This is a genomic window from Nitrospinota bacterium, from assembly GCA_016217735.1.
Classification (GTDB): domain Bacteria; phylum Nitrospinota_A; class UBA7883; order JACRGQ01; family JACRGQ01; genus JACRGQ01.
Genome location: JACRGQ010000020.1, coordinates 1 through 41,321 on the forward strand (window position 1 = coordinate 1; position 41,321 = coordinate 41,321).

39 protein-coding genes are annotated in these 41,321 nt (G+C 58.8%); 12 read left to right on the forward strand and 27 right to left on the reverse strand.

Annotation, left to right across the window (positions count from 1 at the left end; genetic code table 11):
• Nucleotides 1-119: IS110 family transposase (locus tag HZA03_03020; protein MBI5636924.1), on the forward strand; the 119-nt coding region annotated here is incomplete at its 5' end.
• Nucleotides 120-383: 264 nt separating this feature from the next.
• On the opposite strand, the gene HZA03_03025 is transcribed toward HZA03_03020, so the two are convergent.
• Nucleotides 384-1,499, reverse strand: a complete 1,116-nt coding sequence (locus HZA03_03025) for a response regulator (GenBank protein ID MBI5636925.1) — start codon at nucleotides 1,497-1,499, stop codon at nucleotides 384-386.
• A gap of 110 nt (nucleotides 1,500-1,609) precedes the next feature.
• On the opposite strand from HZA03_03025, the gene hisA reads away from it, so the two are divergent.
• Genes hisA through HZA03_03040 form a run of 3 tightly spaced genes read left to right on the forward strand, consistent with a single transcriptional unit; the run spans nucleotide 1,610 to nucleotide 3,722 of the window.
• Nucleotides 1,610-2,335 (forward strand): 1-(5-phosphoribosyl)-5-[(5-phosphoribosylamino)methylideneamino]imidazole-4-carboxamide isomerase, encoded by a 726-nt coding sequence (gene hisA, locus HZA03_03030; GenBank protein MBI5636926.1) that lies wholly within the window; start codon nucleotides 1,610-1,612, stop codon nucleotides 2,333-2,335.
• 2 nt (nucleotides 2,336-2,337) lie between these two features.
• Nucleotides 2,338-3,093 (forward strand): imidazole glycerol phosphate synthase subunit HisF, encoded by a 756-nt coding sequence (gene hisF, locus HZA03_03035; protein MBI5636927.1) that lies wholly within the window; start codon nucleotides 2,338-2,340, stop codon nucleotides 3,091-3,093.
• Nucleotides 3,090-3,722, forward strand: a complete 633-nt coding sequence (locus HZA03_03040; GenBank protein ID MBI5636928.1) for a bifunctional phosphoribosyl-AMP cyclohydrolase/phosphoribosyl-ATP diphosphatase HisIE — start codon at nucleotides 3,090-3,092, stop codon at nucleotides 3,720-3,722. The genes hisF and HZA03_03040 overlap by 4 nt, the downstream gene beginning before the upstream one ends.
• 65 nt (nucleotides 3,723-3,787) lie before the next feature.
• On the opposite strand, the gene HZA03_03045 is transcribed toward HZA03_03040, so the two are convergent.
• Nucleotides 3,788-4,129 (reverse strand): hypothetical protein, encoded by a 342-nt coding sequence (locus tag HZA03_03045; GenBank protein ID MBI5636929.1) that lies wholly within the window; start codon nucleotides 4,127-4,129, stop codon nucleotides 3,788-3,790.
• Nucleotides 4,130-4,419: 290 nt separating this feature from the next.
• Between HZA03_03045 and HZA03_03050 the strand changes: the two genes are divergently transcribed.
• Nucleotides 4,420-6,549 carry a chemotaxis protein CheA gene (locus tag HZA03_03050; GenBank protein ID MBI5636930.1) on the forward strand — a complete coding sequence of 710 codons (2,130 nt, stop codon included), beginning with the start codon at nucleotides 4,420-4,422 and terminating at the stop codon, nucleotides 6,547-6,549.
• 16 nt (nucleotides 6,550-6,565) lie between these two features.
• On the forward strand, nucleotides 6,566-7,507 hold the full coding sequence (locus tag HZA03_03055) for a response regulator (protein MBI5636931.1): 942 nt from the start codon (nucleotides 6,566-6,568) through the stop codon (nucleotides 7,505-7,507).
• 74 nt (nucleotides 7,508-7,581) lie between these two features.
• Here the strand turns inward: HZA03_03055 and HZA03_03060 are convergent, their stop codons facing one another.
• From HZA03_03060 to HZA03_03075, 4 genes are all read right to left on the reverse strand, one after another.
• Complete coding sequence (locus HZA03_03060; protein ID MBI5636932.1) at nucleotides 7,582-9,480, reverse strand: hypothetical protein; 1,899 nt, start codon at nucleotides 9,478-9,480, stop codon at nucleotides 7,582-7,584.
• Between the two features lie 165 nt (nucleotides 9,481-9,645).
• The gene (locus HZA03_03065; GenBank protein MBI5636933.1) at nucleotides 9,646-9,894 is read right to left on the reverse strand and encodes a GIY-YIG nuclease family protein; all 249 of its coding nucleotides are present in this window, start codon (nucleotides 9,892-9,894) and stop codon (nucleotides 9,646-9,648) included.
• Between the two features lie 16 nt (nucleotides 9,895-9,910).
• Entirely contained in the window at nucleotides 9,911-10,942 is a 1,032-nt protein-coding gene (locus HZA03_03070) for a tetratricopeptide repeat protein (protein ID MBI5636934.1), read from the reverse strand.
• Nucleotides 10,943-10,968: 26 nt separating this feature from the next.
• Nucleotides 10,969-12,969, reverse strand: a complete 2,001-nt coding sequence (locus tag HZA03_03075; protein ID MBI5636935.1) for a class I adenylate cyclase — start codon at nucleotides 12,967-12,969, stop codon at nucleotides 10,969-10,971.
• 172 nt (nucleotides 12,970-13,141) lie between these two features.
• Here HZA03_03075 and HZA03_03080 point away from each other — a divergent pair, with 172 nt between their 5' ends.
• Nucleotides 13,142-14,425, forward strand: a complete 1,284-nt coding sequence (locus HZA03_03080; GenBank protein ID MBI5636936.1) for an insulinase family protein — start codon at nucleotides 13,142-13,144, stop codon at nucleotides 14,423-14,425.
• A gap of 211 nt (nucleotides 14,426-14,636) precedes the next feature.
• On the opposite strand, the gene HZA03_03085 is transcribed toward HZA03_03080, so the two are convergent.
• Nucleotides 14,637-15,359 (reverse strand): hypothetical protein, encoded by a 723-nt coding sequence (locus HZA03_03085; protein MBI5636937.1) that lies wholly within the window; start codon nucleotides 15,357-15,359, stop codon nucleotides 14,637-14,639.
• 152 nt (nucleotides 15,360-15,511) lie between these two features.
• Between HZA03_03085 and HZA03_03090 the strand changes: the two genes are divergently transcribed.
• Nucleotides 15,512-16,684, forward strand: a complete 1,173-nt coding sequence (locus HZA03_03090; protein MBI5636938.1) for a hypothetical protein — start codon at nucleotides 15,512-15,514, stop codon at nucleotides 16,682-16,684.
• Between the two features lie 270 nt (nucleotides 16,685-16,954).
• On the opposite strand, the gene HZA03_03095 is transcribed toward HZA03_03090, so the two are convergent.
• From HZA03_03095 to flgB, 19 genes are all read right to left on the reverse strand, one after another.
• On the reverse strand, nucleotides 16,955-18,775 hold the full coding sequence (locus tag HZA03_03095) for a hypothetical protein (protein MBI5636939.1): 1,821 nt from the start codon (nucleotides 18,773-18,775) through the stop codon (nucleotides 16,955-16,957).
• 228 nt (nucleotides 18,776-19,003) lie between these two features.
• Nucleotides 19,004-19,882, reverse strand: a complete 879-nt coding sequence (locus HZA03_03100) for a hypothetical protein (GenBank protein MBI5636940.1) — start codon at nucleotides 19,880-19,882, stop codon at nucleotides 19,004-19,006.
• Nucleotides 19,883-19,978: 96 nt separating this feature from the next.
• Nucleotides 19,979-21,460, reverse strand: a complete 1,482-nt coding sequence (thiE, locus tag HZA03_03105; GenBank protein MBI5636941.1) for a thiamine phosphate synthase — start codon at nucleotides 21,458-21,460, stop codon at nucleotides 19,979-19,981.
• A gap of 19 nt (nucleotides 21,461-21,479) precedes the next feature.
• Nucleotides 21,480-22,265, reverse strand: coding sequence for a thiazole synthase (locus HZA03_03110; protein ID MBI5636942.1), 786 nt, complete (start codon nucleotides 22,263-22,265; stop codon nucleotides 21,480-21,482).
• 2 nt (nucleotides 22,266-22,267) lie between these two features.
• Nucleotides 22,268-22,468: a sulfur carrier protein ThiS gene (gene thiS / locus HZA03_03115; GenBank protein ID MBI5636943.1), complete on the reverse strand. Its 201-nt coding sequence runs from the start codon at nucleotides 22,466-22,468 to the stop codon at nucleotides 22,268-22,270.
• Nucleotides 22,465-23,541: an FAD-dependent oxidoreductase gene (locus HZA03_03120; GenBank protein MBI5636944.1), complete on the reverse strand. Its 1,077-nt coding sequence runs from the start codon at nucleotides 23,539-23,541 to the stop codon at nucleotides 22,465-22,467. The genes thiS and HZA03_03120 overlap by 4 nt, the downstream gene beginning before the upstream one ends.
• Nucleotides 23,542-23,583: 42 nt before the next feature.
• Nucleotides 23,584-24,756 carry a pyridoxal phosphate-dependent aminotransferase gene (locus HZA03_03125; protein MBI5636945.1) on the reverse strand — a complete coding sequence of 391 codons (1,173 nt, stop codon included), beginning with the start codon at nucleotides 24,754-24,756 and terminating at the stop codon, nucleotides 23,584-23,586.
• 20 nt (nucleotides 24,757-24,776) lie between these two features.
• Complete coding sequence (gene coaD / locus HZA03_03130; protein MBI5636946.1) at nucleotides 24,777-25,268, reverse strand: pantetheine-phosphate adenylyltransferase; 492 nt, start codon at nucleotides 25,266-25,268, stop codon at nucleotides 24,777-24,779.
• Nucleotides 25,269-25,294: 26 nt separating this feature from the next.
• Nucleotides 25,295-26,251: a transketolase family protein gene (locus HZA03_03135; GenBank protein MBI5636947.1), complete on the reverse strand. Its 957-nt coding sequence runs from the start codon at nucleotides 26,249-26,251 to the stop codon at nucleotides 25,295-25,297.
• A gap of 1 nt (nucleotide 26,252) precedes the next feature.
• Nucleotides 26,253-27,074 (reverse strand): transketolase, encoded by an 822-nt coding sequence (locus HZA03_03140; protein ID MBI5636948.1) that lies wholly within the window; start codon nucleotides 27,072-27,074, stop codon nucleotides 26,253-26,255.
• Between the two features lie 282 nt (nucleotides 27,075-27,356).
• Nucleotides 27,357-27,557, reverse strand: a complete 201-nt coding sequence (locus tag HZA03_03145; protein ID MBI5636949.1) for a hypothetical protein — start codon at nucleotides 27,555-27,557, stop codon at nucleotides 27,357-27,359.
• A gap of 131 nt (nucleotides 27,558-27,688) precedes the next feature.
• A complete protein-coding gene (locus HZA03_03150) occupies nucleotides 27,689-28,225 on the reverse strand; it encodes a hypothetical protein (GenBank protein MBI5636950.1) in 537 nt (178 codons plus the stop codon).
• Nucleotides 28,222-28,665, reverse strand: coding sequence for a flagellar export protein FliJ (gene fliJ, locus HZA03_03155; GenBank protein ID MBI5636951.1), 444 nt, complete (start codon nucleotides 28,663-28,665; stop codon nucleotides 28,222-28,224). Before fliJ ends, HZA03_03150 begins: the two co-directional genes overlap by 4 nt.
• Nucleotides 28,665-29,978 (reverse strand): FliI/YscN family ATPase, encoded by a 1,314-nt coding sequence (locus HZA03_03160; GenBank protein ID MBI5636952.1) that lies wholly within the window; start codon nucleotides 29,976-29,978, stop codon nucleotides 28,665-28,667. Before HZA03_03160 ends, fliJ begins: the two co-directional genes overlap by 1 nt.
• Nucleotides 29,979-29,981: 3 nt before the next feature.
• Complete coding sequence (locus tag HZA03_03165; protein MBI5636953.1) at nucleotides 29,982-30,761, reverse strand: hypothetical protein; 780 nt, start codon at nucleotides 30,759-30,761, stop codon at nucleotides 29,982-29,984.
• Complete coding sequence (fliG, locus tag HZA03_03170; protein ID MBI5636954.1) at nucleotides 30,754-31,788, reverse strand: flagellar motor switch protein FliG; 1,035 nt, start codon at nucleotides 31,786-31,788, stop codon at nucleotides 30,754-30,756. The genes HZA03_03165 and fliG overlap by 8 nt, the downstream gene beginning before the upstream one ends.
• Nucleotides 31,789-31,814: 26 nt before the next feature.
• Complete coding sequence (fliF, locus tag HZA03_03175; protein ID MBI5636955.1) at nucleotides 31,815-33,425, reverse strand: flagellar M-ring protein FliF; 1,611 nt, start codon at nucleotides 33,423-33,425, stop codon at nucleotides 31,815-31,817.
• A 38-nt stretch (nucleotides 33,426-33,463) separates the two neighbouring features.
• Nucleotides 33,464-33,892, reverse strand: coding sequence for a flagellar basal body rod protein FlgC (flgC, locus tag HZA03_03180; protein ID MBI5636956.1), 429 nt, complete (start codon nucleotides 33,890-33,892; stop codon nucleotides 33,464-33,466).
• A gap of 20 nt (nucleotides 33,893-33,912) precedes the next feature.
• Nucleotides 33,913-34,323, reverse strand: a complete 411-nt coding sequence (gene flgB / locus HZA03_03185) for a flagellar basal body rod protein FlgB (protein MBI5636957.1) — start codon at nucleotides 34,321-34,323, stop codon at nucleotides 33,913-33,915.
• 527 nt (nucleotides 34,324-34,850) lie between these two features.
• Here flgB and HZA03_03190 point away from each other — a divergent pair.
• From HZA03_03190 to HZA03_03205, 4 genes are all read left to right on the forward strand, one after another.
• A complete protein-coding gene (locus HZA03_03190; GenBank protein ID MBI5636958.1) occupies nucleotides 34,851-36,479 on the forward strand; it encodes a flagellar hook-length control protein FliK in 1,629 nt (542 codons plus the stop codon).
• A 10-nt stretch (nucleotides 36,480-36,489) separates the two neighbouring features.
• Entirely contained in the window at nucleotides 36,490-37,236 is a 747-nt protein-coding gene (locus HZA03_03195) for a flagellar hook assembly protein FlgD (GenBank protein MBI5636959.1), read from the forward strand.
• 15 nt (nucleotides 37,237-37,251) lie between these two features.
• Entirely contained in the window at nucleotides 37,252-38,499 is a 1,248-nt protein-coding gene (locus tag HZA03_03200) for a flagellar hook protein FlgE (GenBank protein ID MBI5636960.1), read from the forward strand.
• Nucleotides 38,500-39,060: 561 nt separating this feature from the next.
• Entirely contained in the window at nucleotides 39,061-39,330 is a 270-nt protein-coding gene (locus tag HZA03_03205; protein ID MBI5636961.1) for a hypothetical protein, read from the forward strand.
• A 451-nt stretch (nucleotides 39,331-39,781) separates the two neighbouring features.
• Here the strand turns inward: HZA03_03205 and HZA03_03210 are convergent.
• On the reverse strand, nucleotides 39,782-41,321 hold a 1,540-nt coding region (locus HZA03_03210; GenBank protein ID MBI5636962.1), incomplete at its 5' end, for an AAA family ATPase.

Consider the following 41,321-nt stretch of genomic DNA (forward strand, 5'->3'; position numbering starts at 1 on the left):
CGGGAAAACCGAAAAAAGTGGCCCTTATCGCCGTCATGCGGAAACTGCTGCACATCGCCTACGGCATACTTAAAAACAAAACCGCCTTTAACCCGAAATTGCACATGAAAACCGCTTGACGCGCAAGACCGTATCTACCAAAAAAACCGGGGGAAATAGCCAAATCCCCTTGAAGCGGACTTCCAGCCCGGTTTGGTCATTTCAATTCCGGACCTCAATTTTTATCAGGACAACGGCTATTACTTTAACCCCACCTCCCGCTATAGCGGGTTTCCGCAGCGGTTCGTGCTCGGCTGGCTCCGCGATGCTTCGCCGCCGCATATTTATTCCGCCGCTCCCTCAATCCTCCCCTCAAATGAGGGGAGGAAGCTTCGGAATCCGGATTAGCGCCCCAAGGGAAGCGCGAAATGGAGGCTTGTCCCCCGCCCCGGCGCGCTTTCGGCCCATATCCGCCCGCCGTGCATCTCGATAATGTGCTTTGTGATGGAAAGCCCCAGGCCGGATCCATGCTCCCCCGCCGTGGGCCGGGATGAAAGCTTGGCGAATTTCCCAAAAAGCTTCGGCAACTCTTCCGGGGGGATGCCGACGCCGCTGTCGGCCACGGTGACGATGCACTCCCCCGCTTCCGCCTTGCACGAGACCGCCACGGCGCCTCCCTTCGGGGTGAATTTTATGGCGTTGCCGGCGAGATTGGAGAGCACCCGCAAAATTTTCCCTTCGTCCGCCATCAGCGCCTCCGGACACCCTTTCGCGCATGAAAGGGCGATTTCCTTCTCCTTCGCGGTGTAGAGCATCGACTCGCATGTCTCCGCCAGCAGGCTGTCCATCACCACCGGGGTTTTGCGCGGCTCGTCCTTGCCGGTTTCGATACGGGCGAGGTCCAAAAGGTCGTTCACCAGTTTGAGCTGCCGCTTGCCGGCCCGCACGATAATATTCAGGTGATGTTTTTGGGTGTCGTTGAGCGGGCCGGTATCCTCACGCTGGAGCTCATCGGCGAACCCAAGAATGGCGGTGAGCGGTGTGCGGATGTCGTGCGAGGCGATATTCAGAAAATCGTCCTTGAGCGCCATCAGCCGCAGCAATTGTTCGTTCGCCTCGTGAAGCCCCTTTTCCAGCGCGCGCTGCCGCAGGGCGCTCCGGATGCGGGCCAACGCCTCCTCCATTTTCACCGGTTTGGTGATGTAGTCGTCGGCGCCGGCGTCCAGGCCCGCCTTGATGTCGCTTTGCCCGGACTTGGCGGTGACCATGATGACCGGGATAAGCCGCCCTTTGGCGGTGGCCTTTATCGCGGCGGCGGCTTCCACGCCGCTCATCCCCGGCATCATCCAGTCCATCAGAATCACGTCGATGTCGTTTTGCGCCGCCGCCGCCAGCGCCGCCGCGCCGCCGGAGGCCCCGATCACGGTATAGCCCGCCTTGGCCAGCGGACGCTTAAAAACGATGATGTTGCTCTCTTCGTCGTCCACCACGAGGATCAGCGGTTTGTCTTCCAGCGTCATCGTCCCCCCGCCATAAAAATCCGTATCGCCATCGCCGAGTTGAAATATATTCTATGGGACGCATGAGAAAATGTGAATAAAAATAACCTTCAATGAAGTAAACTTGAGCAATGATAATCATTCCGGCCATCGACATCAAGGGGGGGCGCTGCGTCCGCCTGATCCAGGGGGAAATGGACAAAGAGACGGTGTACAACACCGACCCGGTGGCCCAGGCAAAAATATGGGAAAACGCGGGAGCTTCGGTCATCCATCTCGTCGATCTTGACGGCGCAATTGAGGGAAAACCCAAGAACGGCCCGCTCATACGCCGCATCTGCGAAAGCGTGAAATGCCCCGTCCAGATCGGCGGCGGCATCCGCGGCCGCACCGCGGCCGACAACTATTTCGACGCGGGAGTGGAGCGGATCGTGCTCGGCACCCTGCTGCTGAAAGACCCCGTGGAATCCGAAAAAATCGCGCGCGCCCACCCGGGAAAAGTGCTGGCCGGCATCGACGCCAAGAACGGCATGGCCACCGGCGACGGCTGGACCTCCACCAGCGGCACCACCGCCCTGGAACTGGCGGAGCGGATGGAAATGTGGCCCATCGCCGGAATCGTTTTCACCGACATCGCGCGCGACGGCATGATGCAAGGGGCGAATATCGACGCCATCCGCGGGATGGCCCGCGCTTCGCGCCTGCCGCTCGTCGCCAGCGGCGGGGTCTCCTCCCGCGCCGATCTGGCGGCTCTCGCCGCCATTCCGGAAGTGTGGGGAGCGATCATCGGCAAGGCGCTCTACACCGGCGCCATAGACCTCGCCGCCGCCATACGGGAATTTGAAAAGGGAATATGACCGTGCTGACGCGCCGCATCATCCCCTGCCTCGACGTGAAAGACGGCCGCGTGGTGAAAGGGGTGAACTTCGTGGCGCTGCGCGATGCGGGCGACCCGGTGGCTGTCGCCGAAGCATACGACAAGCAGGGGGCCGACGAGCTGACGTACCTCGACATCACCGCCAGCCACGAAGGGCGCAAAACCCTCATCGACGTGGTGGAACGTACCGCCGACAAAGTCTTCATGCCGCTCACCGTGGGCGGCGGCGTGCGTACCGAGGAAGACATCCGCGCCCTCCTCAAGGCGGGGGCCGATAAAGTCGCCGTCAACACCGCCGCCGTGAACGAGCCGGAATTTATCCGCCGCGCCTCGTTCCGCTTCGGCACGCAGTGCATCGTGGTGGCCATAGACGCCAAGCGGACGGGGGATCACTGGGAAGTCTTCACCCACGGCGGACGCAAGCCGGCCGGCATCGACGCCGTGAAATGGGCGATAAAAATGCGCGATTACGGCGCGGGGGAAATCCTGCTCACCAGCATGGACCGCGACGGCACCAAAATGGGGTACGACCTCGAACTGACCCGCGCGATCGCCACCGCGGTCGACATCCCGGTGATCGCATCGGGGGGCGTGGGGAACCTCGAACACCTGTACGAAGGGTTCACCACCGGCGGGGCGGACGCGGTGCTGGCCGCCTCGATTTTCCATTTTGGGGAATACAGCATCGCGCAGGCGAAGCAGTATCTGAAGGAACGGGGCGTGGAGGTGCGGCTATGAGCGGTATTGAACTGAAATTCGACGGGCGGGGGCTGATCCCCGCCATTGTGCGGGACGACGCCACCGGCGCGGTGTTGATGATGGCATGGATGAACGCCGAAACGCTGCGGCTGACGCGCGAGACCGGCTACACCCACTTCTGGTCCCGCTCGCGTGGCGAAATATGGAAAAAAGGGGATACCAGCGGCAACGTGCAAAAGGTGAAAAAAATCCTGTACGACTGCGATTTGGATACGCTTCTTGTCAGCGTCACGCCGGCCGGCCCCGCCTGCCACACCGGCGCGGTGAGCTGTTTCTTCACCGAATTGAAAAAGGACGATGCCGTCAAAGAACCGCCCCCCCCCGCCGACGAACGGATCATCGAGCGGCTGTACCAGATCATCCAACAGCGCAAAACGGAACGCCCCGAGGGGAGCTACGTGGCAAAGCTGTTCGACAAGGGGGAAAACACCATCCTCAAGAAGATCGGCGAAGAAGGGACGGAGTTCGTGATGGCCTGCCAAAAAAAAGACGCCAAAGAGGCGGTGTACGAGGCGGCCGACCTCTGGTTCCATATGCTGGTGGCGCTGGCGAATATCGGCGTGGCGCCGGACGCCGTGTTTGAAGAGTTGAAGCGGCGGTTCAAGTAACGCTCAAACGAAAAAAAAAAGCGGTTCGCCAAAGGCGAACCGCTTTTTCTTTTTACGCGGGATAATTAAATGGTGGTGGTATTGATATTTTCCTGGTTGCAGGCTTTGTCGTAGGAAAAATACCTGACCGTCTCACCGGCGGTGCCGGCGTAGGTGAGCCCGGCGACCCACGCGGCGCCATTGACGGAGTAGTAGGTGTTGCCACATCCGGAGGCGACGGTGGTGGCGCCTGAAATGACGGTGGCGGTGTCGGCACAGGTAAACGTGAGGGTTGTGCCGGATTTGGCCACGGAGGTGGCCGGCGCATTCATATCGCCGGTGCCGGCGGAAGGACAGTTGGACGGGCCGGCATCGCCTTTCGAACCGCAGGCCGCGGCCAAAGCTATGACGCCCGCTACAGCAAACATAAACATCCAGCTTTTCAGATTCCCCTTCATGCTCTCGCCTCCATCTTTCAAATATATTTATTTAGTAAAGCTTCGCTAACTCTACCATAGTATCCGGGCAGTTGAAAGGGGGCCGCGCGGGACACGGCGAATACGCCTCTCCGCTTTTGGCAAGAATCCGGAAACTGAAATGAAACACTACAAAATGCGAGGACGAAAATGCCGATAGTGTATACTTGTTTGTGGAGTTACGCGGAGAGCGGAAGATTTTCCCCGCTTCACTTGGATGGGCTTAATTACAAGCAGATAGAGTGATGAAAGAAACAAGCGAGCAGGAAATTTTTAATAACTTCCTCGCCGAGGCCGCCGAGACGCTCCAAAGCCTCGAAAAGGACCTGCTCCGGCTGGAGCAGAATCCCGACGACCGGGAAACAATCGACAACATCTTCCGCGGCATGCACTCGCTCAAGGGCAACTGCTCCCTCTTCGGCATCACCGGCATCAAGATGATGGCGCACTGCCTTGAAAGCCTCATGAGCCGCGTCCGCGACAAGGAGATGGAGGTGAATACCGAAATCACCAATATCGTGCTGCGCGGCATGGATCATCTGAAAGCGATGTTCGCGGCGCTGCACCGCACGCTGAAGGAAGAACAGCTCACGCCGAAACAGGAAGAATATATCACCGAGCTCAATGCACTTCTGGAATCCGGGGGCGAGGAGAGGGTAAACGAAAACCTCCGGATCGAGCTGCTGAAATTCCTCAACCGGCCGGAGGTCAAAGAACACCTGGAGGCCGATGAACCGATGCGCGAACTGCTTGGGGTGATACGGCGGACGGCTCCCAGGCTGTTGGCGGACCGGCGCACCAGCGTGGGGGATCCGCTATTGTGCGAAGGGATGGACGTATCACGCGAGTACTATAGCGTGCTGGGGATACTGGCCGATGTGGAAACCGGCAAAATGAGCGAAAACTACTCCGCCATAGTTTTCGGCGAATTGGAAACGCTGATCGCCAAGCACGGCGAACAGGGGCAGGCCGCGCCGCTTGAACTGCTGCAAAACCTGCGCGACGATCTGGAAATGCTGTACCACGACGAAACGGGTTTCGACGACATCCTGGCCCAGATCACCAAAGAGGCATGGGCCAAGTACCGCGCCATGCTCACGCAGATCAAGCCGGAAGCGGCGGCGAAAGCCGCCGCGCATCCCCAAACCGGCGCGGCGGCCGAAACGGCGGAACACATCCGCGCACGCCAGATAAAGGTGGATCAGGGGGCGCTCGACAAGACCATCGACATGGCGGGCGAATTGGTGACCATCTCGGAATTCTTCAACTATCTGCAAACCCAGTTCGCCGAAGGAAACAGGGCGCAGACGATGAACTCGCTTAAGGATGCCATCAGCTCCCTGCAGGAGCTTTCCGAAACGCTCTCGCGCGACCTGTACGACATCCGTAAAGTGCCCATTGGCGAAGCGCTCCAAAGCCTTCCCCGCATGGTGCGCGACACCCAGATGGCGCTGGGCAAGCGCGTCCGTCTCGTCATCGAGGGGGAAGACACGGCCGTGGACAAAAGTTTCGTGGCGAAACTGGAGACCGTGCTGGTTCACATGATCCGCAACAGCATCGACCACGGGCTTGAACCCCCCGATGAGCGCCTCAAAGCCGGCAAGCCGGAGGAGGGAACCATCCGGCTTATCGCCGCCCCCCAAGGTGGAATGCTTGCCATCACCCTTGTGGACGACGGCCGAGGAATCGACCCCGCGAAAATCCGCCGCATACTGGTGGCCAAAGGGCTCATGAATCAGGCCGAGGCGAACGCGCTGCCTGAAAAAGAACTGCTGGATAACATATTCGCCCCCGGATTCAGCAGCGCCGAACAGGTGACCGAGACATCGGGCCGCGGCGTGGGAATGGACGTGGTGGTCTCGACAGTGCAGGACATGGGCGGAACCATAAAGCTGGACAACCAGCACGGCAAAGGGCTGACGGTGAAAATAACCATTCCCTTCACCCAGACCACCCTCATCCAAAAAGGGCTGGCCGTGGCTGTTGGAAAAAGCGTGTTCCTCATCCCGGTGGAATCGGTTCTTGAATCGTTCCGCCCCAATAAGGCGGACATCTATTCGGTTGAGAAAAACGCCGAGGTTATCAACCGGCGCGGCGAGATTGTGCGGCTGGTGCGGTTGCACAACCTGTTCGGCATCAACGGCAAGGCTGAAAATCCCGAAGACGGGATTTTGGTGATGGTTCAGCGGAAAAAGACCAAAGCCTGCTTTTTGGTGGATTATGTAATCGGCCAACGGCAGATCATTTACAAGCCGCTCGGCGTGAGAACGCTGCGCCGTCCATCCCCCTTTGAAGGGGTTTCAGTATATGATGGCAGCAGGCTTGCCATGATCCTGAATATCCAAGGGGTCGTGGAACAATCCTCCAACTAGGAAAAGACGAAACGATATGGAAGAAAAACGGATATTTGTCCTTCCCGGTGAAATGGCGGTATCGCGCCAGCCGGCCGTCATCGCCACCCTGCTTGGGTCGTGCGTGGCCATATGCCTCTATAACACCAAGCTCAAAGCGGGCGGCATGAACCACTATATGCTCCCCACCGGCCTGAAAACCGAGGAGATGAAGGGAAAATACGGCGACTACGCCATCGACAAGCTGGTGGAGATGATGCTGAGGCTCGACACCGACAAAGGAAACCTCGCGGCCAAGGTGTACGGCGGCGGCGCGGTGGTGGGACACTTGAGCGCCGGCGTCGGCATTGGCGAGAAGAACATCGAGACCGCCCGCGCCATGCTGGCCAGCCACGGCATCAAGGTGCTCACGATGGACACGGGCGGCGTGAACGGCCGCAAAATATTCTTCAACACATCCACGGGCAACGTGGAGATGCGGCTCATCGAAAAATCCGAGATGACCAAGCAGCTGGAAGAAAAGAAAAAGGACATGATCGGGCGCAAGATCCGCGTCATGGTGGTGGACGATTCCCCCACCATCCGCCAAATCATCACCAAGGCGATTTCGGCCGACCCGGAAATCCACGTGGTGGGCGAAGCGGGCGATCCCTACGAAGCCCGCAGCCTGATGCTGGAAATCAACCCGGACGTGCTGACGCTCGACATCATCATGCCGAAAATGGACGGCGTCACCTTCCTGAAAAAACTGATGCTGCACATGCCCCTGCCGGTCATCGTGGTCAGTTCCGTCGCGCAAAAAGGGAGCAATCAGCGGATGCGCGCGCAGGAGATCGGCGCATTCGACGTCATCGACAAAGAAGACCTGAAGATGTACCAGGGATTGGCGACCGCCACCCAAATATTGACCAGCAAAATAAAACTGGCCGCCGTGGCCCACGTCAAAAAACGCACCGCCGGGGAAATCGGGCATATTTAGATTGGAAATAACCGCCCTCCCCCGCAAATGCGCGGCCCGCCGGGCGAATATCCAGGCGGCACGGGGCAAACAGGCTATATAAACTCTTTCGCTTCCTGTTGTACGGTGAGCATGGAGCGGTTCACCAGGTCTATGGCCTCGGGGGATTTTAGGCCGAACGCCTTGGAGAAGTACGATTTCGATTTGTTAAGAATGTAAAAAACGCTATGCGCCGGATTGCTGATCACTTTGTCGAGCGCGCTTTCACGCGCCGCTTTGGGCTCCAAGGTATCCACATAAAGGCCAAAAACGTCTTTCACCTCCGTGCCATCGCGCATTTTGACGGTGCGGCGGTACATCTCCCCCAAATCCACCTTGTCAAAAAAATCGACCGGCTTGGCCCCGTCACGCCCGTGCTTGCTCAACAGTGACGCGAATTCCCCGTATGCCTCGGACGGTATCACCACCACGCCCCCCAAGGCGTTAATGCTGATGAGCTGCTGTTCGCCGGTCACCCACGCCTTGGCAAACTCGCGCTGCAACGGGAATAACACGCCCATCGCCACCACCTTGGGCCAGAGAAATTCCTTGACCAGTTCGTTGGGGGGGAGCTTGGCGATGCGGAGTTCATTTTCCCGTTCCGCCCGTTTTTGAGCCCGTTCGAATTCGATGTCCGCCTTGAAATCGCCGAACCGGAGCTGTACGCCGGGATGAATGAGGCCGCAGACGGCGTTGAGGAATTTTTCGCGCACACCGTTGAACTGGGGCGGTATCTTCCCCTCGAACAGGTCGTGGATTTCCTCGTGGGTGATATTCTGCGCGCGGCGGCCCATCATGTATTCGAACATCGCCAGGCGGAAATGCTCCTCGATCACCCCCTGTGTTTTTCGATCCTTGCCGCTGGATATTTCCTGCAACTCGTTTTGCACCCAGCGGGGAAGCATGGTTTTAGCGAGGCGGGGGTCTTCCTGCGCGATCTCGATCATCTCGTGGTCGCGCGGGATGTACTTGTTGAAGTAGTGGTGGGTGGTGGCCGGAGCCAGCTTCTGGATGAAAAATGTCTTCCTGCTGAAGGCGTCGAACCGGGCGTTAATGATGTTGGCCAGCGGGTGCTTCTCCGGAATCGCCTTGAAAGATGAAATCGGAACGGCGGTTTCGCGCGATGCGGTTTCGGCGGCCGCCTTGGTTTCGGCGGCGCGGCGGCGCGCGGCCATCTCCTCCACGAAGATGTCGCGCAGGCGCGCCTGCTCTTCGAAGCTGATCAGGCGATTATCCTCAAAGAGATGCTTGACGGCGGGGCCAACCAGGTTTTCAAGGGGAGTTTCGCGCTGTTGCTGGTGCAGAAAGTGAATCGCGGCCCCCATCATGAGACGAATATCCTTCCCCTGGGCCTTGAGGACGCGAAACAACATCCCCTGCAGGCGTTGCATGTCCTGCGCGGTGGATATGTTCCCCCTGATGATCGGGATGTTCTCAACGATCGTGGCGGCCAGCACCGGCATAAACAGCGCGATGAACTCCCGGCTTTCAACGAAGACGCGGATGTCCGGCGGCAGGAACTCCATCGCTAGGATCGGATACTCGTTAAAGCCGGACTCCTTCGCCCCCTTGCTTATTGCCCCCTGCACCAGGTTTTGAAAAAACGAACGCCCCCGCGCCGCCAGCGAAGCGAGCTGTTGATGGCCGCTTTCGCTGATGGTGAAACCGTAGCAGTCGCCGTTCCAGGTGTTCATGATGACAACGGGAATTTTGGAGTTATTGAAAGAAAAGGCGACCGGTGTCAGTTTCCCCGATTGCGCGTTGCGAACCAGCAAGTCGAGCATCCGTTTCTGCTCTTCGCTTATCGGATCGGCAAGCCGGATCCCCGCCCCCGCCTCCGAAATGTCCATCAAAACGGTTTTGACCGGTTTCGGGTCGGGATGCAGGATAAGCTCTCCGGCAAGGCCAAGCCCCTCCAGCAATATGCGTTGATGTTTTCGATAGTGCTTCGTCATAACTCCGCAAAAAAATTAAATGGTATTTTATCGTTTCATATCAGGTATCGTTTCGACACGACCTTTATTATATAACACTTATTGGTTATAAAAAGAACTGGTCCCGCGGATGGAGTGGCTTATTTTTCAACCATTATCATGAATAATCAATGTTATAATCACACATTAGAGCTTTTTTACGGCGTGCCGTTTTTCGGTCTTTTTCAATTTTTTTATGCGGGCTTCAGCCTTGTGGGCATCGCTTTTCGACAGGGGCCGGCTTTTCGCCAGCAGACGCACCGGCAGGCGGGCGCGGGTGTATTTCGCCCCCATGCCGCCATTGTGCGCGGCGAGCCGCTTTTTCACATCGGTGGTCACGCCGCAGTAGAAGGCGCCATCGGCGCATGTCAGCAGATAGACGTGCCAATCAGCCATACCGCATACCCGAGGGCTAGAATCCCATTTCTATGGCCTGGAGCATTTTCTTGGCTTCCGTGAAGCCGGGATTTTTCTCCAGCGCCCGCAGAAAGCTTTTTTTCGCCTCCTCGACGTTCTTGGCGTCCAGATAGGCCCGCCCCAGGTTGAAGAGAATGTTTTCGTCGTCCGGATCGACATCGATGGCCCGTTTATACAGATTGATCGCCTCGGTGTAGTTGTGGCGGCGGCGGTAGATAATGCCAAGCGAGTTGTAAATGTTGACCACCTGCGGGTTGATGCGAAGCACCTCCTTGAAAACCTCTTCCGCCTCGTCGTCCATATTGCGTTCGAGGAATATCTTGCCCGCTTTTTCGTAGCATTTTTCGGCCTCCGCCTGCTCATTCAGCTTGATGTACACCTGCCCCATCATCTTGTAGGCGCGGCCGTGGAAATTGTTTATCATCACCGCCTTGCGGAAGGCGATGATCGCCTCATCGTACTTCCCCTGCGCCGCCTTGATATAGCCGATGTTGTAGTAGACATCGGCGTCTTCCCCCATCGCCAGCACCTCTTTGTAGATGGCGAGCGCGGCGTCCAGATTGCCGGCGGCGACCAACTGCTTGGCCTTGGTGAAGAGGTCCTCGATCTTGGAGGTGGCGCTGTCCGGGGCGCTGGTGAGGATGGCGGCGATTTTCTGATCCAGCACGCCGGCTTTCAGCGGCTCCAGCATGATGGCGGTAACGCCGAATTTTCCCGCCTCCACCACCATGTCGCGGTTGATGGTGCCGCAGACCAGTATGAAGGGGATGCTGAACAGCTCCTCGTCCGCCGAGACCACCTTCAACAGCGTCATGCCGCTCATCTGCGGCATATCCCACGCCGCGATTATGAAGTTGATCGGCCGCCGCTTCAGGATGTGGAAGGCGGAGGCGCCGTCGGACGCCTGATCGAAGTGGGTATACTCCTGCGCCTTCAGCATCGCCACGATCGACTCCCGCTTGGCGCTGTCGGCGTCGGCGATCAGGAAATAAACCCTGCTTTTGTTCAGCATCTTTTCGGTGGTCATTACTGTTACAGATTACACCGGATACGCTAGTCTAAATCAAGCGTTGCTTTTCGAACATGGGCAGTCTCATGTTCCATAGCCTCGCGGGTCTTGGCGAGTGAATACTCGAATTCATGCGCCAGACGGGGGTCGTTTTGGGAGGGAAGGGAAACCACTTTCAAATCGACCTTGTTCCCGGCCCGTTCGGCGGCGGACAGCATGGCGGCCATTTCCATCAGCGCCTGGTTGATGCCCATGCGAACGCGGCGGAATTCCCCCCAGGAATCGTGCAAAATCATGTCGACCCGCCGGATTTCCCCCGGCGATTCCACCAGCCCGAAGTTGGGAATGACGAACGCCCGGATAATGGTCCGTTCGCCAAGGTAATCGTCGCGCGATGATTCGTGCCGGTTATCGGTGAAATAGCCATGCAGATTGCGAAGCAGATATTCCACGTCCTCCACGGCATAGGGGATTCCCGGTTCATTGCGGAAGTAGAATTTTATTTTCGGCTTCCAGATGCCGTTGATAACCATCCAGGCCAGCATCTCCACCAGCGATTTGAGCCGGTTGAGCGGCTGGACGGTGGAGATCCCGGCGGTCACTTCCGAGGGGTTGCCGGTATAGAGTTCCCAACCCCGCTCCCCCCGCGCCGATTTTTCCAGCGCCAAAGTGAGTTTTTGCGCTTCGACGGGGATGGCCCGGTGGAGAAAGGCTATCTTGCCGGGCGCCTGCTCGAAATGGGTGAAGAGCTTGCGCCCCAGAACAGTCATGTCGTCCCGCGTTATATACGTCAGCTTGTCGCCATGCTCCTTCTTGTAATCCGAAAGGCGGATATAGGCGTCGATGAAATAGCGGTAGACCTTCCCGACGGAGCTTAAGCGCCGCTGGGGATCGCCCGTGAAAAGCTGCTGCAGGTCGTCCGCCTCGTCCCCCTGCCATCCCCACCGCTTCATGATGGCGGCCAGCACCTGTTCTTTGGACGAAAGCATCTCCGTGCGCGTCCGCAGCAATCGGCCGATGTCGTCCGGATCGATGCCGGTCTTAAGAATGAATGCCCATTTCACCAGCGCCAACTCCTTCATCATCCCGCGCTGCGCGTAATAGGCGTTGGCCCGCTCGAACATCATGATGTAGGGGTCGATCTCCTCCAGCGGGCCGGCCTGGCTGAGAACGCGCCGCTTCACTTCCTCGCACAACAGCCCCGCCAGCGGATTGAAAAGGTAGCTTTCCAGCAATCCCATTTTCAACACCGATTTGAAAGGGGAGCCGAGCGCCTTGTTGATCTGCCAAAGCGCCGCGCCGAAAAACTCCTCTTCCTCGGCGTGGATAAGGTGGCCGAGATCCATGTATTCGTCCAGGTCCTCCACCCCCCGCCGCTGGAGCGCGGCGTAGAGTCCCGCCGACTCCAGCTCCGGGTAATCGGGCGGGATGATCCACCAGAGCGGCTTGCGCCCCGCCACCCATATGGCGGTGCGGTAAAACTCGTCCTTGAAGAGTTTTCCCAACGCCGAGCCGACATTATCGCGGTCGGTCTGCCCGAAAAGATTCAGGCGGAACTCGCCAATGTCCTGCAAAAAAAAATGCGCTTCCACCCGGTGCCGCTGGTAAAGCCACTGTTCGATGGCGGCAAGCTTGCGCTTGAGCGAAAAAAGATCGGTCTGCGAAAACTCCCGCTTGTCGATGAAAAGGATGTAGTCGAAATCCGACTTGTGCGTCTGCGCCACCGTCCCCAGGCTGCCGATGAGCGCGAGCGACAGGATTTTGGGGTTGTGGGCCGGATGGCCCGCCGCGCCCGGGGCGATTTCCGCCAGCGCTTTGAGGTGCTGTTCACGCGGGGTGAACTTCTGGATTCCGGCGGGGGCGTCCAGCACGGGTTTCAGCCCCTCGATGCCGGTATAGTTTGCGTGGAGCAATAGGGGTACCGCCCCGAAGACGGTGTTTTCCGCCGGACTGAAAAGCGACACCGCCCCGTAAATGCGCGCCACATTGAACATGTCGAAGCGGTACCGTTGCCGCTTGATCTGTTCAGGAGTGAGTGTCAACATCGTCGCGCCGCCATTCAGGGCTTTTCCCGTGCCGGGGGAAAATTCATCTGCCGTGGGAACATCATGGGGATATATTACCCTTAACAAGCCGTCTTTTCCCCAGGCACGGCGGAAAACGGGTCAAACCCGATATTTGCGCCTTGCCCGGCCCCCGTCCGGGTATAATCGCACGATGGAAACATTCGAACACAAGCTCACGATCCTTCCGGGAAAACTCCGCTGCCTCACCATACCGGTGCCGACCGCCCGCTCCATGACGCTGCTGGTGCTGGTGCGGGTGGGAAGCCGCCACGAAACAAGGGAAACCAACGGCATCTCGCACTTCATGGAACACATGTTTTTCAAGGGGGCGAAAAAATACCCCGACACGATGGCGGTGGCCGGCGCCATCGACGGCGCGGGGGGGAGCTTTAACGCCTTCACCGGCGAGGAGATCGTCGGCTACTACGTCAAAATATCGGCCGGGCGCAAGGAAATCGCCTACGACGTGCTTTCGGACATGCTGCTGCACGCCAAATTCGACGCGGCGGAGATCGCCCGCGAGCGGGGAGTGGTCATCGAGGAAATCCGGATGCACCATGACGACCCGCAAAACCAGGTATATCAGGATTTCCACCGCCTTATCTTCGGCGACCAGCCGCTCGGCTGGGACATCGCCGGTACCGAGGAACTGGTGACGGCCATGACGCACGATCACTTCGCGGAACACCACCGCCGCTACTACTACGGCGCGAATACGGTGATCACCGCCGCCGGCGGCATCACGCCGGCCGAGCACGAGGCGCTGTGCGAAAAATATTTCCGCTTTGCCGCCGCGGGGGACGCCCCCGCCACGCCGCCCCTGTATGTGCGGCAGGCGGCGGACCGGATGTTCATCCGCGAGCGGGATACCGAGCAGGCCCACTTCGTTTTCGGCTTTCCCGCATGCGCGGCGGAAACCGAGGACGAAAAGGTGCTGAAAGTCGCCTCCGTGATTTTGGGCGGCTCGATGAGTTCCCGCCTTTTTTACCAGATACGCGAGCGGCGCGGGCTGGCCTATTACGTCAACGCGTCGTTCTCCTCCTACCAGGACACCGGCGTGTTCCAGATAAGCGCCGGGGTGAACCTGGACAAGATACAGGACGCCCTCAAATACGCGCTGGAGGAGATGGACAAGCTCAAGCGGGAGCCGGTGACGGACGAAGAACTGGCGCGCTCCAAGGAAAACATCAAGGGCCATACCGATCTGGCGCTGGAGGACAGCCGCCGCATCGCCAGCCTCTACGGCGTACGCGAACTGCTGTACAACAACATCAAGACCCCGGAAATGCTGGCCGCCGAGGTGGATAGCGTGACGGCGGAGCAGATTCAGGCCGTGGCGCAACGCTATTTCACCGACGCGGACATGAAGCTCGCCGTCGTCGGCCCCTTAAAGCGGGACGACTCATGGGAAAAGGTTTTCCACCTCTTCGCCTGAGGCGCGGCGCCACCCAGCTTTATTCACGGTAAAGCGGCGCAGGTTGTCATCCTGAGCCAAGGGCGAAGGATCTCTTTCCGGAAAGGGATTCTTCACTGCGCTCAGAATGACAACAATAAAATGCCGACCAAGAAAAATTCAAGCCAACGCGCAAGATTTCAAAAAATCGGCGTTTGCGTATTATTCATGGTTCCACCATGAATAATACGGGCTACTGCTTCGTTTTGAGGAACGCGCGGGCGATGATGTCGACCTCCTGCCCGGTCAGGTCGCGTTTCATCTCCCTGAATGAGTGCGAACGGGAAATGAGGTTGAGCAGCCACTTCCGCTGGTCCGGTTCGGCCTTCTTGTGCAGCAGCAGGCGAAACCGGGTGGTGATGTCCTTGACGAGCGTCTTGATATCGCCATCCGCCACGAAAGCGTTCACATCAACCAGGCGGGTCACTTCGTTGCGGTACATCTCTTTCTTTTTGGCGCAGATGTCTTCGTACTGGTGAACCAATTCGGTTCCGTGCGCCTGTTTCAACGCCATGACAAGCCCTTCGGCCACTTGGCGCGGCACAAAACCATCCACCGGCTCGAGCAGCAGCCGTTCGCCCGTCTCCTCGTCCCGCGGGAAATACTGTTCGATCTCGAACAGCAGCGCCCGCCCCAGATAGTCGTGGCGTATCTCTTCCCACTTCCGCCTTTGCAAATACTTTGCCACCCGCTCGGTGAACGCGCTGGTGGTGGCGGCCGCCACGCGCTGGATTTCCGGCATCATTTCAGCCAACGCTTTATTGAGCTGGTCGCGCGGCACGCCCGCCTTGAGCAGTTTTTGCACGAACGAGGTGAGAACCTCTTTGAACCCCTGCGAAAAATAGGGATTTGTCAGCGCTTTTGGGAGCGCCTCCTCCATCTCCGCCGGAGCGGCCACGGCAGAACCTTTCTCCATTTGTTCCATCATATTGATTATTAATTGTACCGTAACTTCGCAAATATGCAAAAAATATGACGCTTTCCAAACGCGCGGGAGATAAAGGGGATTTTTTCAATGCGTTGGAAGTGGTATCATGTCCGCGATACCGGCAAGCATTTTTTGGGGGGATGGTGAAAAATCGGTTCCGCGTTCTTTTGACCGGGCTGGCGGCGATGCTCTGGCTTCCGGCGGCGGCACATGCGGCGGGCTACCCGCTGCAACTTGATAACGACACCTACGCCACGCTCAGCCTCCGGGTGCAGGCCGCCGCCATCATGGCGCAGAACCAGGCCGGCGCGGCGAACGGCGATGCCACGAAGGATGGCGGGGCGCATTACGATTTTTATGCGCGGCGCGTCCAACTGCTCGCCGCCGGGCAGGTGACCTCCGAGCTCTCCTTCATGCTGATGATGGAACACGCCGGTTATGGCAAAAACTATTCGCGCGGCACCGGCATGCAGACCGCCGACGCATGGGTGCAGTGGAACCTGTCCGACGCGATGCATCTGATCGCGGGGGCCTATCTCCCCCCGTTTTCGCGCAACCAGCTCACCCCCACCATCTACTTCATCGGGCCTGACCGCCCGATCACGGAAAATATGCTGTTGGAATCCCCCGGCATGTACGAAAAGCGGGACCGCGGCCTTTGTCTCTGGGGCAACTTCGGCGGCCTGCAATACCGCATCGCCGCCGGCAAAGGGGCAAAAAGCCAAGTGCTGGGCGATGAGACGCTCCGCACCACATGGCGCATACACTACGCGTTCATGGACGCCGAGCCGATTTACTACTACAAGGAAACTTACCTTGGAAAGCAAAGCCTGTTCACCATCGGCTTCGCCTACGACAAACAGGACAAGGTTTCGCTCAGCCCCTCCGGCAACCCGGCCCCCTATTCCGCCTGGACGGCTGACCTGCTGATGGAGGGGGGGAACGAGGGGAGCGTCCTGACCATTCTTTATGCCTATTACAGCTATGACTGGGGAAACCCGGAACGAACCGGCGCGGACGGCTTTTTTTCGCAGGGGGACGGCTGGACGCTGACCACCGCTTATATGTCCGGCGGCGGCAAGGGCGCCGTGGCCGGTTCGCAGCCCTATTTCCGCTACACCGCGTGGAACGCGCACAGCGGCGCCCCCGGCGCCAAGCAGAAACGCTGGGCGATAGGCATGAACTATTACCTGAAGGGACACGACGCGAAAATCACGCTGGAATACGAAAACGCCGGCTTCGAGAACGAAGGCCCCGCCTATGATACGAAGGGGCACGGCATCTACACGCTCCAGCTCCAAACCGCGTTCTGACCCGCTTTTCTTTTTTGTCATCCCCGCGAAAGGGAGGGGCGGAATAAGAATGTCCTATCCGCCCCGGAATTCCTTGCAAGGACACGCGGGGACCCACACATATTATCAAAGCTCTCCTTATTTTCCCCGGTGGGTACATGCTCTCCAGCATGTACATTGGCGCGCAGCGGCAACATGTCGGCCCGTTGGGCCGATGTACAGACTAAAGTCCGTACCCACCTAAAAAAGAAAAGGAGCCTTTTTTCAAAGGCCCCCCGTCGTTGTGAAAGGTCAGCGTTTGCCGGGATATTTTGGCGCAAAGCCAAATGTGCCGCTGTGCCACGGCTCCAACGCAGTGTCGGGCGACAATACGTCCACCGTGCCATTGGCGTTCACCCGAACGTCGCGCACGCGGTACCATGCGCCCAAGGTGGTGCCATCAGCGGATGAGGCTGTATAAGAGGCGGTATACGGCCCGTACACATTGCTCCCCAACTGTATGGAAACCTCGTTGGTGGTATCGATGGGGCAACTGTAGTTGTTCATCGAGATGACGTAATAACCCGCCGGCAGCTTTTGCGCCACGAAGTGCTCCAGCCCGCCGGATTTGTCATCGGTCCAGCTGCCCTTGATGTCCAACCCCACGTCGCAGATGCTGTCGCCATCGACGTCCTTTCCCTGTTCAAAGGTAAACGTGGAGGGATTCGTGCATCCGGACACATGGTAGTCGACATACCACGTCCCCGCGGTGGTCGCCGTCGGCGCGGTGCCGGTATACGTAGAACTGCCATAGAAGTTCACATGCAGGTCGGTATAGCAGGAAGTCAGCGAACCGGCCGTCGCACCCTCCTTTGACAGCGAGGTAACAGTCATCGTGGTGGCTGTCACGCCGGTGGTGGTGGTGCTGGTGGTCGCCGGCGGAGCCGCCGTGTCGGCGTTGGGCACCGCAAATGGGCATTCCTTGCCCATGTCGTATGAGCTGGCATAGGAGGTGCTGTTCGTGCCGTCGCTCACCGTCACCGTGCCATCAGCATTGAACGTGACGCTGGTGGTGCTGTTGAGCGTAATCTTCCCGGCGATGGTTTTGCCGGAGGCGTTCACGTACTTGATCGGCGTAACCGTTGCCACCGTCACCGACGTTACGCTGCACTTGGTGCTGGGGGTGTAAGCGATGGATACGGTGCCGCTGGGAGAGAGCGTTGTGTTGGTGAGGTCATCGGTCATATCCACCTTGAAATTCGTGTAGGTCATGGTGACGGAGCTGGAAACGCCCGCATCGGTCCACGATTCGGCGAATTTGCCGCTGATGGTGGTGGAGAACGTGGTTCCGGTTCCGCTTACAACGACCGTGTTGCCGAAGCCGGTGAAGGTGATGGCATAGGTGTTGGTGGTGGAGTAGTCGGTGAGGTTCATGGTGCCGTCCGCCACCATCTCGTAGGTGTAAGCCGTGCTGGTGGCGCCGGGCGTATACGTGTTGACAATCGTCAGGTTCATCTCCATCTTCAACACCATAATGTCGTAGGTGCCGGAGAAAGAAGTGACCTTGAAGGTGGTGCTGTTATTACCCGCAAACGTCATGGTGATGGGGACGGAAGACCCCGTCACGGCGCCCAGCGTCATGGTCACCTTGCCATCGTACATGTTGCCGCCGTCCTTGCAGTTGGTGAACGTTATGACAAAGCTGCTGGCGGTGGAACCGGCGGCGCCGGCGTAAGTGCCTCCATCGGTGCATGCGGCGCTGGTTACAGCCTTGGGGCCGGCTTTCGCCGCCATCTGGGCTTTTTCAACGGCGGCCTTCATGAGCGGGGAATCGCCCATTCTACCGGTAAGCAGGGCGGCGCTGTCCAAGCCCGCGTTGCCGCTGGGAACGGAGATTGACTTGAATTTCGGGGCTTGGCCAGCGCCCACCACCGATATCTTGGAAATATTCTGGAATGTGGTGGTGGTGCCGGTGCTGGCGCTAACGGCGCCTGTGCCGGCGGATGATGACTGAACCGCCGTGGTGGATGCTGGTGTGGTAGTTGTTGTGGTAGTAGCGGTGCCGCCGCCACCGCCGCCGCACGCCGCAAACAACAGCGCTGCCGCAAAAGCAGTAAACAATAACTTCTTCATATAACCTCCACCATTATTGTCCTGTATTGCTCTGACTACATTCTAACGCTTCTTTCCCGCTTTTGCGTGATTTTGCGCTGCTTGTGCCGGTACGGCGGTACAGGAAAATTATTCAGAAGCGGAGCGCCGCATCACTGGCGATTCGTTGAAATAGCGCTATTCCAAGCCGGAAAAATAAAAAGGGGCGGGATTTTCATCCCGCCCCTTGCGTTGATCAGAAACAGCCGGTCAGATTGCGGTCCAACTGGTGCCGCCGTTGGTGGAGTACGAATAGGCGGCCACCCCATTGGTGTAAACCACCCGCGCGATCGTGCTGCCGCCGCCGGTCAGCCGCATTTCACCGCTTTTCGGCGAGCCGATATAACCTGTCGAATACGTGCCGGTGATCGCGGCCGGCGTCGTGATGTCGACATACCCGGTCGTGTTGTAGTAGAAGCGGCCGGTAACGGTTTCCGAATAGGTGGAGCCGCTGATCGTGAGGGTCATCTTGAAGTTTTCCATCTTGGCGTAATAGGTGGTTCCGCCGGACGTCGCGGTGACCGTCAGGGTCATGGTGAACGTATTGCTGGTCGCCGTCATCGCGGCGGTGAATGTGCCGTCCATGGAAACGGAGCTGCTGGAAGTCGAGACGGTCAGATTGGATATTGTTACCGTGGCGCTGGAGGAGGAGCCGGTTGCGGAGATCGTGCCGTTTATTGTCGTTCCGCCCGAACAATAGCTGGCAAACACGAACGACGCGCTGGTGGCGCTGGTGGTATATGTAAGCGTCCCGCCGCAGGAACCGGTGTATGAACCGGTGGCCCGCGGCCCGTCGAGCGCCGCGATGGCGTCGGCCAACGGCTTGCCAAATCCGTCGTCGTAGACCGGGGCGGCGGAACCCGGCTTGAAATACGGCTTTAGGTGATAGGCCACCGCTATGCTCTGCGCCATGTTCAAATTGGTGGTGGCGGACGATGTAATTGTTGACGCGTTGGAGGAACTGACCGTCGCTTGGCTGGTCGCGACCGTTGAGGTGGTCGTGGTCGTGGTTGCAGCCGTGCCGCTGCCACCGCCGCCACATGCCGCAAGAAATACCGCCAACGCAACCGTAATCAACAACTTTTTCATTAAATTCTCCACAATTAGAAACACCCTTTTTCCCCACACCAGACGGAACAACTCTCCTGTTCTGAAGAGAATAGCCGCATTATACCGTTGAGGTGGTTAAATGCAACCTTGGCCGCCAAGCCGCTTAAGCCAGGCGCGGGCGCGGGCTTCGGGATCGGAATGTTGGGTAACGTCGGTGATGACGGAAACCATATCCGCTCCCGCATCCAGCACTACACCGGCGCGCTCCAGCGTTATCCCCCCGATGGCGGCAAGCGGATAACCGAACAGCTTTTTCCAGAGTTTTAGCGTATCCGCCCCCTGCGGGGGAAAGGGCATCGCCTTGATCTTCGTGGGATAGATGGGACCGAGCGCGATATAGCTGGGGCGCAGACCGTGCGCCACCGCCGCCTCGTGATAGCAATGCGTGCTGACGCCCAGCCGCAGCCCCGCCGCGCGGATGGCGGCGGTATCGGCGGTTACAATATCCTCCTGCCCCAGATGCACCCCATACGCGCCATGCCGCAGGGCAAGCCGCCAAAAATCGTTTATAAAAAGCCGGATGTTTTTTTCGCGGCATAACGCCACGCTCTTTTGTATCCCGTCTTCCAACGCGGCCCCTTCCAGATTTTTCACGCGGAGCTGGATGGTCTTCACGCCACACGCCGCCAGCCGCTTCACCCAATCAAACGAATCGACAATCGGATAGAAATCGGGCCACGGCCCCTCGATGACGGGAAACGGCGGCTGTCCGGAAACGGGATGCCGCGCCACCCACGGAAAATCCACCGGTTCGCAGGGAAACGGCGGCGGCTCCTCCACCCCGGCGCGGTAGGCCCGCTGCATGAAGCCGCGCGCCATGACAACCGCGTCGCGCATTTCAAGGCCGTGCGCCAAACCGGCCGCGATGGCGGCGGCAAGGTTGGCGATCATCCCTTTGTGTTCCGACACCCGTTGCGGCGGCAGCCTGTTGGTGGCGACCCAATAACGGTCCGTCCCATCGGTGAAATAATCAAAGACGGCGGTTCCCCCCGGCAGTTGCCCCCCTTTCAGCAGCACCGCCTTCGGCCCCATGCCCGCAATCTCTTCGGCGGCCAGCGCCATCTGTTCGTAACCGGTAATCGGCCGATTCAGCAACTGCTCGGCCTCGTCAATATCGGGGGTGAAAAGAGCGGTGACGGGAAAAACGTTCTTCTTGATAAACGCGGTGGTCTCGGCATCCAGATGGTTTTCCGAAAGCGATGCGAAAACATCGCCATCCAAAATAACGCGCGCCTCCGCCCCTTCCAGCGCGTGGAGCAGCACGGCGAGATGCCCTTCATCATGCACTGGCCCCACCTTCATGACCGGGCGCGCCCCCGCCTCGTCCAGCGCGGCATCGAGGTCATCAAGAAGATCGTCCGGGTGGGTGAGCGAAAGATGCACCGGCTCGCCGGGAATCATTACCATGGACGACGTGATGGCGGGCCGCAACGCCATGTCGAGCGCATCGAGCGTCCGCTCGTCGCATTCGAGGCTGCCGGGCCGGTCGATACCATACTCGCCGGCGGCGATGACGAAGGGGGACTTCCGTCCGTCCTTTACGTTGGGGTGGCGCACGTCGCGTTGGGATGCCGCATTATTTTTTTTCTTGGTGCCAGAACGGCGTACCGACCACGGGGGTGGAGGGGGTGGCGAACTCGCGCTCCGGCATCATGCCGGACTGATATGCCTTGCGCCCCGCCTCTATCGCCATCGCGAAGGCGCGGGCCATCTCCACCGGATCCCGCGCCAGCGAAACGGCGGTGTTCAGCAGCACGCCGTCGAATCCCATCTCCATCACCGCCGCGGCGTGGCTCGGCTTTCCCAGCCCCGCGTCGATGATGCAGGGAACATCCTTGAACCGGCTGCGGAATGTCTTTAACGAATGGGGATTTGCCGGGCCGCGCCCGCTGCCGATGGGGGCCGCCCACGGCATCAGCACTTTGCAGCCGGCGTCCAAAAGCCGCTCGGCGAAGACGAGGTCGTCCGTCATGTAGGGGAATACTTCAAAGCCTTCCTTGATGAGTATCTTGGCCGCTTCCACCGTGCCGAATGGATCGGGCTGGAGATTATAGTCGTCGCCGATGACCTCCAGCTTTATCCAATCGGTGTTGAACACTTCGCGCGCCATCCGCGACACCGTCAGCGCGTCTTTCACGCTGTAGCATCCGGCGGTGTTCGGCAGGATGTTGAGCTTCATCTCCTTCAACAAATTCAGGAACGCGTTGCTATCCCACTTGCCGCTGCCGTACCGGCGGAGCGACACGGTGACCACTTGGGAGCCGGATGCCTCTATCGCCTGGCGCATCGCATCCGGCGAGGGGTAGCGCGCGGTGCCGATGAGAAACCTGCTGGATAAATCCTTGCCGCCCAAACGCAACATCATCAACCTCCGGGAAAGGGCGTGACGATCTCGATATCGTCCGATTCGCCCACTTTTGTTTTTTCATAATCACCACGGGGAACAAACTCGCCATTGAGCGCCACGGAACAAAACCGCATATCCCCCCCCAGCGATGCAACAAGCTGAGCGACATTCTCCACGCCGTCGATTTCACGGGCTTCGCCGCTGATAACCAGCTTCATAAATGCCCTTCGTACAGTTCCGCGAACGCCGCGTCGGGTGTTCCCCCTTCAATCAGGCTTATCACCAGTTCGGCAATTTTCGGGGAAAAGAGGTAGCCGTGCCGGTACAGGCCGTTCACGCGGATAAGCCTTCCCCCGTGGCGGATTCTTGGCAGGTTGTTGGAAAACGCGGGGCGGCACTGCGTCATGGTTTCGATAACGCGCCCCTCGGAAAATCCGCTGTGCATCGCATAGGCGGCGGAGAGCAGCTCCAGCGTGCCGCGCACCGATATGGGGCTGAGATCCTCGTCATCGATGGCGGTGGCGCCAAGGATGAACTGCCCGCCGGGGCGCGGCACCACGTAGATGGGATAACGCGGATGCATCATCCGCACCGGGCGGTTCAGCCGAACCTCCGGCGCGTGCACCCACACCAGTTCGCCGCGTACGCCGCGCAAACCGGGAAGCTGCGTCTTGCCCTTCAGCCCGCGTGTATCAAGCACCATGTCAAATTCGAACGCCCCAATATCGGTCTCGATGCGGCCATCGTCCGCTGAGCGCACATGAACGCCCAAATTGAGCGTGGCGTATTTTTGCAGCCATTCGCCCAGCACCACGAGCAGTCTGCGCGAATCGATCTGCCCTTCCAACGGCAGATAAAGGCCGTCCATAAACGCGTCATCGAGGTCCGGTTCCAATTCGCGGAGTTCGGCCCCTTCCACGCGCTGCATAACCAGGTCGCCGGTATGTTCGTCCATCTTGCGCACCAGCCGCATCAATTCGGCGCGGTCCTGCGGGTGCGAGATAACCAAGCTGCCGGCCGCCTGGCAATAGACGTCCCCGCCAATTTGCGGCAGGAGCTTTTGCCACATGGCGAGCGACGGATTGCCAAGGCGCGCCACCACCGGCTCAGCGTACTCCAATTCGCAATAGGGGGCAATCATGCCCGCCGCCGCGTAACTGGTGCTGCCGGTGGCCGCCAGATCGCCGTCGTCAAACAGCGTTACGCGCCACCCCTTTTTGGCCAGCAAGTAGCCGGTCAGCCGTCCCATGATGCCCGCGCCCGCGATGCCGCACGTATTTCCTTTACCCATCTTCTTCCGCTTCTCCTGATTGCGCCAACAGATGGAACCCCTTTACGCCAGGCGTTCGCCGAAGGCTTTCAGGCGGCGCATCCCCTCTTCAATGCGGTCGGTGGCCAGCGCGTAACTGAAGCGCAGATAGCCTTCCGCGCCGAACGCCACGCCCGGCACCGGCCCGACCCCCGCGTGGTCGATCAGCAGATTCGCCAATTGCGCCGAATCGCGGATGACCTCGCCTTCGAAGCTCTTGCCGAGCCAGCCGTTGAAATTGGGGAACGCGTAGAACGCCCCTTTCGGGACGACGCACGAAACGCCATCAATCGAATTGAGCGCGCCGACGATGATGTCGCGCCGCTTTTTGAATTCCGCCATGCGCGGCACGAGGAACGACATATCCTTCAGCGCTTCCGCCGCCGCCAGCATCAGCGGCGTAACGGGGTTGCTGGTGGACTGGCTTTGCAGCTTCACCATCGCCTTGATGATCGGCTCCGGCCCCAGCGCGTAGCCGAGCCGCCAGCCGGTCATGGAAAAGCTCTTGGACATGCCGTTCACCAGAATGGTGCGCTCCTTCACGTCCGCCCCCAACTGCACGGGGGAGAGGTGCTTGTGGCCGTCATAGACGATGGCGTCGTATATCTCGTCCGATATGAGGTAGATGTCGTCATCCACGGCGATGTCGGCGATCTTGCGGATCGTTTCGTTGCTGTAAACCGCCCCGGTGGGGTTGCACGGCGAGTTGAGGATGATCGCCTTGGTGGCGGATGTGATCTTCGATTTCAGCTCGTCCATGTCGGGATTGAATCCGTTTTCGGGGCGGCAGTTCACAAAGACCGGCTTGGCCCCCGCCAGCAGCACCTGGCTGGGATAGGTAACCCAGTAAGGGGAGAAGATGATGACTTCGTCCCACTCGTCGAACAGCACCTGCGAGATGTTGTAGAGCGAGTGTTTGGCCCCCATCGAGACGATGCACTGGCTCTTGGCGTAATCGACGTCAAGCTGGCGCCGGGTAAACTCGACGATGGCGGTCTTTATCTGGTCGTTGCCGGCGACGGGGGCGTATTTGTTTTTCCCTTCGCGTATCGCCTTGATGGCGGCTTCCTTTGCCGGTTCCGGCACGTCGAAATCCGGCTCGCCCGCGGCGAAGCTTATGATGTCCTTCCCCTTCGCGTTCAGCGCCGTTATCCGTCCCGCCACTTCCATCGTGGCCGATTCTTCGAATGAATCCATTCTCCGCGCGAGTTTCATATTCATTTCCTCCCCTTGACGCCCAGCTTGCGCCGCAGCGCATTGGCGACCGCGGGCGGCACGAGCGCCGACACGTCGCCCCCCAGCCCCGCCACCTCTTTAATGATCTTCGAGCTGATGAAGGTGTACTCCTCGCTCGGCATCATGAAGACCGCTTCCACCTTTTTGTTTATTTTCCGGTTCATCTGGCTCAATTGCAATTCGTATTCGAAATCCGAAACGGCGCGCAGGCCGCGCACCACCGTGTGAACGCCGCGCGACACGCAGAAATCGACCAACAGGTTGTCAAACGCCTCCACCAGTACGCGGCCTTTGTGCCCGGCGGTGGCCGTGCGGATGAGCCCCACCCGCTCCTTCACGGCGAAGAGCGGTTTCTTGGCCGGGTTCACCGCCACCGCCACGATAATGGAATCGAACACGGAGAGCGAGCGGGTGATGAGGTCGAGATGGCCGTTGGTGATCGGGTCGAACGTCCCCGGATATACCGCTTTCATTCAGATCCCTCCGTGTTAAGCGGCAGTCAGCGGGAGGCCGCTTGTTTCTTCAATTGTACCGCGCGGCGGGCGGCATCGGCCAGCCCCGCGGCGGTGAACCCGCAGGCCTCCAGAAGCTCTTCGGGCGCGCCGGACGAAATGTAATCGTCCTGTATGCCCACGCGGATCACCGGCACCGGATTGTTTTCGGCCACCAATTCCGCCACGGCGCTCCCCAAGCCGCCGATGACGCTATGCTCTTCGGCGGCCACCAATGCGCCGCTTTCCGCCGCCGCCTGAAGAACGAGGCCGTGGTCAATCGGCTTGATGGAGGCCATGTTGACCACCCCCGCCGAAATCCCTTCCTTCCCAAGGAGCGCGGCGGCTTCCAGCGCGATGCTCGTCATCAGTCCGCAGGCGACGAAGGTAACATCCGTCCCCTTCTTCAATTGATCCCCTTTGCCGGGGGCAAATGTTTTGGATTCGTTAAACACCACCGGAAACTTGTCGCGCGTGAGGCGGATGTAGACCGGCCCGATGTACGCCGCCGCCCAGCGGACCGCCGCCGCGGTTTCATGGGCGTCGGCCGGCATGATAACGGTCAGGCCGGGAATGGCGCGCATCAGCGCGATGTCCTCCCCCGCCTGGTGCGAGGGGCCGTCCGGCCCGACGGTGATGCCGCCGTGAGTGGCGATGATCTTGACATTCTGGTGCGGGTAGCCGACCGCCTGCCGCACCTGTTCCCACGCCCGCCCGGAGGCGAAAATGGCGAAGGTGGAAGCGAACGGTATCTTGCCGCCGGCGGCAAGCCCCGCGGCGGTGCCGATCATATCCTGCTCGGCGACGCCCATGTTGAAAAAGCGTTCCGGGAACGCTTTGGCAAACGTCGAGGTGCGGGTGCTGCCGGAAAGGTCGGCGTCCAGCACCACGATATCCTTGTTGGTTTTTCCCAGTTCGGCAACGGTCTTGCCGTAGTAATCGCGCAGCGCCAACATCTCGGCCATATTACGCCTTCTCCCCAAGCTCGGCCAGCGCCTTGTTCAACTCGTCCGTGCTGGGGGCGGTGCCGTGCCACTTGGCCAACCGCTCCATAAACGAAACTCCTTTACCCTTCACCGTGTGCGCCCAAATGAGCGACGGCTTACCGGTCACTTTTTTGGCGTTGTCGATGGCGGCGAAAATCTGCCCGAAGTCGTGGCCGTCGATTTCCTGCACATGCCAGCCGAACGCCTCCCACTTCTTCCCTATCGGCTCGATGCCCATAATGTCACACACAAATCCGTCGATTTGCAGTTCGTTGTTGTCCAGAAACGCGATAAGGTTCCCCAGCTTGAAGTGGGCGGCGGACATGGCCGCTTCCCAAATCTGCCCCTCCTGCGTTTCGCCGTCCCCCATCATGGCGTAGACGAAGGTATCACGTCCGTCGAGCCGGTTCGCCAGCGCGAGGCCGTTGGCCTGCGAAAGCCCCTGCCCCAGCGAGCCGGTGGTGATCTCGACGCCGGGGGTGGAGGGGGCGTAGGGGTGGCCGCTCAAAATGCTTTCGTATTGACGCAGGGTCTTGAGATGCTCCCTGCCGAAGTAACCGCATTCGGCCAAGACGGCGTAAAGCGCCGGGGCGCCATGCCCCTTGGAAAGGACGAACTTGTCGCGCCGATCGCTCTTTTTGCGGTCCGGACCGTGATCCATCGCGCCACAATAAAGGGCCACCAGCATATCGATGGCCGAGAGGGAACCGCCCGGGTGTCCGCTGCCGGCCGCATGGATCATGGTAAGGATATCGACGCGCATCCGGCGCGCAATTTCCTTAAGCTCTGTAACGTCGTTTATCCGTTTCACAAATAATTACCCCCAAAAACCGATTAAGGATAGCACACACCCCACAGGCAGGCAAACGGGGATACGGAAATTGTACCCGGTATTTGGCGTACGCGAAAAGCAACAATAAAAAGGGGCAAAATTTGGCGGCGGGTGTATGGAAAACCGTCCTTTTTGCCGGTCAATTGGGCGAAAAATGCACTGGAGCGCGGAAGATTTGTGAATCGTTGAAATGCGCCGCGGCGGCCTTTAACGCGCGCCGGCGTTATCAGAAAAACCCTAATCCGGCGCCAGTCAGTTGTTCTGGTAGTGATGAATCAGGGCGTTCATGTCGCGGTTCGCAAGCTGCTGGCCGCTGAGCACATAGTGGAGGATATAGCCCAGGGTAATGCCTATGGAATCAACCTCTTTATAGAGGATGGCATCCACCGCCCCCGCTTCGCCGGCGAACATCTTTACAACCTTGCGTTCCATCTCTTCAAATCCCTTTTTCATTTTTATCGCCCGCCTTTCCGCTTAGATGCCTTATCGGATTCTTCACTGCCGGGCTTAAGACGATCCCTAAACCCGTACCGGCGTCCCGGCATTATATGCGGGAGCTTCCGCTTATGAAAGGGCTATTGCAACTACTGTTCCGTCCGCCGTTTCGCAAGCTGCTCGGTGATCTGCGCGGCGGTGGCGGCATCCAGGCTGCTTAAGATTTTTGAGGCGTTCTGGGCCTTCATGACCATGAGAATACGCAACGCCGTGGCGCGGTCCATCGCTTTCAGGCGGGCGGCCGCGTCGGGCGCGGGCATGGTGGCATAGGCTTTGGCGAGGGTGGTGACGTTCTTCGCTTCAAGGTCGTCGCGCAGCTTCACCAGTTCCTCCAGCTTAAGCTGGGTAATCTTCAGTTCCTCGATCTTTTTCTGGATGTCGGCTTCCAGCGTCTTGAGTTGCCCTTCGCGCGCGTTCAACTCCTCTTCGCGGCGGCGCAGCTCCTCCTGTTTTTTTTGCAGGTCCTTGGCCATCTCCATCCTGATCTGATCCTGCGCGTCGGCGGGCGCCTTCGCGGCCGCTTCATTCTGGGCCAGCGCCTGCGGAATGCCCGCCACGCCGCTCCCCACCGCCACCAACGCGGCGGCGAAAAAGAGCGCCGTGAAAAATACAGCGTTCCTGCTCATTGCGCCTGCTCCCTGAACCACATCATCTGCGCCACCTCGTCGGTGAATTTCACTTCGCGCTTTTTTTCCTCTTTTTCATAGGCCGCTTTCATCCGCTCGCGGTAAATCTCCAGCGTCTTGCGGCGGCGCAGATATTCCTGCAATTCAAGCTGCTTTGCCCGCAGCCGTTCGCCGATCTGCTCCAGCTCGCGCGCCTTCCAGCGGATGTCGGCGTCGCGCCCCTGCAAAAAGTCGTCATACAGCCGCAACACCTTCGGGTCATGCGCGGTGCGGAGCAATGCGGTGAGGGCGGCGGCGTTTTCGGCGCGCCCCTGTTCCAGCGCGGCGAGGGCGCCCCGGGCATGAACCTGTTCGGCGTTCACCAACGCCAACTCGCGCTGCTTTTCCTCTTCCTGCCGATTCCGGTGGTCAAGGACGCTTTGCAGCCGGAATTTGAACATCAGAAAATCTCCTTAAGCCGCCGCAGCGTGTCGGCCAAATCGGAGCGCTCGCCGATCCCCTGTTCGAGGAAGGCGTTGATCTGCGGATATTTTTGTATGGCGAAATCGATATCGGGGTTGCTCCCCTTCACATACGCGCCGATGTTGATGAGGTCTTCCGCCTCTTTGTAGATGGCCAGCGTGCGGAACAGCGTTTTGGACAATTTCCGGTGCTCTTCGGAGGTCACGTCGATCATCACCCGGCTGATGCTTCCCAGCACGTCGATGGCCGGGTAGTGGCCCCGCGACGCGAGCGCGCGGGAAAGGATGATATGGCCGTCCAGTATGGCGCGCGACGCGTCCGAGACCGGTTCGCCCAAATCGTCCCCTTCCACCAGCACCGTGTAGATGCCGGTGATGCTCCCTTCGTTTTCGGCGCCCGCGCCGGCGCGTTCCAGCAGGCGCGGCAGCAGGGCGAACACGCTGGGGGTGTACCCTTTCGTGGCGGGAGGCTCGCCGATGGAAAGCCCGATCTCCCGCTGCGCCATCGCGAAACGGGTGAGCGAATCTATCATCAGCAGCACGTCCTTCCCCCGCTTGCGGAAATATTCCGCGATGGCGGTGGCGGTATACGCGGCCCGCAGGCGGACCAAGGGGGTGTTATCGGAGGTGGCGGTCACCAGCACCGAGCGGCGCAAGCCGTCCTCCCCCAGATTTTTGTCGATAAATTCACGCACTTCCCTGCCGCGCTCGCCGACGAACCCGATCACCGTCACGTCGGCGTCGGTCCTTTTTGACATCATTCCCATCAATACCGATTTACCCACGCCGGTGCCGGCCATGATGCCGCTGCGCTGGCCGCGGCCGCAGGTGAGCAGCCCGTTCACGGCGCGTACGCCGAGATCGAGCGGCTGGTGAATCCGCTTCCGGTTTACGGGGTTTATCGGGTCGGCGTACAGCGGCATTTCATCCGCGCAACGCAACGGCCCTTTTCCATCAAGGGGATTGCCAAGGCCGTCCAGTACGCGCCCCAAGATGTTTTCGTCCACTTTCACCACGGCGCGTCCGGCCAGCGCCTCGATGCGGCAGCGCGGGGATATCCCCTGCGGGGCGGCCAGCGGCATCATCAGTATCCGCCCGTCGCGGAACCCGACCACTTCGGCGTCCACCACCGTTCCTTCGCCGCGCGGGTAAATGCGGCACATGGAGCCGACCGGCACGTCCGGCCCGTCGCCTTCGATGACGAGACCGATAATGCGGGTAACTTGTCCCACCGGAACGATATTCGCGGCCTGCGTGAGCGCCTGCCGGTATTTCGCCAAATCGACGTTCATCGCCTATTTCCCCATCTGTTCGCGCAACGCGCGGTGAATGTTCATCAGGCGGTTCTCCACAGTGGCGTCCAAACTCCCAATGTTGGTCTCTAAAATACAGCCGCCGGGGGTTATCGCCGGGTCGGCCTTGAATTCAATGCGTTCGATAACTTCCATTTCCTGTTGCAGGCTTTCCCGCATACCGCTCATCAATGCCACGTCATGCGGACTCAGCCGCACCACGATGCTCTGTTTGGTCTCCAACTCCGCCACCGCCTTGCGCAACACTTCGGCCACGATGCCGGGATCCTGCGCCACTTCGCGGCGCACGATCTCGGCGGCGACCAACAACGCCAAATCCAGCATTTCCTTTTCGGCCTTGCCGTAATAAACGCCGCGGGCGGCGTCCAGCTGTTTGAGGCCGTCGCGCAGGGTGTTCATGAGACCGGTCGCTTCGGCGAAGCCTTCCAGCTTTCCCCTCTCATTCCCCTCGCGATACCCCTTCTGATAGGCGTCCCGTTCAATTCCCTCAACGCGCGCGTGGGCATCGCGCAACATCGCTTCGATCTCATCGCTGGTCTTTTTAAGTATCTCGTCGCGGCGGTATCCCCCCTTGAACTCGAAGTCGAACCCGCCGAGGACGAACTCTCCCGCGCCGGTGGTCTCGGGCCGCTCGTGATCCGGCCTGAACTCAACAGTGGCGTCCTTGCGGCGTCCCGCGGCGGCAACCTCCGCCTCTTCCGTGAAATTCGCGAAGGTAAAGGGCTTGTGCCCTCCAGTGCCGCTGGTGTCAATATCAGACAAGTTCTTCGCCTCCGCTTGCCAGCACCACCTTGCCGTCTTCTTCCAGTTTCTTCACGATGCGGATGATGTTCTGTTGGGCCTTTTCCACATCGGAAAGCTTCACCGGCCCCATCGCCGCGAGGTCTTCCTTCAACATTTCGCCGGCGCGTTTCGACATGTTGTGCAGTATCTTCTCCTTGAGCGGTTCCGACGCCGTCTTGAGCCCGAGGATAAGATCGTCGCGCCCAACCTCCTTGAGAATAACCTGCATCCCCTTGTCGTCCACCGACAGGAGGTCTTCAAACACAAACATGAGCTGGCGGATGTTCTCGGCCAGTTCCGGGTTGAACGATTCGATTTCCGTTAAAATCCCGACCTCCATGTTGTGGTCGAGATTATTGACGATTTCGGCCACGGCCTCGACGCCCCCCAAGCGGCTCCCTTCCATCGCGCCGGCGCTCTGAAATTCGGAAGCCAGCGCGCGGTCCAGATCGGCGACCACGGTGGGATTCACCCGTTCAAGGGTGGCAATGCGGAAAACAATCTCCGCGCGGAAGCGGTCCGGCAGGTTTTTGAGTATTTCCCCCGCCTGTACGGCATCCAGGTGGGCCAGCACAATGGCGGCGGTTTGGGGATATTCGTTGCGCAGAAAGGTTGCCACGGTTTTCGGGTCAAGATGGCGGATCGCTTCAAGACCGCCCCCCAACTCTTCGGTTTGGCCGGGCGCGGCGATTTTGGAAAGAATTTCAGCGACCTTCCCCGCGTCCATCGTTTTTTCCAGCATTTTCTTCAGGTACTCGCGGCCGCCGGAGAGCATCCCCCCTTCGCCCCCTTCCAGCGATTCGAAAAACTCGCGCGCCACGGCGTCAATCTGCTCGTTGCTGACGTTCTCCATGAAGGACATGTAGTTGCCCACCGCCTGTATCTCTTTCTCGTTCATTTTGGCAAGGACTTTGGAGGCGATGGTTTCCCCCATCGAGATCATCAAAACGGCTACCTTTTCAGGGCCGCTTAACACCGTTACGCCGCCCGTTTTTCCGCGTGCCATACAATAACCCCTTCTTTATTTTTATTTTACGATGGTTTGGCCCGTTTAAGCCAACTGCGGAGCAGCTCGGCAGCCTGCTCCGGATTATTGGAGATGAGATCGGTCACCCGCTTGCGGTAATCGATTTTTTCATCCTTCGGGCTCATCAGGTTGTTAAGTTCCTGCTCCATCTGCGACACCGTCTGCGGGAAAGTGCGCAGGTCTTCCACTTCCTTGCTGGAAGAGGTCAGCCACCGCGTGATCGGCCGCAGGAGGAATATGAAGAGGATTACGCCGGCGATGGCGTATCCGGCGTACTTGACGCCGGTCATCATTAACTCTTGCCGCGATTCGGCATCGAGCCGTTCGGCCTCGGCCATCAGCGCGGTTTCCTCGAACTGCATGCTTTCCACCGTCACAATGTCCTGCCGGTTTCCCTCAAAGCCGATGGCGGTGCGTACCAGGCCGGCGATGCGCTCTTTCTCCTCGTTGACCAGCGGCTGAAACTCGCGGGTGGTCTTGCCGTCGGCGGCTTTGGTTTCCTTGTATTTGCCGTCCACCATGACCGCCACGGAGAGTTTCTTCACCTGCATGGCCGGCTCCACCACCGTCTTCACCACCTTGTTGATCTCGTAGTTGACGGTTTCCTGCGTCTTGCTCGATTCGGCCGGTTTGCCGGTTATCTGGCCCGCTTCACCGGTTTCGGGGAGGTTGCTCGTCACGCCGGCCACTCCCATGGGCATCGCGGGGCCGGTGCTCTTTTCCTCGGTCCGGTGCTCGCTGCGGGCCACCTGGCTTTCGGGATCGTACAGCTCTTCGGTGCGCTGCTCCTGCTTGAAGTCGATAGCGGCGGTTACGCGGATGATCGCCTTGCCATTGCCCACCACATGCTCCAGCATGGTCCGCACCCGTTTTTCGATATCGGTCTCGTAGTTGCGGCGCATATCCATCTGCCGGTTGGAGAGCTTGGTCATTTCGTCCCCGTCTTCATCCGGAATGCTCAGGATGGCGCCGTGGCTGTCCACGATGGTAACGTCGGCGGGATTAAGCCCCTCAATGGAAGCTGAGATCAGGTGGGCCATTCCCTCCACCTGCGATTTGTTCAGTTTCCCGTTCCCGCGCAGCTTCAGCACCACCGAAGCGGTCGGCTTCTGCTTGTCCTCTTCAAAAATAGACTTGTTGGGGATGGAGATGTGTACGCGGGAACTCTGCACCGCCGCGATGGAATTGATGGTCCGCTGGAGTTCCCCCTGCAGGGCGCGGCGGTAATTGAGCTTCTGCACGAACTCGGTCATGCCGAACGTGGTCTTGTCGAACAGCTCAAACCCGACGCCGCCCCCCGAGGGGATGCCTTCGCCGGCCAGTTCAAGCCGGAGCTGATAGATGTCTTTCCCCGGCACGCTGATGGCCGTGCCGCCGTTTTCCAGTTTGTACATGATCTTGCGGGTCTTCAGTTTTTCGGTGACGGCGAGCGCGTCTTCCTGCGAAAGATTGGCGTACAGCAGGCCGTAATCCACCCCGCTGGAAAGGTAGCTGGTGACCAATATGCCGGCGGCCAGCAGGATGCCGAACGCCACGAGGGCAACCCTCTTCCCCATCGGCAGTCCATTGAACATCGCGCCCAACTGCCCGAACGCGTTTTTTAACTGGTCAATCATTCCCGCCTCCCGTTACATTCACGTTACCATACCCCCGCTTAGCGGTTCCCTATATCAATAGCCTTCTGCGCCATCGTTTTCACCGTGTTAATCACCGCCGCGTTCGCCTCGTAAGCGCGCGTGGCGGAAAGCATATCCACCATTTCCTTCATTACGTTCACGTTGGGCATGCTCACATACCCGCCCGCGTCCGCATCCGGGTGGCTGGGATCGTACACCTTCTGAAACTCCCCCTTGTCGTCCTGTATGGCGACCACGGTCGGCTGCGAAACCGATTCCGCCAGCGCCTTCCCGAACCCGTGTTCAACCGGCGTGGCGGCCAGAATCACTTCCTTGCGGCGGTAGGGCCCCCCTTCCGGCGTGCGGGTGGTGTTCACGTTGGCGAGGTTGCTGCTCACCACGTTCATCCGTGTGCGTTGCGCGCTCAGCCCCGCCGCCCCCACTTTCATTGCCGACATCAAATCCATGGCGTCACTCCTTCAATAAATTACTGCGCGGAAAGCGAAATCGCGCTTTTTAAAAGACCCAATTGCTTGTTGGCGATTGTGGTATAGGCGGAGTAGCTGAGATTCATTTCCGCCACCCGGGTCACTTCCTGATCCAAATCCACCGTGTTGCCATCCAGCCGCGCGGAGGAATCACCTTCCGTCATCGCTGGCATTACTCTCTGAATATCGGTTACCGGCAGGTGGCCGGGATGTGTCTTCGCCATTCCCCCCGTGGCCGGGGTTTTGAGCGCTTCGGCCATCGCCCCTTCAAAACTTACCTGTTGGGCTTTGTAGCCGGGGGTGGCGCTATTGGCGATGTTCGCCGCCGCCCGCGCCGCCGAGGCGGACACAAAGTCGAGCGAGCGGCCCGCCAGTTCCAGCCCGTTTGTCGTCAAACCAAAAATCTTCATAGCGTCAAAATTCCCAACACATGGTTTTTGCCTAACCTACATAGAGCAAAGCCCGTGCCGTTACCGGCAACCTCTGGTTTTTCCTGGGTTTTTCTCCCACTCTCTGAAAAACGTCCGGCCAACATCACGCGAACGTCAAAAAACGTAATCCTCAAACATCACTAAGTAAAGGTAAAAGCAAACCGTGGGCCACAGAATATTGACGCAGTACCCACAGTTGCTGAATCTGCGCCGCCCTCCCAGTTGCTTGGATGAGAGCCCCCGCTCACGTCCCATGCCCCAGTTCCCACTAAAAACGGCTCATTTCGAAAATGAGAGGATGCGGGCACAGAAAAGATATCCCACCAGCTTTTTTCACCGGGTAAAACCGGGCAGTTTTTGCCGGATGGGGATGGAATGACCGGGAGTTTTATGCCCCGCAGTGCGGGCGCAAAACAACAACACGCTTACAATCAACACGATGCAACAGTGGCACAGCTCTTGTATTTTTGACTCGGTGAACAGGAAGAAAAACTTTAGAGGAAAATATGAAAGTTGAAGCGAAGAAGGCGATAGACACTGCCCAGGCAACGGGGACTGGCGCGATGGCGGTTATGGCGGGAGCATTCGGACCGGTGAGCACCGGCGCGTTTGCCACCTTGCTCAACGCCTTCACCGCCAGCGACACGAAACAGGCCGCCCTGCGGCCTGCCGGTTCCACTTCCACACATAAGACGGTTACCGCGTCCTCCACCGCGTCAAACGCAAAAGCGCATGCGGCAAAAGAAGCCGCCCAGAAACCGGCCAATCCGCCGGCGAAGGCGGACACCGCCGCCGCGGCCGCGAAAGCGGCGGGCAACGAATCCCACGAATCGAATGAAAACGACGCCGACGCGGACAACACCGCGCACACCGCCAAGCAGGCCGCCACGGCACAGCAGCCCAAGCAGGGAGCGGATAAAACGCAACAGCCGGTGAAGATGGAAGACGTCATTAAATCGCTGAACCTCGACGACCAGCAGGTGCAACAGCTTGCCCAGGCGCTTAACATCAGCGTCAACGAACTTAAGCAGATGCAGGTATCCGTCACGGCGGATCAGGGTGGCGCGCCGCAACTGACGGCCCTCATGGCGGGCGGCAAGGAACAGAACCTCGCCACGATGCTCGGCATGAACGCCACCGGCGGCAACGCCGTTACGGCGCAAGCGGTTATGGATAAAATCGCCGGCGTGCTGAAACTGGATAACAGTCAAAAACAGGATTTTTTCGCCCAACTCAATATTTCTTCCGTTTCTTTCAATGACGCCAAAACCTCCGATAACACCGCGGCGCCCAAAAACGCCAATATCGCCAAGCAGTCCGGCCAAACCCAGCCCAGCGGCTCCCCGGCCGCCGATATGGGCAAGGCCGCCGTGCAGGATGCCGCGCAAAACCACGCGCAATCCGATAACGGCGGCAACAAAGGGAACTCCTTCAATGGTCAGGCAAATGCCCAGATAACGGCCGCCGCGCAGCAAAACGAAACCGCGGCCGACGCGGCCCAAAAAACCGATTTCAACGCCGCGCTGGGCATGGCGGGCGAAACCGCCGGCGCCGCCGCGCAGGGAACGAAAACCGACGCGGCCCCAAAAGCCGACTTCAGCGCCGCGCCGGGCAAAGCGGGCGAAACCGCCGGCGCCAACGCCGCGCACGGAACGAAGGCCGAAGCGGCCCACGCCGCCGCGCAAACGCAGGCGGCGGAAACGGCAAAGCCCAACGCCAAGGTCATGAACCAGATCGTGGAAAAGGCGAGCATTCTCCAGTTCCCCAACTCCACGCAGACCAAAATCAGCCTGAACCCCAAAGAACTCGGCAACGTGGACATCAAGCTGACGATGCACGACTCATCCGTGACGGCGAGCATCCTGGTGGAAAACCACGCCGTCAAGCAGGTGGTGGAGCAGAACCTCGACCAGCTCAAGGACGTGCTGCGCCAACAGGGAATCACCGTGGACAAAATGCAGGTCTCCGTCGATCAGCGGAACAGCGGCAATTCGCAAAACCCGAACCAGTCCCAATGGGAAGCGGCGGCAAAGACCCCCTTCACCGGCACCGCTCCGCGCGCGGCGGAACCGGCGGTAAACATCCCGTCCATGCGCCGCCCGGCCGGCGGTCACCGGATCAGCCTCACGGCATAGGAGAAAAACCATGATAGTAAGTTCAAGCGCCGAAACCTCCGCAACCCCGCAAAAAGCGTCGAACGGAAGCCTGCTTCCGGGCGGTTCGGCGAACGGCGCCTCCGCCGGCACCTTAAGCAAAGACCAGTTCCTGAAGCTGCTCATCGAGCAGCTCAAGCACCAGGACCCGCTCTCGCCGATGCAGAACACGGAATTCACCTCGCAGATGGCGCAGTTCAGCCAGCTCGAACAGCTCTACAACGTGAACAGCAATCTGGGCATCATGACGCAGGCGAGCATCTCCGCGAACAACGCCCAGGCGCTCGGCCTGATCGGCAAAGAAGTGAAAGCGGCCGGCAACAGCGTCGACGTCTCTGGCGGTAAAGCGAGCGCGCTGACCTTCAGCCTGCCGGAAAACGCCTCGGATACCTCCATCTCGATCAGCGACGCGAAGGGCAACGTGGTCGCCACCATCGACGCCGGCGCGAAGGACAGCGGCGACAACTCGGTGACGTGGGACGGCCGCGACGCGGCGGGCGAACCGGTGGCCTCGGGCACCTACACCTTCAGCGTGAACGCGCAGAACCTCACCGGCGACAACATCCCCGCCACCACGTTCATGCGGGGCATCGTGAAATCCGTGAGCATACAAAACGGCGTTTCATACCTGAACCTCGGCAACACCAAGATACAGTTAGGCGACGTCATGGAGGTAAGCCAGCCAGGCACGGCGGCAACCTCCCCGGCGGTAAAAAACAAGGGCATTTTTCTTAACTAAACAAGGAGGCTGGTCATGAGTTTAAACAGTGCAATGTATTCCGGGGTCAGCGGCATAATGACGCTCGGCAACGCGATGAACGTGACGGGCGACAACATCGCCAACGTCAACACCGTCGGCTACAAAGGGAGCCGCACGGTGTTTTCGGACATCCTCTCCAACTCGATTTCAAACGGATCCACCACCATGCAGATGGGGCGCGGCACATTCCTGTCCGGCGTCACCCCCTCCTGGGCGCAGGGATCCTTTGAAAGCACCGCCAACGCCACCGACATGGCGATACAGGGCTCCGGCTTCTTCGTGGTGAAAGACCAGGCCAATAGCGCCTCATACTTCACCCGGGCCGGCCAGTTCTCCCTGAACAACCAGGGGCAACTGGTGAACGGCAGCGACATGGTGGTGCAGGGCTACCAGGTGACCAGCACCCTCAACGGCGTGGTGAACACCACCGGCCAAATCAGCAACATCAACATCGGCGGCGTGCAGTCGGTGCCCAAAGCCACCACGCAGTTCCGCATCGGCGCGAACCTCAACGCCTCCGCCAGCGCCGGCGCCACCTTCAGCACCAGCTTCGACGTGTACAACAACCTCGGCGGCCGCGTGACGCTCACCTACAGCTTCACCAAGAGCGCCGTCACGCCGCTTTCCTGGGACTACACGGTCGCCGCCTCCTCCGGCACCATCAGCGCCGGCGGCACCGGCACCATGACGTTCGACTCCGCCGGGCAGATGGTAACACCGGCGGCCAACCCGGCCCTTTCGATCAGCGGCTTCCCGACCGGCGCCGCGCCGCTTACGATGACCTGGGCGCTCTATAACCCGGCGACCACCGCGCTGTACGGCGACATCACCAGCTATAGCGCCGGATCAACGACCACATCGATAATCCAGGACGGCTATTCGACCGGCACACTGAAGGGGCTTTCGGTCGACGGCAAGGGGGTCATCAGCGGCCTCTTCTCCAACGGCCAGACGCAGGCGCTCTACCAGTTGGCGATGGCCGACTTCCCCAGCCCCTGGGGCCTAAGCCGCCAGGGGGGCAGCCTCTACGCCGAAAGCATGCAGTCCGGCCAGCCGCTCTACGGCACCGCCGGCGCGGGCGGCCTGGGGACGATCCTCGGCAGTTCGCTGGAACTCTCCAACGTCGACCTCGCCAGCGAGTTCGTCAAGATGATCCAGAACCAGCGCGGCTACCAGGCAAACTCCCGCATCATCACCACGGTCGACGAAATGATGACGGAAGCGGTGAATCTGAAACGGTAAGCGGATGACATGATTCCCGCCGGAACTCCGGCGGGGACATGAAGCAGGGGAAACCCGGAAAGTTTTAAGGAAAAAGCCTCTGGATGCCGGGTCAAGCCCGGCAATGACAATGCAAGTAAGGAGTGTTAGGACGGTCAAACATTTTTCGCCTCCTTGTTTCGACCGACGCCTTTAAACACTGCGTCCTGTTCAACCCCCGCCGGGCCTAACCCCCCGGCGGGGGCATAAAATGAACGTGCGGAAATTTAGGGATACGAGTTTAGAAATTAGAAGTTAAAGAGGGGAACGCCGTTTTCGCCTCCTTGTTTAGACGGCGCGTATCCTTTTGACTGCGTCCAAAAGCCCGGCCGGCCGCCTAACCGGCCGGGCGCCCAAATCCCCCCTTCCCTTCCCTTTCCCGGCGGGTACGCACTCTCAGATACAAGTGTGTACATCATGCCGGAGGCATGACTTCTCCCTTGTTGAGATAGCGCTTAAGTAGACGAATGGGGGCGGGTCATCGGCCCGGGGAACTCAAAGTACATCAAAAAGTACGATACGCCGGCCACCCCCTATCAGCGGTTGCCGGATTCTTCCCATGCCGCCGATGAGGCGAAGGAAAGGCTCCGGGCAGTTCATGCAACGCTGAATCCGTTCCATCTGAAAAAAGAGATTGAGAAAAAACTCCGGGGGTTCTTTAATGATTTACGGTTCACTGAATCTTTAGGCATCGATCAAAAATCCGCGCCTCCTTCGGTTGCCTTTTCCCATGAGGCAACGCGTCCGGCCAAGATCGTTCTCGGTTTTTTTACGGATCACAAGGTAAAGCAACTATCGACACCTCCGGCGTGAATAAGTGATTTTTTTCAACACCATCACCTCCGCAGGTGCTTCTTTATTTCCGCTCCCTCTATAAAATCCGTCCGCTTATCAGGGAAGCAAGGACTCGGATGAGGATATTGCTAAACTCATGCAACTTTTCACCCGTGATAATTGCTAGCATTATACATACGTTATATAACCAACAATATACGGCATCACGAGTTTCGATATATCGCTGATGCGCCGCATAAACACGGCATGAAAATGGTGCGCCCGGCGGGACTCGAACACGCGACCTACGGATTAGAAAACTGGGTTGGGCTATTTTTATAACCGCCTGAAGATGCGCTGATTAGGCCGCTACCACGCTAAAATCAGCATGTTACGGGCTTTCTTCCAATTCCGCCAATTCCGGCGATTTCCGCCAATTTCGCTCCAGTTGACTACAATTTGACTACAGTCGAATGTCTCTCAAGGGTACCTATCCCATTGAAGCATTAATGATCTCTAACACGTGCTCTAAATACCGCCCCTCTGTAGCAGCGGTTGATTGCCTCAAATAGCCGGGGATACATTCAAGAAATTCAGATTTGCTTGTAGGTTTCTTCTCTAAAAACACATCCAGCATTGCTGGCCGAAGTAATCGTTGATTCTCGGGAGTATTTGGCAATTCTCTCTGAATGACCTCCCTATCATACTTAACTAACCTTTCCCGAAGCCCCTTATTTTCCGATATAAACTTTTCGATAGCGGACTCCTGCTGGTCAACCTCATCGACTATTTGTTTTATTTCCTTAGCTTCTGATTCATATTTCTGCTCAAATCCTTTTACGTTTTCCGTTCTTAGTGAGCTTAACTCCCGAATGATCGGCCTAAGCTCATCGTGTGGATTCCTAAACCAATCAGTCGACCATATCCGGCGTATCCGCCATCCGAGGCGCTCCAAGATTGTTTGCCGCAGTCGGTCACGATCGCGCGTTGATTTTGCCGAATGATAGGTGGCACCGTCGCACTCGATCCCCATTAAAAATCGCCCTGAATTGCCAGGGTCAACCACTGCTATATCTATAAAAAAGCCAGCTACACCAACCTGCGGGATGCATTCATACCCCTTATTGCGCAACGCTGCCATAACCGCAATTTCGAAATCACTGTCCGGCGCGCGCCCACTCTCTCGTTCTGTTCTATAAAGCATGCCCGTCTCGCAATAGGCTATAAAATCACGAAGTGCCTGTACGCCACGGTTAGCCGTCGAAGCGACAATAATGTCTTTTGATTCCATAGAGCTAAAAATATGCATGCGCTTTTTCGATCGAGTAAATAATACGTTCAAGCGACGCCACCCAACTCCCGAATTAATTGGGCCAAAACGTTGGAAAACCTTTCCGCGAGGTTCTTGAGGGCCATAGGTCATTGAAATAAAGATCACATCACGTTCATCGCCTTGAACATTTTCAAGGTTCTTAATAAAAAGGGATTCATCTCTTTGAGAATCTTTTTCCAGGCTCGATTGAAATACCTCATCATCCTTCGCCAGCATTTCAATAGCACTTTCAATCTGAAGGCGCTGCTCAGCGTTCATTGCTACCACGCCCAAAGACTCTTCCGGCCGATGCTTAAAATGCTCTCGAACAGCCTCTGAAATGATTTTAGCTTCTTCCATATTACGCCTGTTAATAAAGCAGCCGCGAGACACCCTTGTATATCTGATGCCATAGCTATCAGTTGCCTTATGGGGCGATGGAAATAGCACTAAATCACCCTCATAAAAAGAATGATTCGAAAACGCAATTAAGCTTTCGTGTTGCGATCGGTAATGCCAACGAAGCCGTCTAGCTGGGAACATGGGCAACGTAGTGTCCAGAATACTTTCAGATTCCTCAATAGTTGTTGGATCGGCGGCGTCACCATCAACAACGCGATCAAAAAAGCTTGTTGGCGGCAACTGCTTTGAATCACCGACAACCACCAACTGCTTGCCACGCGCAATCGCTCCTAACGCGTCCTCTGGCTTGATCTGA

Bases quoted from the DNA above. Each gene is read 5' to 3' on its own strand.
- HZA03_03145 (MBI5636949.1), bottom strand. From the start codon at position 27,557: ATGAAAAAGGGATTTGAAGAGATGGAACGCAAGGTTGTAAAGATGTTC.
- HZA03_03125 (MBI5636945.1), bottom strand. From the start codon at position 24,756: ATGGATTCATTCGAAGAATCGGCCACGATGGAAGTGGCGGGACGGATA.
- coaD (MBI5636946.1), bottom strand. From the start codon at position 25,268: ATGAAAGCGGTATATCCGGGGACGTTCGACCCGATCACCAACGGCCAT.
- thiS (MBI5636943.1), bottom strand. From the start codon at position 22,468: ATGAAGCTGGTTATCAGCGGCGAAGCCCGTGAAATCGACGGCGTGGAG.
- fliJ (MBI5636951.1), bottom strand. From the start codon at position 28,665: ATGTTCAAATTCCGGCTGCAAAGCGTCCTTGACCACCGGAATCGGCAG.
- HZA03_03190 (MBI5636958.1), top strand. From the start codon at position 34,851: ATGAAAGTTGAAGCGAAGAAGGCGATAGACACTGCCCAGGCAACGGGG.
- HZA03_03075 (MBI5636935.1), bottom strand. From the start codon at position 12,969: ATGTTGACACTCACTCCTGAACAGATCAAGCGGCAACGGTACCGCTTC.
- HZA03_03070 (MBI5636934.1), bottom strand. From the start codon at position 10,942: ATGACCACCGAAAAGATGCTGAACAAAAGCAGGGTTTATTTCCTGATC.
- fliG (MBI5636954.1), bottom strand. From the start codon at position 31,788: ATGGCACGCGGAAAAACGGGCGGCGTAACGGTGTTAAGCGGCCCTGAA.
- HZA03_03100 (MBI5636940.1), bottom strand. From the start codon at position 19,882: ATGAAAAAGTTGTTGATTACGGTTGCGTTGGCGGTATTTCTTGCGGCA.
- HZA03_03135 (MBI5636947.1), bottom strand. From the start codon at position 26,251: ATGGCCGAGATGTTGGCGCTGCGCGATTACTACGGCAAGACCGTTGCC.
- HZA03_03120 (MBI5636944.1), bottom strand. From the start codon at position 23,541: ATGGGTAAAGGAAATACGTGCGGCATCGCGGGCGCGGGCATCATGGGA.
- HZA03_03150 (MBI5636950.1), bottom strand. From the start codon at position 28,225: ATGAGCAGGAACGCTGTATTTTTCACGGCGCTCTTTTTCGCCGCCGCG.
- HZA03_03200 (MBI5636960.1), top strand. From the start codon at position 37,252: ATGAGTTTAAACAGTGCAATGTATTCCGGGGTCAGCGGCATAATGACG.
- HZA03_03055 (MBI5636931.1), top strand. From the start codon at position 6,566: ATGGAAGAAAAACGGATATTTGTCCTTCCCGGTGAAATGGCGGTATCG.
- HZA03_03045 (MBI5636929.1), bottom strand. From the start codon at position 4,129: ATGTTTGCTGTAGCGGGCGTCATAGCTTTGGCCGCGGCCTGCGGTTCG.
- HZA03_03085 (MBI5636937.1), bottom strand. From the start codon at position 15,359: ATGGAGAAAGGTTCTGCCGTGGCCGCTCCGGCGGAGATGGAGGAGGCG.
- HZA03_03025 (MBI5636925.1), bottom strand. From the start codon at position 1,499: ATGACGCTGGAAGACAAACCGCTGATCCTCGTGGTGGACGACGAAGAG.
- HZA03_03080 (MBI5636936.1), top strand. From the start codon at position 13,142: ATGGAAACATTCGAACACAAGCTCACGATCCTTCCGGGAAAACTCCGC.
- flgC (MBI5636956.1), bottom strand. From the start codon at position 33,892: ATGGATTTGATGTCGGCAATGAAAGTGGGGGCGGCGGGGCTGAGCGCG.
- hisA (MBI5636926.1), top strand. From the start codon at position 1,610: ATGATAATCATTCCGGCCATCGACATCAAGGGGGGGCGCTGCGTCCGC.
- HZA03_03060 (MBI5636932.1), bottom strand. From the start codon at position 9,480: ATGACGAAGCACTATCGAAAACATCAACGCATATTGCTGGAGGGGCTT.
- HZA03_03110 (MBI5636942.1), bottom strand. From the start codon at position 22,265: ATGTTGCGTTTGGGCGGCAAGGATTTATCCAGCAGGTTTCTCATCGGC.
- HZA03_03065 (MBI5636933.1), bottom strand. From the start codon at position 9,894: ATGGCTGATTGGCACGTCTATCTGCTGACATGCGCCGATGGCGCCTTC.
- fliF (MBI5636955.1), bottom strand. From the start codon at position 33,425: ATGATTGACCAGTTAAAAAACGCGTTCGGGCAGTTGGGCGCGATGTTC.
- HZA03_03160 (MBI5636952.1), bottom strand. From the start codon at position 29,978: ATGAACGTCGATTTGGCGAAATACCGGCAGGCGCTCACGCAGGCCGCG.
- flgB (MBI5636957.1), bottom strand. From the start codon at position 34,323: ATGAAGATTTTTGGTTTGACGACAAACGGGCTGGAACTGGCGGGCCGC.
- HZA03_03095 (MBI5636939.1), bottom strand. From the start codon at position 18,775: ATGAAGAAGTTATTGTTTACTGCTTTTGCGGCAGCGCTGTTGTTTGCG.
- HZA03_03195 (MBI5636959.1), top strand. From the start codon at position 36,490: ATGATAGTAAGTTCAAGCGCCGAAACCTCCGCAACCCCGCAAAAAGCG.
- HZA03_03090 (MBI5636938.1), top strand. From the start codon at position 15,512: ATGGTGAAAAATCGGTTCCGCGTTCTTTTGACCGGGCTGGCGGCGATG.
- HZA03_03040 (MBI5636928.1), top strand. From the start codon at position 3,090: ATGAGCGGTATTGAACTGAAATTCGACGGGCGGGGGCTGATCCCCGCC.